We start from the raw sequence: 47,251 nt of genomic DNA, 5'->3' as shown, positions 1-47,251 counted from the left end.
GCACCCGAACCACCTCTACCTGGACCGCGCCGAACTCCGCGCGCTCGCCGAGCTGCTACGCGAAATCCCCGATCTCGCAGCCGATCTGATCATCTCCACCACCCGTCAGTCCCGGCTCAGCACTCGCGGCGACTACCGGATGAACCGCAGGCCGAGCGAGCAGCCGCTGCCCTACAACCCCGCCGCCTCCCGCGCCGCCGACGAGTTGCACGCGGTGCTCGTGTCGTGGGTGCGGCTGGTCTGCGAGCAGCGCGGGCTCGACTACACGGGCGCCACGTCCACCCCCGACCTGGCCCGCTGGCTCGACCGAAACCTCATCGCGCTGGCCATGACCGAGGGCGCGCAGGGCGCACCCGAGGACATTCGCACGGTGGTCCAGGCCGCGTTGTGGATAGTCTGCCCGCCGGCGGCGCCGGTCGTGCTCGACGACGAGATGGTGCGGCGGGCTCGGCGGCATCGACTCAACGCGTCCGGGATCGCCGCGCTCGCAAAGGAACTCGGCCCCGAGTATCACGGACTCACCGTCCGGCGGATCCAAACACTCAGGAACGCGCGGAAAATCGCGCCGCTGCCCGGGCCGTGGGCTCCGGGATGGCCCGAGTTGTACGTGGTCGGTCCGGTTTTGGACGAGCATCTCGCGTATCCGACGCGGCGGCGTTCGCGGGCCGACGCGAATTGATTTGGCACGGGGAACGTCTCGCGGGCGATCGGCGTGCGCGGCCGAAAGTTACAGTGCTGTCGTATGAAATGAATCACAGCATAACTCTCGAATTACTGGGTGTCCGAAGCATTTCGGACCCATGCTCCCTCGTTGCCGGATACGCAACGCCGACACTGGCCCGCCCTGTTCCTCGACAGTACTGGCGGCGCGTCAACATGCCGATATGTGACTTCGATGCCGCGCGCCACGTCAGACCGTAGAAGTCACCGCGACAAGCCTGATTCGCGGGCATTGTTCCGAATCTTCGATGTGCATGCTTCGTTAACAGTGGGCAATTACACCGAATTCGTGGATGTGGCTGAAAGGTCGCTGGGTCAGAAAACCCCGTGATACAACAAAGCTCGCTCGGCAACCAGCAGGTCGCCGATGGAGGACCTAATTCTTCAAGGGGAAGATTCCTATATGAGCAAGATTCGCGTGTTCGGCGTCGTGTTCGCGGCCACCGCAGGCATCGCCCTGGCCGGCTCCGGCCTGGCCTCGGCCGACACCGGCACCGGCTCGGGTACCGGCTCCGCCAAGACCGGCGCGGCCGACACCGACACCGGCTCGGCCACCCTGATCATCGACCTCCTGAAGCTGATCACCACGGGCTCGGCCGAGACGACGTAGCGGAAAGCGCCGATATGTCCTGACCCTCATCAGGGGACGTATCAGCCGGACGGACAGACATGATTGCCCCGCCTCACCAGAGGCGGGGCAATCGTCGTTTCCGAGTCCGTCACCCGTCATGTTCCGACTGCTCGAAAGTAGCCATCTACCTGCATTTTCGAACGAATTCCGTATGCAGGGGTTGACATCCGCCACGCTTTAGGTGAAACTTTGTGCAGCGCCAGAGCTGCGCCCTCATCCCGAACTTCACCGGGAAAACCCCGCACTACCAATCACTTTCACACCCCCCATTCGTCGTGGCCCCGCCGAGTCTCCGGCCGGGCCACGAACAATGCGGCAGCAGAGCACATTTCACTCTGCCCCCCACCGTGTGGCATGCCCCCGAAAATTCTTCGACATCGATGAACAGCGGGCAAGAGCCTGCCACATACCCGCCCCGGTTACCGCTCCCGTCTCCCGCCGACCTCTCGCTCGCGGTAGCAGACGGAAGAAGCGACCGGGGCGTTTCGCCCCACCCCCGATACACCTGATCGGGGGTGGGGCTTCGCTCTCTCGGCCGCTGAAAACGACCGGCGCCGTGAACCTTTCAACACATTGAGGTCCGACATGGACAAGACAGTCCTGGCGATGCTCGAGCTGGCCGACCATGCCACCCCCGCCGCCCCGCTCACCATCGACCACGCGCACGAGTCGATGCAAGTCCACCGTGCCTGCTCCACAGACCACTGTCGCCGAAAAGCGCTGGCTTTCAACACTTTGATCGCCGCGGGCCGCATCGTCCCCGATTCGTCGCGCGTCCGTGAGTGATCTGGTTCGCCGGTGCACCGAGTATGTAATGGATGGTGAATCATGATTCCCGGTTATCACCCGACCGCAGGCGGAGAACCGACGAGCGGTCAGGTCCGGTTCGGCGGTCCGCTCGCCGGACCGAACAGCAGGCCGTGGCTACGCCTTGCCGAGGGCGGCGAGGTAGAACAGGAACGCCGGGACTACGACGACGGGCCGCTCTCGGTACAGAAGCCCGGCATCATCGGCCGTTTCCTCAACTGGCCCACTATCGCTCGCGACCTGGGCGCCGGCGCGGGCAAAGCGCTCTTCGCGGCCGCCACCGGTGGCATGGGCGAGGCGGCAACCGCGTTCACCGCACTGACCAGCATGGCCGGTGAGGCCGCGAGCGTGGTGCAGGCCTTCGGCGGTCAAGCCACCGCCGCGCTCGGTGGCGCGCAGCGCGATCTGGTGCAGAGCATGCTGAAGAACGCGCCGCTGCCGGTTCTACCTACACCTCAGATTCGCACGCTCGCCGAACAATTCCCCGGCGGGGTGCAAGTCGACCGGACCATATCGGTCAACGTGATCAAGCCGGAAGGCAACTTTTCCGCGCACGCACGCACCCCGCGGCTGAGCAACGCGGCCGCCACTTACATGGCTCACCTGCCATGATCAACCCCTGACTGCGGCGGCCTCCGAAAACCTTTGTGGTTGACCATCGGGCCGAGCCTGCCGCGAATCCGTCCTCGCTTCATATGTCTCCCGCCTAGCCAGCGCGGTTGTAGACGCGACGAGGGCGCTGGAACCCCGCCCGCGAGACCCTCCGGACTCGCGGGCGGGGGCATTCCCATCACCCGTTTCGCGACGTTGTTGCGCCGTTGGCGAGAGGAGGTGATGGCGATGCTCGCTGTGATCCAAGACATCGTGAAGCTGATCGGCGATCTGCTTCCGCTGGTACTGCCGCTGTTCGGCTTCTGACGCTGAGGCGCAGTGCGCCAACACTATTCGTTCCGCCGAGACCATCGAAAATCCGACCCTGGAGAAGATCGTGACCGCTTCCGACGATTCCACCGCCCTCGCGGCGTCCATCGCCACCGACACCCAGGCCATCGTCGCCCGCATCGCGACGCTCAGGGCCGACATCGACGTGTTGTACAACCTCGCTCAGGGCGTTGCCATGGCCGTCTTGGCCGCACAGCCGGTTCCCGCCCCGTCGCCACTGCCGTCGGGAACACTCGGCGCCAGCGTCGCGGTCGGTCCCGCCCCGGAAGCTGTGTGATGCCGACCTATCCCGCCGCAGGGGAGTTCCCCGACTTCGAACAGTTCATGGTCGATCTGTTCAGCCCGATCGCCGGCACCGTAACCGCCTTGCCCGCAACGGCTTCGGCGTTGCAATCGGCACTGCCATTGATCTGGGTGCGCCAAACCGGTGGCTCGGTGGACATCAACGCGATCACCTACAAGGCGAAGGTGAGCGTCGCCGCGTTCGGGACCACCCGTGGGCAAGCACAGCAACTCGCCGTGCAGATTCGGGATGCGATGTTGGCGGCGCCCGCTACCAGAGTGAACGGCGTGCTCATCGACTACACCGAGGAAGCAGCCGGGGAGGAGCTCAAATTCCACCCGCCGATCCTGCGGCGTAGCCGAGGTCTGACCGAGGTCCCCGACCTGGATCCGCTCAACCAGATGGTCGAGATCGCCTTCTCGATCGAAGCCCGCCGCCAGTAGGCGGGTCGAACCCCGCCGGAGACGGGGCCCCTCGGCACCACCGGGTGCCGCTTCCGTAATCATGCCCGCCCGTGCGGGCGCCCGAATGGAGACTCATGCCTGCCACCAATTTGACGGCACTGAAGGCCGCGCAGCGGTCGCTGCTGCTCAAGCCGCTCGACGCCGCTGTGTTCATCGCCCCGTGGTACACCCCGGCGCCCGCGCAGTTGACCGACAACGGCGCGTCCCTGCAGCCGCTGCCCGCCGCGTACCAGTCCGTCGGCCTGATCGACAAGAAGACCGGCGTCGCCTTCGCTCGCGGTATCACCGCCGCGCCGATCGAGTCCTACGGTGAGCTTCAGCCGGTCCGTAACGACGTCACCAGCGACATCACCACCATCGAGTTTCAGCCGCAGCAGACCAACGCGGTCACGCTGAACCTGGCCACCGGCGCGAACATGCAGCAGGTGATCGCCAACAGCAGCTCGGGCGAGGTCTTCTTCCCGCAGCCGGCCAGCGAACAGATCACCTACTACTCGGCGATCATCATCGGCAAGGACGGCAACGACGCCGCCCCGATCTACGTCTACAAGGTGCTGCCCAAGGTCGCCGTGAGCAAGTACGGCGGCGAGCAGTGGAACCCGACCGAGGTGCTCGCGCAGAAGCTGACGCTCGTCGCGTTCAAGGACGACACCGCCGGTTACGCCGTCGCGCACGGCTTCGGTGGCCTCGGCTGGAAGCAGCTCGTGGCCAAGTCCGGCATCAACTACTCCGCGACCGGCATCGTCGTCGCGCCGAACACCCTCGCGGTGCCGCGGACCACCGCGTCCGCCCCGCTCGTGGTCACCGATCAGCTCGGTGGCCTGATCGCCAACTCCTCGGTGGTCTTCAGCTCCTCGGCCAACTCGATCGCGACCGTCGCCGCGAGCGGTGTCGTCACCGGTGTCGCCGTCGGCACCGCGACCATCACCGCGTCCTACACCCCGGCCGGCGGCGGCGCGGCCATGACCGCCACCTGCGCGGTCACCGTCAGCTGACCACTGCCCTGAAACGTGGTGGCGTGGCGCGTATCTCCGGTTGCGGCACGCCACCACTTCCTTGTTCATTCCCGGAGAGAAAGCGGGTCATGGTGTCTGCCATCCCCACTCAATACCCCGTCACCCTCACCGACGGCGAGCACGAGTACCCGGTGTCCAACGCCTCCGAGTACGTCAACGCCGTCTACTCCCTCGGCCACAGCCTCAAGGTCGAAGCCGAAGACGCGGCCGAGTCCGAGCCGGCCCGCCGCCGCTCGGCGTCGAAGTCCAAGTAACACAACAAATCCGGAGACCCCCCATGGCAACCCCGCACAATGAAACAGGCGGCCGCTTCTTCGAGCTCCGGCAGGAGCTGGCCCCGCGCCGCCGAGCTCCCTACCGGCTGACCGAGGACATCACCATCGCCCCAGTCACCCGCGGTCAGGTTCTGGCGCTGCGCCAGGTGCGCGACGACGATCAGCAGATGGCCATCGTGCTCGGCGACCAGCACGAGGCCGTCGAGGAGTTGTTCGCCGAACGCCCACTCGACGAGTGGTACGCCTTCCAGCGAGACCTGTACGCGCACATGTTCGGCCAGGGCGCCACGGAGCTGCCGGGGGGATCCGAGGGCTCGTAGAGTTCTGGGACCGCTTCGGTGCCGCGCTCGACTACGACTTACTCGAGCGCGGCATCGATGTCCGAGACTGCTTCGGGCCCAACGGACTACGCACCCGCGACTGGCGCACCATTTGGGCGTTCAAAGACCGGCTGCCGCACGGCTCGCACTACAAGTCGGCGCTCGCGATGGATCGCGAACTCGCCGAACAGATTCTCGCCGTCGAGGAAGCAACACCGCTGGACGTCGATTCCTACGAAGTTCCGACCGAGCCGTCCGGCCCCACCCCCGAGGGCTACACCATCGACTCCTACCTGCTGCTGTCCATCATCGACGCGCTCCAGGGAGTCCAAGCGGCGGTCATCGCCGCAGCGGGGGCCGATCCACCGCAGATCAGGCCGATGCCGCGCCCGACGTCGGCACTGGAAATCGTTCGCGACGAACGTCGCGATCGGTCGATGCAGAGCCTCATCGACCAATTCAGCTCGACCGAGCACTGAGCACTGAGCTGAACCGCTGGCCCTCCTGCGGCTGCCCACAACCCATCGCCCGCGCCGGGCACACCCCCAATTCCGCTGTGCGGAGCCGACATCCCGAATGGAGGCGATGAGCCGTGGGCAACAACGACCTCGGCGGTATGCCGGATACCACCGGACGTAAAGAAGGCGATACCTGGACCGGGAAGAACGACCAGGGCCAGACGGTCATCTACACGATCCCGAAGGGCAACGGAAACCAAACCGTCGACCAAACCGTCACCACTCCGGATGGCACCGTCCTCGCGCAGTCGCGGGTGGTGTCCAACGGCGCCGGCGGTTGGCAGCGGTGGACCGACGTCACCGGTGGCACCGCCGTGTACACGGGCCAGGACACCGGCCAATCCAACGCTTATGCACAGCTTTACAACCCTGGGACGTCGACCAAGGGCGCTCCGGACAGCGTCTACGGCCTGAGTCCTGACCTGAAGCAGAACTTTCCGCTCGTCGAGAACGGCCAGGTCGTCGGGCAGCTCCAGACCAAGGATCACGGCGGTGGCCTGGTCGACAACTATTACATCAATAAGGACGGAGTTCTCACTCAGTGGCGATCCAACCCGACCGAGAACGGCGGGATGGTCACCAATCAGAAGAGTGAGGTCGACAGCACGGGCCATGGCTGGTACGCCGCCGGGGGAATGCCCGGCGGTGGCGGTCTGCTCTGGGATGTCTCGCCGTCGCTCGACGGCGGGCAATTCTGGACGAACACCGAAAAGACCAACAGCGGAACGCATTTCAGAACTTACAACCCGCAAACCAACGCATCGACCGACAAATACATCGGTGATAAGCCGAACACCGGCTACTACCTGGAGCACAGGGAAGACGGAACGACGGTTCGCAGAGGCGACGACGGTTCCTACATCCTGCTGGACAAGTCCGGAAAGGTGCTCGAGCAGCGGGGCCCACGGCCCGAGGAAGAAAAGCCGGATACGCGCAGCAAGTGGCAGAAGTTCCTGGATGGTGCCGACAATTTCGGCGATGGCATCGGGGAGAGCGCCGCAGGCCTGTACCACGGCATAAAAGCCCTGGCCGGCCAGGAAGGCAGTGCCAAAGAGGCGTGGCTCGGTCTCGGTCTCGGGTTCGCGACGGTCGGCACCGGTGTCACCATGCTCGGGATCGACGCGGTCGAATACGCCCGCGGTGCTCCCGGCGTCGACGCGAATACCTTCAAAGACGATGCCTTGGGGACGCTCAACGCCACCTCGGAACTCCTCATCGGAACCGACTGGACCGGCTTCTCCGAACACCCCGCGGAGACTCTCGGCAACGCCACCTTCGGCGGACTGACGTTGCTCGGCCCCAAGGGGCTCGGCAAACTCGGCGGGAAACTGCCGCCGGGCTTGCCGGAGACGGCGGTGAACGGCGTCAGCTCGCTCGCTGACTGGGCGCAACAGTACGTTCCCGCGCCAGGGAAATACGCATTCCCCGGCGGACTCGGTGACGGGCTTGCCATAAAACCCGACATATTCGGGATAGACAACGGCAGGGGCTCGCCCCGGCCGGGCGGCGATGGCCTCGCCGACGCTCCAGGTAGAGATCGCGGCGGCAGCGGTCCCGACGGCTCCAGCCCCGACGGTGCGCCCATTCGACCCGGAGGGCCGAACCTCCCGCTCGTGCCGGAGGGCATGCTCGATCCCAAGGATCCCTCCACCGATGTTCTACCCAGCGAAATGCCCGACAATCATGCTCGAGCAGGAGATCCGTCGGGCGAACACGGTTCTCCGGCCGTTCCTGAGCCGTATACCGGTCCTTCTTGGCTGGCACCGGAAGGTGTCATACCCGAGGGCATCAGAGTAGGCGAGAATGGAGGTTGGTACCAATCGGGCCCTAATGGCGGACAGGTCAGAAAGCCTGAATGGGCGAAAAAGAATCCGTCGGGCGAAAAGCCACTTCCTCCTGGACCCGAGCAGCGGGCTCTGGAGAAAGCCACCGAACCCAGTCGGGACGGTATGGTTCCGATGGACCCCAAGGACTCCTGGGATGTGTCACCACCCGGGTTCACCAACACCGCGGGCGTTCGAGGGTTTGTCGGTGATGCGCTCACCCGTGCGAAATATCTCGCCCAGGGCTACCGGTTGGTCGCAGCCGGTGAAAAGGCGAAGATACCCATCCCCGGAAAACCCGGTGAGTTCTTCAAACCGGACTTTATCTTCGTCCATCCGAAGACCGGCGAAATACTTCTCGTCGAATCGAAATTCAACTCGTCCCCGTATCGGCCGGACCAATTCGAGGGGTACCGGTACTACAAAGACGGTGGCAAGTATCTCGAGATAGACTCCGCCAAGAATCCTGACCTCGCTCAGGCTCTTCGAGACCTCGAAATCAACCCGGCCGAGGCAACCGTATCGGGCGTCGAGACGGTGCGATGGAACGAAGGCTGGGGTCCGACGGATGATATCTTGCAGCGTGCAGCCGATGACACCGGTTTCGGAAATCTCGTCGACGGTACGGCCACGGATCCCAAGTGGCGCGACTCGGCGCTCGGCGCCACTGCGGCACTGAATGCTGAAGCCGCTCGTCGCGCTTTCGAGTCGGGCCGGTACGTGGACGCTGCGTACTATGAGGCTAGAAGCCTCGCGCTCGAGGGGCTCAGGCTCGTAGAGCCAAGTCAACAGGCCCTCCAGCAGGCACTGTTCGGTAATGGCGGACGGCCACAGGCGGAAAATATTGCTGGGGCTCTTGCTCTGCCCGTCGACAACTTGACCGGCGTGGTCGAAGCCGGCGCGAACGCACTGTCGTCGCTGGCAGCTGCCCTGCCCATGCTTCCCACCGCAGCCGTTCATCCGGTCTTCCGTCGTGGTGGACAGCAGGTGGATCAATCCATGACGGTCACCATCGCCACCCGAATCGGCGACGGCAATCGGCTCTCTCGCGCTGAGGAATCGCAGCTCATGACACACGGAGCCCACTTGTGCTGAGCCGCGGGACACTCTGCTCGGCGCGATTTCTTGGTTTAAGGTGTGATGATTGCTCGGAGAGGGGACTGTTGTGGCTGTCAGTACGGCGCGGTTGACGAAGTTGGTTGCTGCTGCTGTGACCGAGGCATCACTCGCGGCGGGCTATGTAGCCAGTGAACCGCTCGACGGGATGGATGTCGCCGAGCCGGGTTCGCGTAAGCCTTCCTGGGGCAGGGTGTGGTGTGCCAAGGCTGATAGCGGGTGTCCGCATATGACAGCCGCCGTCATGGCGACCGTTCAAAAGGATGGCTTTGGCGGGGTCGGTATCAACGCGCGGGCTTGGATCGTGTCGGCGGCCGTCGCGGATGTCTTGCGGGACATGCCCGGTGCGGCGTTGGCCGGCGGCGGTGCCGAACCCAATTTTCTGGAGTCGGTGTTGTTCGGGTTCTTCGAACATCCGCAGGATCCGCGCGAGATCTCGGTGGCCGGTGAGGCGGCGATCGCTGACGGGGTAGGCGAGTTCACCCGGTTGCTCGCCGGTCCGGTCGAGGACTGGTTCGCGGCGCGCGGCAGTGTGAGCGCTTTACTCGAACTCGCGCTACTGCCGAACTTGACCGGTCTGGATCGGGCGAATCCCGATCCGGTGCGATTACGGGGAATCGTCATCCTGTGTGCGTTGAACGGCCGATCACGCGATGCGGCGGCCTTGATCGATGAGTACTTACGCCGAGACGGCTTTCATAAATGGGACTCGATCGAGCAGGCGTCGGCTTTCGATGCCGCCATGCGCGAGCGGTTTCCAGAATACCGACAAGCACGCGGAGATTGAGCTCTAGGCTCCGCGGAGTCATGCCTCCGTTGCCGATCGGCAGGGTGGCGGGCAGCTCCAGGATCCGGAAAGAGGTTCGATGGCGATCATCGAATACGGGTCGATCGATCAGCTCGCGCTGAGCGCCGACGGCCGACTGTCCTTGGCGATGATCGAGGACCGGCCTTATAAAGACGAGGACACAGCGGTTCTCATCGAAGACTTCATCCGGAAGTTCAATTTCTATCTCCATGCTATTCGCTCTGGTTACGTACAGCGGCTGGCAGACGCGGATGGGCTCGAGACCGGCGGCATCGAGATCGTATTGTTCAGTGAAACCCGACCACCCGAGGCGATCACGGACTTTCTCTCCTCGGTCAGTCGCAACATGGCCGACCAGGGCATCGGTGCCCACTGGGAGTCGCTGGCATCCGACGAGATCGGGCTAGCGATGATCGAACGCGCCATTGCCGACGAGATCCTTGCCGCCCTTCCGGCGGGCTGGCGCTCGGCAGCTTGGGAAGTGGTGCTGGTCGGCGGGCGGGGTGTCGGAAGTATCCGCGTCGATAGCGCAGACGGCTCCATACTGAATATACGGCCGTCGCGAACTCTGCAATTGTTACTGTTAAAGCACAAGAAGGCTTCCTACGACACATTGGCTGGAGCATGGTTGAGTGGGCAGATCTGTCTCACTGCTCCGGACCGCCATCGGGCACAATTCTCGAAATCGGTGATTCCGGATTGGGCAATGCCGATAGATGCGCAAAAACTAGAAGACGAGTTGGCGGCCTATCCGCGCGTTGACAGCAATATTCCGGTATGGATTCGCAACTGCTCCAATGAGCTGGATCCGTGACGGTCGATATCGCTGCCAGGACCGTCGAGGTCCACAATATGTGGGAACTTGCGTCGGTACTGACCAGCGGTACGCACATCAAGCATTGCAATTCCTGCGCAAAAGGTGCCTAGGAGACTTGTAGGGCAGTCGTTTCCGACAAGACGGCCACGGCCGGGTCAGGCCAGTATGGAGAGAGGTGGAGCCGTATGGCCGGTAAGATCGAAACTCTGAAAGAAATGATGACCGTCGCCGCGGCCGAGGCGATGGAGCCGCTCGGCTATGTGCGATACGACTATCCCGATCCGGCAGGCGGTGTCTATTTCGCTGCTCGAGACCGTGGTATGCCCGACGTTGTCCCGATCGTGCGCATGGGTCTGGACCGGCATAGTAGAGGCGGTCTCGAAGTCTTCGGTTCGACGGATCTTCTCGCACCGCGCGTAGGTGAGGTATTCAGAACCATGCCGTCCGACGCGCTTCTTGAACGCGATGTTCGCGATGGCCAATTTCTCGACGTCATCGAGTCCAAAGGCTTCGACACGTTGGTTGGCAGCACTGACTCGTCAGTCGGTCGTCCCATGCTCGACGCGGCGGGCGTAGGGGCCAAGGTGGAGTGGTTCACCAGGGTCGTTGCCCACCAGGCCGCCGATTGGTTCGGAAAGCGCGACAGCATGGCCAAGCTGATCGACTTGGCGCAATACTCACCGCCCGGCGTCACACCGAAGCGCGTCGGCCCGCGTCGGCTCCGCGCGATGGTGGTGTTGTGCTTGCTCAATGAGGCGAGCGATACTGCGGTCGCGCTGATGGAGTGGTACCTGGGACTGGACAGCTACATGGCGGATACGGCCGAACGGGTCGCGGCGTTCGATGTCGCCTTGCGCGAACGGTTCCCTGAATACGCACAGCGGCGGACACGCTGACCGGGCGGGCTCGTGTGGGGCACGGGGCAGCGACCCGTGCGACGAGCCCCGGTCAGAGACGCACCGCCGCGTTGTATCGAATGCTGTAATCCGCTATGGCACTGAACAGCCCGACGTAAAAAGCGGCCTCGGGCTCACGCTGCGCGATGGGCGCGGACGGGTCTTCCGAATACTCCAACGTGTCGTACCAGTCGTCGAACCGATACCCTTCGGGCTGAAGTTCCGGAATGGTGGACATGTCGAGTCCGATTACCGTCGCAAGAGCCTGGCATTGGGCGCGCAGCTCGTTCGCCGACGCGATGGTGAGCAAGCCGTTGTCATAGACCTCCGGCACCGGCAGCAATCCGGTGAACGCCACGGGGAGCAGGATGTCGGCGTAGTCGCAGGCGAACGTGCTGTCTATTCCTCCGGTCGGACGCGGCATCGGCGTAACCGGTAGGGACGGTAGCGTTTCCGCGCACAGGTCCTCGAAGGCCGCCGAATCTATGCTCATGCTCTCTTCGAATCCGCCGCCGCCGGTAATCGTGTCGAGACCAGGTAAGCCCGCGGCGACCAGCGCCGCGTCGACCTTCGCGAACCCCGCACCGTTGGCATGGCTGTGCAGGTCGGACAGATCGTACGGCGAGAAATAGCGGCCCACGATGCCGGACGCTACCACCGCGCCCCGCCTCGGAGCATCCACGCTGAGCGCTACCCGAAATCCGGAGGGAACCGATCTCCGATGACAGGACGAGATCATGATCCGATCGACCAGGTCGCGATCCGAGCTGGCCTAACTCATCGCCTTCCGGTGTTCAGCCATGACCGACGATAAAACTACGGTGTCGTTATGATTGGCCTGTGAACGCTGATATAGCCGACGTAGTTCAGATCGCTCGAACTGCGGCAGATTTCGAATGGACATGGACGGTTGACGACGTTGACCGTTTCACATCGTCCGCAGGTTGGAACGTTAAGAACAGGCGCGAGTTGGGTGCCACGTTGGTGACGAATCTTCGGATCGAGGAGCCGCTGGCGCAGGCATTCTTCGGAAATGATCTGAAATATATCTTGGTTTTCCTCGCCGACTACGTCGAGGATGCCGACCCTGCGCGTACCGCCGAACTCGTCGATCACTTCGCGGACCTGAGCCAGGAGATGATTGCCGTGCTCGGTTCGCCGACCGCGCAACGTCCGGGGCGAGAGCCGAACATGAAGTGGGCTCGGCCCGACGTGGTCGTCGAACTCCTGGGATATGAATTCGGTTTTCAACTCAAGCTCGAGAATCCGAAATACCGCGAATGGCAGGATCGGTTTTGATCATTATCGCGGGCGGGGTGAGTCGATGGCTGCTTGGACACGCTTTGCCGCAGCGTTGACAGTACTGCGTGACTTCTTCAGCGTCGACGTACCCGCCGGACCGCGGATCGATGCGTGGGTGGACGGGTCGGACGAGCCGCCCGACCTCAGCGACATGTCGGACTACATAGCCGGTTCCGCATAGCGGTTACCGCGCTGAGGGCCGGTCGAACTGACAGCGAGATAGCCGCGTCGAAAGTATGTCGTCGACGCTCCATAACCTTCCGCGACCGCCGCGACGACCGAACGGTTATCGCGGCGGCCGCCGTCGACCCCACCCGTCGACCAATTCCATTGATAGCCCGATGAATACCTGGCAGTGAGGTTCCCATGATCTACTCGACCACCCTGCCCGCGCAGGCCGCGGGCGGCGCCGATCTGATTGCGGTCGCGGGTGTCTACTCGCAGGAGTTCTACAGCGGCGACACCGTGACCGATGTCGAGATCGTCGCTCCCGCAGGGTATTCGACGGTTGTCGGCGCGGCGACGAACAATGTGACGATCTCGGTCCGCCAGTTCCGAGCCGGTGCTGTCGTATCGACTTTCGCGAGTCTGACGACCACGACCGGCGTTTCGTTGTCCGCGGAGGGGCCGGTGTCGGTTCCCATCACCGCGCAACCGATCCTGTTACCCGGCGACGTCATCGACGTGCGGTTGCATCAGAACGGCAACGGCCAGGCGCTCGGCGCCGGACTCTTCGTCGCGGTGTACGTCAGCTGAGTTCGTCAAGGATGCGGAATCGCCGGCGGTAACGGATCGGCACCCCCGCGACCGGTGTTCGGGAAACACGGGCTAGCGACATCGACCCCGAGGTCGCCGGTCGAAGCCGCCGAGACGGTGAGCGTGTAGTGATCCGGGGTCGTCGCCTTCACCACATTCGGCGTCACGTTGGGCGCGTATTCGACCGGCCAACCGAGATACTGCCAGGCGGAACGGAATTCGGGTAGGTAGTCCCGAGCCGGTCGCGTACCGCCGACGACCAGATAGCCCAGCCAGAGTCCCAGCGGCGCGTCGGGCACTCGGTCGTCGAGCGTGCAGGTATCGACGAAACTGGTGCCGACGGCGCGGCCGTCCCACCGGTCCCGTGTCACCAGCGACAGTTCGGCGGGGAGCAGTCGCACGGTCTGCCGTAGATGCTCGATCGTGGCGGCTTGAGCCAGCCTTTCGGTGAGATCGGTGGCCACTGGGAAGTCGCTCACATACGTGAGTTCAGGTTTGGGTGTCCACTCCACCGCGGTCGAACCGGCGGAAGTCGGTTGCCGATCCCGACCACATCCGCCAGCGATCAGCAGCGCCGCCGACAACAGCAAGGCGGCCGCCGACCGAGCGCGACGCGACCTACCTCGCACGCTGCTACCCCCTCGACATCGGTTGTGCCACAGCCGCGAACCGCGAGCCAGGCACATCGCAGCCTACTGACCGTAACCGGACCGCGTGCGCCACCAGCGCCGCACAATCGAATGAAGGTGACAGCAATGGCCGACCCTGTGGATAACCGGTCGACTGCCAAGTTCCTTGCCGCACCCGGCCGCCTGCAACTGCCCGCGCCCGTCTTCGTGCCGCCGGTACTGCCGCGGGTCGACTTCCGTGAGCAACTGGACGCAATGCGCGCGTCGTTCGAACAGCGGCGGCCGATGTCCGTCGAGAGCGTGCCGACTCCGATCGATCGGCTGGTCAGCGGGATTATCGGCATGTTCGGAACGGGCAAGGCCGGGCCGCGATTCATTCAGGACGGTGACGAACGGACCCGGGCATCGGCCGAAGCCTTTACCCGCGTGACCGGGCACGCACCGAACGATGACGTCGATTGGGCAACCGCCGCCGCGCTCAATCCGAACAGCTACGACCCCAAGTACAAAGGTGCGCGACCTGAAATCCGCGTCGTCCGCATCGACAAGGTCGCCGATCAAGGAGTCGTGCGCGCCGACGCGTTCATCCGCGAAGACCGCGTGTTCAATTCCTCGACGTTGAAGTACAACCTCGGCGACGACCGCGGTCCGAACGCGAATTTCGATCCCGAAAATGCACGGATGGCGATGTACGTCGACTACCAGAACGGGCTCGTCGTCCTTCGGCAGAACCCGTCGGTGCAGGTAAACGGGGACGGCAGTACAGAAGCGAAGGCTGCGATACCGAAAGCTCAAGTCTGGCAGGGTAAGGACGGGTCGGTCCGGATCAAGTACACCGGCCACGACTCGTTCGCGCCCGATGTCGGTGACACTCTCGGCACGGTGAACGGGGACCTCGTCTTCACACCTGGCCACGGTGTGGCGGGGACTCCCGGTTCTACCGGCGTGACCGTCAACGGCAGGACGACCGAGTACCCCTGGCTGGAAATCTATCAGGACGCGCCGAACGGGAACCGGCACACAATCGATATTCAACGCCCCCCGGCCAAGATAGATAACGAGAAGCTCGGCCCGAACGTCGGACTGTTCATCGATCACGACATCGGGTCCGGCGTGCAGGCGATCGCACCGTTCCAGGAGCGGACGATCGTGCAGCGCGGACCGGACAACTTCAGCTACGCCCAGGTCGACAGACCGTCCGCCAACGCGGCCCCGGTCGGCAGCGCGCCCAAGGCACCCGTGTACGCGGACGGCGGCGCGGTCAAAGGCCCCGGCTCCTCGTTCGGCGACAAGGTTCCGGCGTGGCTCTCCGACGGCGAGTTCGTCATGAACGCCAAGTCGACCGAGGTGAACCGCCCCTTCCTGCAGGCGCTCAACGCGGATCCGTTCTACCTGCACAAGATGCTGGCCCAACGTTCCGAGCGTACGCAGCAGCAGGGCGGCACCCCCGCCATGTCCGGCGCGTCGGTGAATCAGCCCGCCACAGTGAATATTTCAGCCTCGAACACCGACGACATCGTCGGTCGACTGAAAGTGCTTGCCATGCAATGGGAACTGACCCATTCGTCGCGGTAAGGTCGAAGGCCTGTGCGGGCGTTCGATGCGCACTGCGGGTCGGCCATGAATCACGCCCGACGGTGGCGCCGATGGTTTCGGAAGGGATCGGTGTGGTCGTCAGTACGGCGCGGTTGACGAAGTTGGTTGCTGCTGCTGTGACCGAGGCATCACTCGCGGCGGGCTATGTAGCCAGTGAACCGCTCGACGGGATGGATGTCGCCGAGCCGGGTTCGCGTAAGCCTTCCTGGGTCAGGGTGTGGTGTGCCAAGGCTGATAGCGGGTGTCCGCATATGACAGCCGCCGTCATGGCGACCGTTCAAAAGGATGGCTATGGCGGGGTCGGTATCAACGCGCGGGCTTGGATCGTGTCGGCGGCCGTCGCGGATGTCTTGCGGGACATGCCCGGAGCGGCGTTGGCCGGCGGCGGTGCCGAACCCAATTTTCTGGAGTCGGTGTTGTTCGGGTTCTTCGAACATCCGCAGGATCCGCGCGAGATCTCGGTGGCCGGTGAGGCGGCGATCGCTGACGGGGTAGGCGAGTTCACCCGGTTGCTCGCCGGTCCGGTCGAGGACTGGTTTGCGGCTCGCGGCAGTGTGAGCGCTTTACTCGAACTCGCGCTACTGCCGAACTTGACCGGTCTGGATCGGGTGAATCCCGATCCGGTGCGGTTACGGGGAATCGTCATCCTGTGTGCGTTGAACGGCCGATCACGCGATGCGGCGGCCTTGGTCGATGAGTACTTACGCCGAGACGGCTTTCATAAATGGGACTCGATCGAGCAGGCGTCGGCTTTCGATGCCGCCATGCGCGAGCGGTTTCCAAAATACCGGCAAGTGCGCACACGCTGAACTCAGCCTAGGAGCTGTCACCGTGGTTGTCGCGGTGCACATCAGCCGTCGCTCAACCGCAGCGCCGATGACCGGCCACGTGTCGGCTGCGTCATGCGTAGCCGCGTCACGCCCGAGATGCGGGTATAGGTCCGCGTCACAACACCATTGACTTCAACACCGACGACATCGTCGGTCGACTGAAAGTGCTTGCCATGCAATGGGAACTGTCCCATTCGTCGCGGTAGCAGGCCGCCGCCGGCGGTCGTTCGACAGCCGAATTCGGTTCGGCCATGCGCTATTTGAAATCCACAGAAGAGAGGTGAACTTGTGGCGTCGAATGCCGCGATGATCACGATTACCGGGGTCGACGGGTCACGATGGACGGTGGCCGGCCAGGGCCGCGGCCAAGAAGGGGTGGAACTGGCCACGTCGCCGAGCGGGTTGTACGACGCGCCGGTGTCGACGATCTGGAACCAGACCGCGTTCCAGATCGGCTCCTCCTTCGGCGGATACCGCATCAACAAGCGTGATGTTGTCTTCGCCGTCAACATCTTTCAGACTCCGGGCCTTGCCTGGGAGTCGGTCGACTCGGCCTGGCGCAAAGCCTGGGCTTACGACCGTGACTCGACGATGACCATCACCACCGACTACGGCACCCGAGCCCTGGCGCTGCGGCTGTCCGAGCAACCGGACTTCAAGCCGGAGAAGGATCCGCACCTCAAGCGGTGGGGCAAGGTCGTCATGACCTGCATCGCGGGCAACCCGTGGTGGGTGGAGTCCGATGTGACGAGCTCGTGGACCTCGACGATCGACACCATCGGTGGGGCGATTCAGTCCGGAAGCTTGACCGTCGCGAACCCCACCGACCAGCCGATGTGGCTGAAGTGGGTGTGCTCCGCGCCGGGCAAGTGGACGCTGCCCGACTTTTCGTGGATCGCGGGTGACCGCGACGCGGCCCGGATGGTCACCCTGCCGCTCGCCGCGCGCGGCCAGGATCTGACGGTCGACACCGACCCGATGGAGGAGATGATCGTCGCCGCCGACAAGTCGCAGTTCTGGGCGCTGATGAACGGCGTGAGCTTCCTCTATCCGGTGCCGCCGTACACGCCGTCGACGTCGATGCCGGTCAAGGTGACCGGCGCACCGACCGGCGCGTCGATCATGGCTGTGCAGCAACGCAACTGGTCGCGGCCGTGGGGGCTGCAGTGACGACCGTGCTGGATCTGCCGGCCATCTATTCGAGTGCGCAGGCGGACAAAAGAATTCGTAAGGACCGTCGATTCGCGCGGCCGCTGGTGCGGCTCTGGGACGGCGACTGGAATCTGCGGGGCATCTGCGGCGCGGAGATCAGTGCCGACTTCCGCTGGGTGCTCAACCAAGCGGGTACCGGCACACTGGTTTTGCCCTACGACTACTACCTTGCCAAGTGGGCCGTCGACATCAACGGCCGCCAGAAGCAGAACGTGCACATCACCGTCGACAAGGACGGTGCGCGCTGGGACGGCCGGCTGGAGAAGGCGGTCATCAAGACCGACGATCACGGCGTCACCACCGTCGAGCTGCTGTTCATGCATTCCTACCAGGAACTCAAGCACATCTACTGCTGGTCGAACCCGTTTCTGCCCGCGGCAGTGCAGTTTCCGCGTGAGTTCATGCTCGCCGGACCAAGCGTCTGGACTTTGAAGACCGCGCTGTTTCTGAACCTGCTGCGTTTGCAGGCGTCGTTCTGGGCTTTGCCCGACGATCCCATGGACGTCAACCAGTGGTTCAATCTGGACCAGTCGACGTGGTCGATGGTGGTCGCGCCGTCCGACTTCGCCACGGACACGTCGATGTGGTCGATCTTCGGGTCACGATTCCAGTCGTTCCACGAGGCTGCCTCCAGCTCACTGGAGTCCGCGCAGCTCGCGGTGGTCACGCGGCGGTGGCTGCGCGGCGATCCCGCGCCGTGGCCCGGTGCGGAACTGCGGCACGGCTGCCTCGTGGTGGACATCGTCGACAAGTCGGGATTCCTGACCGGCACGAGTACCGGCGGCAATATCTGGGACGGCCTGCAGCACACCATTCAGGTCATTCAGAAGGACAACCTCAGTTTCATCCCGAACGTGCTGCCGGACCCGGACGCGCCCGACCTGTACAAGAATCCGGGTTGGCTCGGCACGCTGCCGTCGAGTCCGTGGGTGGTGTATCGGGAGAACGAACACACCGGCATCCAGACCTCGCACTTCGTGGTCTCGCCGTCGTCGTCGGTGCAGATCCTGACCGGCGGCCACTCGATGCCCGGCGTGAACGAGGCGATCTCCTCGGCGATCCAGTTCGTCGGCATGCTGCTCGGTGGTCTGTTGGGGCAGACACCCTTCGTCGGTCCGACGCTGCAGGGCATCGCCAACGGCGCCACCGAGGTCGTGAATACCATTGCGATGGCACTGCTGTCGGACACGTTGCTGGCGTGGGTGTCCTACAAATCGCCGCAGCGCGCGTTGAACTCCGGTTGGTCACACTACTTCGAGCACTTCGAGACAAGCGCGGATCGGGCGTACACGCTCGGCTCGCTGCTGACCCTGGGTGAGGGGCTGTGGAAGACACGGCGGTATTTCACCCACAAGTTCACCGTCGCCAATGGTCAGCCGTACCTGATCGGCGATCAGGGCTACGGGCACTTCTTTCTCGGTGACCGCGTGGGCTCCACCGTCAAGGGCATGCCCGAGGGCTCCATCTACGTCGATCAGGTCACCGAACTGGAGCTCGCCTGGTCGCGAACGGCGAGTCCCGCATGGCAGGTCACGGTCGGTTCGGACAAGGACCACGACATGCCGTTCGCGAAGTCGATGCGAGTCATCGCCGACGTCGTCGACGAGATCCAGGCCCTCGCCGTCCAGATGTAGGCCCTCGGTCCGCATCCACTGTCCCGGCGCGTTCCGGGACGTACCCGCACACTTCTATCGCCGGAGCGTTCTATGTCTATCCCCTTGCACGAGGACTGCGACCCCAACGACCCGCACGAGGCCTTCACCTGGGCGTTGGTCGGCCTACCCGGGCCGAGCAACTCACCGTTGCTCGTGCACCCCGCCGTCTTGCGTCAGTGGTCGAAACATCTGTGGGACCTAGGTTTTCGTCACTACCCCGAAGAGCAGACCAAGGAATTCCATCCGCCGGCGCGCGGCGTGACCCACTGGCTCAACGGATCGGGGCAGTGGGCCGAGAAAGGCACTCCCGCGCCACCGCAGGTGTCGGCTCCGGACATGTCCGAACTCACCGACGAGGAGCGCCAGCACGTGGTGCAGCAGCTGCGCGAATCAGGCGACCTGGCGCATCTGGTGGACCGGCGTGACCTGGTGGCGAACCATGCCGTCATCGGCACCGCCGACGAGATCACGGCCGGGGACGCGCAGTGACCTCACCGGATAAAAGCATTCCGCCCGGCGCGTATGTCGGTAGCAAGGGCGCCTCGAACGGCCTGTCCAGATTGCAGAAGGTGACCTGGCAGTCCGCTCAGCAGTCGATCATCTCCAACGTCACGCAGTCGTTCCAGAACGTCGGCAACGCCAGTACCGACATCAACAGCACCACCTCGCGCGCGCTCGACGCGGCGAATTCGGCACAGAACGGCGCCAATACCGCGCAAAGTGCCGCGACCGCCGCGCAGAACACCTCGACCGCTAATGCCTCGATCATCGCGGTGATACAGAATCAGCAGACCCAGACGCAGGTCGGCGGCGCGTCTTTCGCGGATGGCTTCCAGACGTGGGACACCACGAAATGGAACACCATCAAGTGGGGCAGCTCGCCGGACATCGTGGCGATCGACAATCAGGCCGGACTCGCCAAGAGCGCGAGTACCGGTGACGGCGCCGTGTTCGCGTTGTGGAAGACCCCGCTGATGACGGATTCGCAGTCGGTGTCGATCGTGCTCGGCCGTCCCAACCAGTCCGGCCAGTACTCGGGTAGCGGCATCCTCATCCGCGCGGCCGCCGATTTTTCGTCGTTCGTGATCGTGCAGGTCGGCAGGACCTCCATTTATCTGCAGCGCGGTTCGTACGTGGGGGGCACGCTGAGCATCACCAGCTGGGTGGTGGCGGACAATCTCAGTGCCATCAACACCGGCGATACAGTAACGGTGAACGCCAACGGTCCCGCCTACGAGGTCCTCGTCAACGGCATCGGTCGCGTCAGCTATCGGGATACGGTGGTGTCGTCACCGGTAGGCGCCAATAATCGCCTGGTCGGCCTTTTCTGTGGCTACCACGTGAGTACCGGCTGGGGTGGCGGTGTCTACTACGGCTACGACCTGGATTCGATCGCCGCGGCCGACACCGCGGCACCCGCGGTGGTGGGCACGGGATGGGCGCTCTACCGTCAGAATCCGGCAGCCGTCGCACAGGTCGCCGGAAGCCAACGTTACGGCAGCGTCTTCGACACGATCCGGGTGGCCAACAACGCCAACGTGCTCGATCTCGGACGCGGGCAAATTCAGATCACCAAGTCCGGCTGGTACGTCATGAGTGTCGGCGTCAACTGGTCCGCGGCCTGCGGCACCGGATACAACTACAACGTCGCGCTGTGGACGGCGCCGAGCCCCACCGGCCAATGGTCGGAGTTTCGCATCGGCGGCGAGACCGAGGGCAGCACCGTGCATCGGGTCGCCGGAACCTACGTCGTCTTCGCGGGCGCCGGAAGTGTATGGGCGCCAGGCTATTACATCGCGGGGCCGAACGACATGCTCGGTGACTCCTCGGGTAGGGCGACCTATTTCGAGGGCACGCTCTGCTCATTCTCCTGAACCGGGTCCGGTCCGACCGACCGTGTCGATTCCATCCCGAAATCGCTGGGGCACAGGCGCTTCGGTGGACCGGTCCGCAAACGATAGAGGAATTCTATGACTACTCCGATCGATCCCGGTTTTCTGGGATATCAGCCAACGATCGAACCATTGAAACTGACCACCGGTGCGAGTTTCGTCCAGACCATTCAGCCGTCCGGCGGGGCTGTGTTTCCCGCGGGCACGACGATCGCCATCGTGCTGACCGCCCCGGGTGGTACCGCGCTCGGATCATGGAGTGCCACAGTCACACCCACGGCCGCGACCTGGAACGTGCCCAGTGTCACCTGCGATGCGATTCCGGCGAACTCGCGGTACACGATGCTCGTCACTTACCAGACGGCACCGCCGACGGTCTATGCGTGGTATGCGGGCTCGGTCGTCCGGACCTAGTTCCACTGCCTTCCCTTCTCGCCGCCCGACCTCGTCATTCCGGCGCATGCCGGAATCCAGGAAAGCCGTCGGTGCGGTGGCGGCTTCGGCCGCCGATTCGGTTGTGCCCGAAATCCAGCACTCCGATTGATTCCTGGGTTCCCGCTCGCGGGGATGACGGAGCAGAAGTTCACCATCAATCACCAAAGGAGAGAGCCATCATGGCTATCGCAGTCACCACGACCAAGAACGCTCTGTGCAGTGCCTACGCCAACATCGCGGCGACCACCTACGTGTCGATCCACACCGCGGACCCGGGCACCACCGGTACCAACGAAGCCACCGGCGGCTCGCCCGCCTACGCTCGGGTCGCCACCACCTGGGGCACCCCCGCCAACGGCCAGGTCACCGGCAGTCAGGCGACCATCAACCTGCCCGCCGGCACCTACACCTACGCCGGCCTGTGGAGCGCGGCGACCGGTGGCACCTTCATCGACAAGGTCCTGATCTCCAGCACCACCCTCGGCGCACAGGGCACCCTGCTGGTCACCCCGACCTTCACCATGACGTAGTCCGCCGCCGCGGATATTCGAAAACTCCCCAACCACAACTGAATCGGAGGCGCTGTGACCGCACAAGAAGAGCTGATCGCGGCGAGATTGCCCGCGCCACCCACCGTGCTTCCTGCGGTCCCGGCGCCCCCGGCCAGCACTATCACGTTGCCCGCAACTCCGCTGATCGTGATCAACGGGAAACGAGTACCGGTCATCCCGCAGTTCGCCCCGGCGGCGTTGACCGGGCTCGGCTCGCTCACCGCGAAATTCGTTCCCAAGGTGACCGCGGCCGGTGGAAATTCCGGGCTCGGCTTGTTGACGGCGGCTATGTCGTCCTTCCAGCCCAGTACCGGGGGCTTCGACGCTGTCGGTACCACGACGGCCTCGGCCAAAGCCGGTGTCGGCGCGAAGGTGGTCGTCGCGGCGGTATTCGGCGCTACCGCCGAATTGGCGGTCACCGACGCCGCTTTCGGGAACGTGGGCATTTTGTCGGCCGATGTACAACCGAGGGCTGGTGCGCTGCCGGCCTTCTCCAGTGTCACGATCACGACTGCCACGGTTGCCTACGCGGCGTCCTTCGGCGGCGAAGGCGAGTCGAACGGCACCTATAACCAGAGCGTACGGCTGGTCGAGGCCGGCGCGGCCGCGGGTACCGCGACCGCGACCACGGTGGTCAAGGGCAGCGTCAAGATCGCGGCGGGTTTCGGCGGCGCGGGGTCGATCGCCGCGTCGTCGGTGCCGAACTCCACCGCGGCCCCCGTCACTGGTGGAACCGGCACACTTCGTGCCCTCACCGGTGTCCCCGTGCTGCCCGTCGGACTCGGCGGCTTGTCGGCGGATGTCGGCATATTCGCCCGATTCGGCAGTGCCGCAACTGTATCCGCACCGGTCAGCTTTCCGGCGGAGGTCAATGGTGAGGGCGCTCTCGCCGTCGCCGCGGTGCCTGTCTGCGCCGCCGCGTTCAGTGGCAGCGGCGGATTGGTCGGCTTGCGGGCCGCGATGGACGTCCTCGGCACCGGAAGCCTGTCGGCGACGATCGCCGGCGCCGGGCAGTTCGCGGCCACGGGTACGGCCTCGGCCGTGACCGGTGGCCCCGCGCCCTTCCAGAGCACCGGGACGTTGTCGATGGTCGCCGTCTCGCCCTTCGTCCCCTCCGGGATGATCAAGAACGGGACACAACTCGGCCCGAACTCCACGAACACCTGGCGCCAACTCGTCGGTTGGACGGCCAACACCACGACGTATCCCGGCTCCGTCGTGACCACCGACGCGCTGATCTGCCGAGGGAGTAAAGCCAACGCGACAATCAGCGCGAGCATTCAGTGGTCGGGCTACTTCCACAACAGCATCAGCGTTCGTATCAAGAAGAACGACGTGGTCATCGCCACCGGCAGCGAAGCGACTCCCGCGGTGGCGGGCGCCACGGTGAGCGTGGCCGACGGTGACCGCATCACCGTCGAGATATCCGACAGCAGCAATCTGAACAGTAGTCAGGTCGCCACCGTCGCCGCGGGCGCCAATACCTACGTACGGATCACCTGACGGCCCAGCGCCCCGGTCTTGGTTCCGCGAGACCGGGGCGTTGTGCGCGTTGTCGGCCGATCTCGAACCTCGAATTCGGCGATATCCCGAAGTCCTTGACCGCCACCGAATCGGAGTAGCTGTGCAACCTCATACGCAGCTGATCGAAGTGAAACCGCCCGGACAACCCATCAGGGTCTCGGCTATGCCGACGTCACCGGTCAGCGCGGTGTCTGCGCCCACGGCAACGCGAATCGTCCGGGATGGCAGCAAAATACCTATTATTCCGGCGTTCTCGCGCGTGGACAGCAACGGCACCGGGGCACTCTTCGCGCGGGTCGCTCCGTCGGCCCAAGCGCCCGGTGCCGGAGGCGGTCTCGGACTACTCACCGCCGCAACGGCCTCATCGCAGCCGAGTAGGCCGGGCTTGGGGGCCGATGGGCGACCGACTGTGCGGGTCGCCGTCAAGAAGGGACCCGTGCTGGTCAGCGCTTCATTCGCCGGCGTCGCCGAGTTGGGGGTGTCCGACGCCGCGTTCGGCGTCATCGGCACGCTGTCGGTGTCGCTGGTACCGAACTCCGGCGTGCTGCCAACGTTCGACGGGACCGGACTCACCACTGCCACACTCGCGTTTCCCGCGTACTTCTCCGCCGGTGGCCTGGCCAACGGCAGCTACAACCAGCGCGTACTCGTCCAAGAGGCCAGTGCCGCAACGGGATCGGCGGCGGCGACCGTCGCGGTCAAAGGCAGCGTCAAAGTTGTCACTGGATTCGCCGGCGCCGGCACGATTTCGGCGACCACGGTACCGAAGCCAACCGCGGCGCCGGTCGGCAATGGCGTAGGTGCCCTGTCCGCGGTAACCGGTGTACCTGCCTTACCGAAGGGGTCGGGTGCCCTGTCCGCGGCCGTGGTTATTCCCGTCCTGTATGGGAGTTCTGGAACCACGTCCGCCGAAATCAGCTTCCCGGCAGCGTTCGGCTGCGAAGGAACGCTTTCGGCGGAGGCATTGCTGACCACGGTCGTGGTCAGCGCGGCGTTCAATGGTGCGGGCGCATTGAACGCGACACGAGCCGGCATGGCCGCCACGGGTGTGGGCACGCTGGCTGCCTCGATCCTCGACGGCGCTCGGGTGCGAACTGTCACCTTCGGCGCCACAGCCGATTTGGCCGCCGAGGCGCTGACACCCGCGGTCTTCACCGACGACTTCAACCGCGCCAACGGCGCGCTCGGCGCCAACTGGGTCACTATCGATTACGCGCCGCTGATCGCCGGAAACCGAGTACAGGACAATGGCGCCTTCGTGAACGCGGCGCGGTGGACGGCGCCGCTGCACACTGATTCGCACGAAGTGTCCTGCGCGATCGTCAGCCGAGGCATCGGATACGGCGGCGCGTATACCGGTGTATTCCTCCGCGGCGCCGCAAACAAGAACCGGGTGGAAGCGGTTGTCACCAGCAATACCGTCGCGATCCGCACCTGGATCGGCGGCGTCCCCAAGGTTCGGTCGAACAAATTCGGAGTGAGCCTCATGGGTGGGGTCGCGCTGCGCTGCACAGCTGTCGGCAACGTATACAACGTCTACCTGGCGGGCGCTCCCACCCCGATCATCACGTGGACCGACACCGACGCCATGATCCCCGTCGCCGCCACGAATCGCTTCGCAGGGCTGATCTGCGAAATCGCCGATGACGGCACCGGCACCGGCAATCAGGTGTACGGATTCGCCATCGACGACTGGCAGGCGCGCGACATCTAGTCTCAGAGAAAGCGGACGAACTATGTCTTGGACCGGTGATCCGGTATGGCTCGCGGACGTGCTCCGCGACGAAGGTCTGCGGGTTGTGGAGTTTCCCGACTGGCGCGAGCGCGGGCACGGTGACTTCGGTGAGATCTGGGGGATCGTCGCTCACCACACCGGTGGATCGACGACTCCGCCGTCTGAAATCGCCTACGGCCTACCAACTTTGGCGGGGCCGCTCTCGCAGCTGCACCTGGCTCAGGACGGGACCGTGACGGTGGTCGCGGCGGGTGTGGCCTGGCACGCGGGCGCGGGGAGCTGGCCGGGCCTGCCGGAGGACAACGCGAACTTTCACACCATCGGCATCGAGGCCGCCAACAACGGCACCGAGGGTTGGCCGGATGCGCAATACGACGCCTACGTCGGCATCTGCGCGGCGGTTTTGCGCAAGCTCGGCCACGGCGCCGATCGAGTGATCGGGCACAAGGAATGGGCCGGGCCCAAGCAAGGCAAGTGGGATCCCGGCGCGATGGATATGGACAGCTTCCGCGCCGACGTCGCGGAACGAATGAAAGGCAGTGTGCTGATGGCACTTTCCGACAACGAGCAGCGTGAGCTGCTGGACAAGCTGCGCAGGGTGCACTTCGAGTTGACCTACGGCTTCCAATCGCGTGTCGCCGATTCGGAGTACCGGGACACGGTCGCGGGCTACGTGCTCAACTCCGACGCCGCCGACTTCCGCAACGAGCAACGCCTCAAGGCCTTGGAACTCAAACTGGACCGGCTGCTGAACGCGGCGGAGGGGAAGCTCTGATGTCGATCCACCGGATTCCCGAACCCGCGCTGATTCGGTCGGTGCTCGTCGCGATCACCGGCGTTGTCGCGTATGTCCTCGGTCGCCAGGTCGATACCTCGTGGATCGAGTCGGTGCTGTCGATCTACGGCCTGCTCACTCCCGTGATCGCCGGCGCGATCATCCGACCGGTGGTGACCCCAGTCGACCGGCAGGCAGCGGGCATTGAATGACACAGTCCTTATTGAGCCCGGAGCTGGTTCAAGCCTTCGGCATGGCCGTCGCCACCATGATCGGCGCCGTCACCGCATGGCAGGCGCGTGAGGTCAGCAAGCTCCGGGCCCGCGTCGACATTCTCGAGTCGCAAGCGGTAGACGACAAGAAGCGGTTCCGTGACGCGATCCGCCTCATCCGCGCCCTCCAGCAGCACATAGACGAACTGCGCGGTTTTCTCCGCACACACCTGCCAGGTCAAGAGCCTCCGTCGGCTCGATACCGGATCCCGCCTTCCCTAGAGGAGGAGATCTAACTCTCGCGGCATGTTCGACGACTATGGCCTCGAGATTCCGGCGCTCTGATCGTTCATTCCTTTCGGCGAACGGTCCGGCACGGTGCCGGCTACGCGAGGTAGTCGGCGCATAGAGAAGGAGATATTGTAATGACGAGAATAACCACCAATGTTGTTCTGCCGAAGGAAGAATGGACGACCATTCAAGTTCCGTACGGCAGCAAGTTGGTTTGGGCGAAGCGTTGGGGTGGCGTCGGCATGCCCGGGCCGGCGCCACAAGATCACATCAAGTTGTTCTGGAGCGGGGCTGACCAGCCGATCGGCATGCAGACCTGCCTCATCCGGGTCGGAACGGAGCAGGCGACACCGTCGCCGGGCAATCCGAACCCAGACCCGGCGAGCGGAACCTCGGGAATTTCCGACGCTATCGCGTTCATCAACAACGAACTCTTTCTGTGGTGGAAGATCGACATGTTCGGCAACGGCGGCGGCTACCCTCCGAACGAAGGCTAGCGACCCGCATCCCGTCATTCGATGACCGGGCGATATTCGATCTACACGAACATGACGTTACATTGATTCTGTATGAAATGAATCACAATGTAGCCGTTGAGTTGCTGAGGATGTCCAGTTTCGCCGCTCGATCGAGTTCTGGACATTGGATATTGTGCTGATTGTTTGCCAAGGTGCCTGCGTCGGTAACGTGAAGCGCAATGTCTTCCATCTATTACTCCGGTTTGCCAGCGCGGATGTGCCATGCCCACAGGCTTTTTGCCGATATAAATCGGGGCCTGACCTGTCAATATCCAGCTTACAACTTGAAAGTTGCACCTCGCTGTGTATGCAATCAAGTGGCAATCCACGGCGAATACCTACGATGGCTGACCGATCGCTGGATACGAAATACACGTGGTAGAACTGGCTGCGGTCGACCAACTCGTATTCGCCTGAGAAAAAGGAAGCAGCTGAATGAGCAAGACGCGAGTGTTCGGAATCGTGCTGGCCGCGGCGGCCGGCGTCATGATCGCCGGGTCGAGTATGGCGGCCGCCGGTGCGGCGCCGGGGCTCCCCCTGGAGCCGGGCACCTCTGTGCAGCCTGTCGTCGCCCCCGGTGAGCCGGATCCGACGGGTACGGGCTCGAGCAAGGCCATCACCGACATCGTCAAGGCGTTGTCGACCGGCTCGGGTAAGGGCGGCACGACGACCCCGTAATTCGCGGAGCGTACTGCCCCGCGTACGTGTGGGGATGGACGGCGGGGCGTCCTGAACTTCACCGAGGCGGTCCGGAGAAATTCGGGCCGCCTTTCGGCGTGCGAGCCGCGAGAACACCTGCAACACAACGAAAAACGGCCCGGAGAGATCCGGGCCGTTTTTCGTCGTTCAGGAAGGAATCAGAACGCCGCTTCGTCCAGCTCCATGATGTCGTTGTCCAGGTTCGACAGGATGGTGCGGACCGCGGTCAGCTCCGGCAGCATGTTGCGCGCGAAGAACTGCGCGACGGCGACCTTGCCCTGGTAGAACGACTCGTCGGCGCCGGTGGCGCCGTTGTCGAGCGCCTTGATGGCGACCTCGGCCTGGCGCAGCAGCTGCCAGCCGATGAGCAGGTCGCCGACGGCGAGCAGGAAGCGCACGGAGCCGAGGCCGACCTTGTAGAGCTCGGTCGGGTTCTCCTGGGCGCCCATGAGGTGCCCGGTGAGGGTGGCGGCCATGGCCTGGACATCCTCGAGGGCGGTGGCGAGCAGCTTGCGCTCGGCCTTGAGGCGGCCGTTGCCCGCCTCGGACTCGATGAACTTCTGTACCTGGCCGGCCACGTGGGCCAGCGCGACGCCGCGGTCGCGGGCGATCTTGCGGAAGAAGAAGTCCTGCGCCTGGATGGCGGTGGTGCCCTCGTACAGCGAGTCGATCTTCGCGTCGCGGATGTACTGCTCGATCGGGTAGTCCTGCAGGAAGCCGGACCCGCCGAGGGTCTGCAGCGACTCGGTCAGGTACTGGTAGGCCCGCTCGGAGCCGACGCCCTTGACGATCGGCAGGAGCAGGTCGTTGACCCGGTCGGCGAGGTCGGCGTCGGCGCCCGAAACCTGCTGGGCGATATCGGGATCCTGGTGCGCGGCGGTGTAGAGGTAGATGGCGCGCAGGCCCTCGGCGTAGGCCTTCTGGCTGGCCAGCGAGCGACGGACGTCGGGGTGATGGGTGATGGTGACGCGCGGCGCGGCCTTGTCGGTCATCTTGGTGAGGTCGGCGCCCTGGACGCGCTGCTTGGCGTAGTCGAGCGCGTTGAGGTAACCGGTCGACAGGGTGGCGATGGCCTTGGTGCCCACCATCATTCGCGCGTTCTCGATGACGTCGAACATCTGCGCGATGCCGTTGTGCACCTCGCCGACGAGCCAGCCCTTGGCCGGGATGCCGTTGCCGCCGAAGGTGACCTCACAGGTGGCCGATACCTTCAGGCCCATCTTGTGCTCGACGCCGGTGACGAAGACGCCGTTGCGGTCGCCGAGTTCGCCGGTCTCGTGGTCGAAGTGGAACTTGGGCACGAAGAACAGCGAGAGACCCTTGGTGCCGGGGCCCGCGCCCTCGGGGCGGGCGAGCACCAGGTGGATGGTGTTCTCGAACAGGTCATCGGCGTCGGCGGAGGTGATGAAGCGCTTCACGCCCTCGATGTGCCAGGTGCCGTCTTCCTGCTTGACGGCCTTGGTGCGGCCGGCGCCGACGTCGGAGCCCGCGTCGGGCTCGGTGAGCACCATGGTGGCGCCCCAGTCGCGATCGATCGCGATCTTGGCCCACTTCTTCTGCTCGTCGGTGCCGTTGTTGTGGAAGATGGTGTTGAAGCCGGGGCCTGCGGCGTACATGTACGCGGCGGGCTGCGCGCCGAGGATCAGCTCGCTGATGGCCCAGTGCACGGTGCGCGGGACGCCGAGTCCGCCGAGCTCCTCGGGGATGCCCAGCTTCTCCCAGCCGCCCTCCTGCAGGGCACGGAAGGACTTCTTGAACGACTCGGGGATCGCGACGGTGTGCGTCTGCGGATCGAAGACCGGCGGGTTGCGGTCGGCGTCGGCGAAGGACTCCGCGAGCGGGCCCTCGGCCAGGCGACGCACCTCGTTGAGCATCTCCTTGACGGTGTCGGCGTCCAGGTCACCGTACGCGCCGGTGTCGAGGATGGAACCCAGGCCCAGGACCTCGAAGAGGTTGAACTCCAGGTCGCGGACGTTGCTCTTGTAGTGACCCATTGTCAGTACTCACTCTCCGTTGAGTTGGTGCGGTCGGTTGGTTGCCGTTCCCGCCCGTTTGTCGCTCCACCGGTAGCCGGTCTTCGTAGCGACTGCCGACAGGTCGCTCGAGGCGATCAGCCGCACGCTACTCGCGGGTAACTTACGTTCTATATTACCGACCGGTAATGGGCTGGCAAAGGCTCGAGCGGGAATGTGACGCGAAAAACAGCGACGCGCGCGCTGCGCCGGATGGACACGCCGACGCGGGGTTACGGTGATGCGTGCGAATCGAGACGAGTGCCGGACCGGCGGAGATCGAGCTCGACCGGCCGCGCACGCCGACGTTTTTGCTGGTCATCACGCATGGCTCGGGCGGCGGGGTCGAGGCGAAGGACATCTTGACCGTCCGCGATGTCGCCGTGGAACTCGGCGGCGCGGTGGCCCGGGTGGTGCAGCCGTACCGGGTGGCCGGACGGCGGGCGCCGGGGTCGGCGGTGAAGCAGGATGAGGCCTGGCTCGAGATCGTGGCGGCTCTGCGCAGACGGGTCAAGAAGGTTCCGCTGATTCAGGGCGGGCGCAGCAACGGGGCTCGGGTGGCCTGCCGTACGGCGATCGCGGCGGGGGCGCGCGGGGTGATCGCGCTGTCGTTTCCACTGCATCCGCCGGGGAAGCCGGAGAAGTCCCGGCGTGCGGAGCTGCTGGAACCGGGCGATATCGAGGTGGTCGTCATCAATGGCGGGAGCGATCCGTTCGGCGTCCCGGACGCCGCCGACGCCGCGGAGGTGCGGGTGATTCCCGGTCAGCCGCACTCGTTCCGGACGGGATTCGACGTGATCGCCGAGACGGTCACGCCCTGGCTGGCGCGGTGGAGTGAGTAGCGCGAACGACTAGAGGCAGTACTTGGCGCCGTAGGAGATCGACTGCACGAGGCAGGCCAGCGACGCGGCGTCGCTCGATCCCGGCGAGACGCCGATCGGATCCGCCGTGGCCGGCTCCAGCGGAATTCCGCCCGGATTGGTGGCCGCGTTCGCCGCTCCCGCGCCAGCCGTCAAAGAGATGGCAACGGCGACAAGGACTTTCAGCATGGTACGGCTCATCGGGTAACTCCTCCGCAGTGGATCGGGTTACCGAGCACGCTAACCAGGAGACCGCCGACAGGCACGCCCCGAATGTCGGTGGCCACAGCATCGGCGGCGAGAACCCGCTGCGCTACGACGCCGATGCGGTCTCGCTCGATTCCGGCTCCGGGCGCGTGGCGATGACCAGTGCGTCGATGGCGTCGCGTCCCTCGGTGGGCCGGTGGACGCGTTCGGCCAGCCGGATCCGGACGCGCTTGCCTGCGATGGCCTCGCCGAGATCGGCGACGACGTCGTCGGGGGTGAAGAGCACGGAGGGGTCCTGCGGGCCGCCGTAGCCGTCGGCGATATTGGTGCTGTCGTGGCCGAGAACAAGCAAGGTGCCCTCGGGTACCAGCAGGTCGGCGGCGCGCCGGACCACGGTGCGGCGCTGCTCGGCGGGCAGATGCAGGAAGACCATCAGCACGAGTTCGAACGGGCCGCTGATGCCGGCGGCGTCGAGATCGGTGACGTCGGCGCATTGCCAGGTGATCCGGCTGCGCACCGACCGGGACAGGCGGGTGGCGATGGTGCGGCCCTTGTCCACGCCGACCTGCGAGTAGTCGACGGCGTGCACCTGCCAGCCGTGGGTGGCCAGCCACAGCGCGTTGCGGCCCTCGCCGCAGGCCAGGTCGAGGGCGCGCGGCAGTTCGGGCGCCTCGCCGTCGGGAGAGTCGGGGCGCAGCGGCGTCCGTCGCTCCAACCCGAAGACGTGCTCCACCACGGTGCTGTTCGGCGGTGCGCCCCAGACCAATTCAGTGTGCGCGTAGCGCTCGTCCCAATCGGTCGCGTCCATGCCGGTGAGTCTATTGATCCGCCAGCCAGTGCACCGGCGAGGTTTCCCGGATATGCACGAGGACGTCGAACGCGCCCGCCAACGAGGCAACGGTGATATTGGCCTCGGCGTCCTTCGCGGGGTCGTAGACGCCGCTGATGACGCGCGCCTTGGCGGGGCCGGCCAGCCACTCGCGCACCGCGTCCGGCGCGGGCTCGCTCAGGTCTAGGTAATAGGCGGGCAGGTCGACCGAGCCGAGAATCGCGTCCACGAGGTCGGGCAGTGGCGCGGGCGCCTTGGCGACGCCGAGGTCGCCGTGGTGGAAGCCGAGCGCGACCGAGACGTAGCCGGGGCCGAACTCGTCGTGCAGATAGGCGCCGACGCCGCGGAACTCCGCCGTCCCCATCCCCAAGCGCAGGTTCGTGGTGTGTGCGATGCCGTCCCAGTAGACGATCTTGCTTCCGGTCGCGCGCTGCCGATCGATGACGCGCTGTGCGGCGGGCCGCTCGTCGCGGGCGAAGCCGCCCTGCCCGGCGACGCTGTTCTTGTGGAAGTCGAGAATCAGCCGCATGTGGCGCTCGACGTCTTCTGTTGTCCCCGGCAAGGTTTCGAGCAAGGCCGAGGCGTCTCGGGCATGCTCCGCGAACGGGCGTCCCGGATGGATTCCCTGGTGCCGCTGGACATGTTCGTCCACCTGGTGCGCGGTGCGGATCGGCGCGAGGTGAGCGTCCATGGCGGCCAGCCGATCCGGCGCGACCCGGCGCACGTGATCGAGCACGATGTCGTAGTCCGCGGGCTCCGCGCTGGGCGGCTGAACGCCGAACACGCCGACCTGATCGTCGGGGTGCGCCTCGTTGAACGCGCGGATCCACTCCAGCGCCGCAACGGTTTCCGCCGTCCGCCACGGTCGCCACGAACCGGCCAGCACCGACGCGGGGTCTCCCTCGCCGGCGCGCACGTATCGATCCCAGCGTTCGCCGGAGCGGGCGCTGTCCTGAATCGCCAACTCGCGGAAGCCATGTCGCTCGACCAGCGCCCGGAAGACGCGCTCCTGCACGCCGTAGATCTGCCGGGAGAACCGCGTCGACTCGCCGAGTCCGACGACCGTCGCGGAGCCGAGCCGATCGATCAGCGCGTCGAGGTCGGGTCCGGTGTAACCGGGATCGGTATCGATGACCGGACGTGCGTTGGCGCTGAGCCATTGGCGCACGGTGGCGGTCTCGGGTGCGGCGGTGGCCATGGTTCCTCCTGAAGACGACGTTCCGACGCGGCCAAGCCTCATACATGAAGTATTGTTGAGGTCAAGGCCGTGCCGGATCGTCGGTGGAACCAGGTTCCTAGAGCGGTGTCCGCATGAGCACCACGTTGTACTGGCTGTGCACGGTCGTCAGGTAGTACAGATCACTGCCGGTCTGGTACGGGAAGATCGACGGAGCGTACGCACTCGGCAGTTCCCTGGTGTCGATCAGCACCTCGGGATCGCTCCACGGACCGGTCGGCGCGGACGCGCGCCGCATCACCACCGAGTTGAACGGGTCCGTGGTGAGCGAGATGTATTGCCCGAGATACGAGTTGTACATCACCGAGAGTTCGCCGACGCCCCACATGATCGGCGCTGCGGCGTCGACGTCATCGCGCCGCCACGCCCCGCCGTCCCAGTACTCGTACGCGCCGAGGTCGGCGATCTGCTCCTCGCGCACCCGCGCGACGTACGCGGAGTGGTTGCGTCCGGACGGCGTGCCGTACTCGTAGACGAACCCGCCGTCCTTGAGAAACGCGTTCATCTGAAAATTGCTGTCCCCGCCCTCGTTCGGGCGCCGGGTCGCGGGCAGTTCACCCCAGGTCTCGCCGTTGTCGCCGGAGGCGGCGAGGCCGGAGTAGTTGGTGCTCCACTGCCCGACCTCGTCCCAGCTGCGCACCGACATGAGGCTCATGAATTGGACGCCGCCGACCGAGATGCCCGCGGTGGGAATTCGGCTGATCTCCAGAAACGGGATCTTCGGGCTCGGCACCAGATCGCGAGCCTGGCCGAAGACGTCGCGGACGACGCTGTCGAAGTAGATGCCGCCCGCCGGATTCTGGGTGTGGCTGCGCATCAGAATATTGGACCGCCACGACCACATGCTGCCCGCCAAAAGATTCGGAAAGCCGATGCCCGCGGTGTCGCCGAACGCGGTCAGCAACTCGCCATTTCCGTTGTCCCACATGATGCCGAGATCGGTGCCGAGCACGTTGTAGGTCTGGGTGTTGTTGGGGCTGGCCATGCCGGTCAGCTGGAATACGGCTTGGGAGCGTCCCGAAAGGTTGGGCAGTCCGGTGCTCCCGTTGAGCACCGGAATCGGGTTGATGGTGTTGGGGTCCGCGCTGGCAGGGGTGGCCGCACTGATGAACAAGGCCGAGGCGCCCGTCAACGCCGAAAGCAAGATGGTTGCCGTCTTGGTCAAAATCCGTGAGCCCTCCGTGTACTCGCCGAGAGCAGTGCGAAACACAACTTCCCGCGATTACACAGACCACTCGCGGTGTTCGACGCACCACAATTCGACTGGCTGGCAAATCCTCAGGAAATGCTAGCAGTGAGGTCGTGGAAAAATGTGACGCGCGTCTCGAAGCGGTCGCTGTGTGTCAGCTTTTGCGCGGCTTACCTCGCGAGGTCGCCAGCCGAATGATCAGCGGCAACTGCGTGGCGCGTTCCAATCCGAAGGTGCGGCGTGTCGATGCCTCCCATGCCCTGTCGAACAGCCGCTTGGCGCCGGCGACGGCGTGCGGCGGACGCGCCGCGATGCGGTCGGCGAGTTTCTCCGCGGCGGCGACCGGGTCCGCGCTCACCTCGGTGACCAGGCCGATGCGCTCGGCGTAGGCGGCGTCGACGGTGTCCGCGGTCATCGCGAGCAGCAGCGCCTTGTCCACGCCGATCAGCCGGGACAGGGTGGCCGCGCCGGTCATGTCGGGCACGAGGCCGTGCTTGACCTCCATCACCGAGAACTCCGCGTCCGGGGTGACGAAGCGGAAGTCGGCGGCCAGCGCGAGTTGCAGTCCGCCGCCGTAGCAGCGGCCGTGCACCGCCGCGATCACCGGAACCCGCAGCCTGCGCCACGCCCAGCAGGCCTCCTGAAAGGTGTTGGTGCCGCGCCACGGTAGCGGAAGGAAACCACGCACGATCCCCAGCGGGTCGCCGGTCGCCTTGGCGATGTCGAGTCCGCTGCTGAAGCTCGGGCCGTTGCCGGACAGGATGACCGCGCGCACGTCGTCGCGGCCGGCGATGGTGCGCGCGGCGTCGATCAGATCGCCGAGCATCTCGAGGGTGAGGCCGTTGTGCTTGTCCGGTCGATCGAGGGTGACGTAGGCGCGGTCGCCGTCGAACCGCAGCGCGATATTGGTGCCCATTCCCGGATCTTACCCGTGAGTCAGTTCAGCGGCCGTGGGCCATTGCCCGAGCGTGCGGTCTCTGTTCTAATCGAACCCGAGTTACCGTCAATGCTGACGGTATCCGCGTCGACCCGGTGCGAGTTCGCAGGTCGACGCCCCGCGAGAGTCATCGGAGGAACAATGCTGCCAGCGGGAATGGACCCCCGAACCCCCGTGCTGGTCGGTGCCGGGCAGGTCGTGCATCGCGGCGACGAACCGGGACTGCCGGGCCCGGTCGAACTCGCCGCCGAAGCCCTGCGCCGCGCGGGCGCCGACAGCGGCGCCGGCGATCGGCTGCTGCGCTCCGCCGATCTGATCGCGGCCGCGGCCCCGGTCAGCAGGCCGTATCCGGACCTCGGCGCGCTGGTCGCCGCCGAGCTGGGCGCGACCCCGAAGCGCACGATGCAGTCCGTCCGTTTCGGCGGCGACGCGCCGCAGCGGCTGCTCAACACGGTCGCCCAGGCGATCGCCGACGGGCAGTCCGACGTCGCGCTGCTCACCGGCGCCGAGGCGGTGGCCGCGTGGAACGTCGCCACCCGCACCGGCGCGCCGCTGGATTGGCCGGAGCAGCCCGACGAGGTGCGCCCGACCGAAGTCATCGGCTCGGATCGCGCGCCGAACTCCGATATGGAGACCGCGGCCGGCCTGTGGGGCCCGGTGTACTTCTACGCCCTGATGGAGACCGCGCTGCGCGGTCGGCTCGGGTTGAGCGAGGAGCGGCATCGGGCCCGCATCGGCGGTCTGTGGTCGCGGCTGTCCGCCGTGGCGGCGGCCAATCCCTATGCGTGGCAACCTTTCTCGCAGTCGGTCGCCGACCTGGTGACCCCGACGCCCGCGAATCGGATGGTGTCCACGCCGTATCCGAAGCTGCTTGTCGCGAATCTTTCGGTGAATCAAGGCGCGGGCCTGATCATCTGCAGCGCGGCCGCCGCGGCCGCGGCCGGGGTGCCGCGGGATCGGTGGGTGTTCCCGCACGGCGGGGCCACCGCGACCGACGAATGGTTCGTCTCCGAACGCGCGGATATGGCCGCCTCGCCCGCCATCGCGGCGGCGGGGCGGGCCGCGCTGGGTGCGGCCGGTATCGGCATCGACGAGGTGCAGCACATCGACCTGTACTCCTGCTTCCCCGTCGCGGTGCAGGTCGCGGCCGAGGCGCTCGGCCTGCCGATCGACGATCCGGCCCGGCCGCTCTCGGTCACCGGCGGACTGACGTTCGGCGGCGGGCCCGGCAACAACTACAGCACGCATTCGATCGCGACCCTGGTCGGGCTGTTGCGCGAGGATCCGGGCGCCTACGGTCTGGCCACCGCGCTCGGCTGGTACATCACCAAGCACGGCGTCGGGGTGTACTCGGCCGAGCCGCCCGCGCGACTGTTCCGCGCGATCGAGGCGGACGTTCCGGTCGCCCGGCGCGACGCCGCGCCCGGCTACACCGGGCCCGCCACCGTCGAGTCGTACACCGTCGCCTACCGCAAGGGGCCCGCGCCCGAGCACGCCGACGAGCCGGAGGCGGTCGTGGTCAGCGCCCTCACCCCGGCCGGTGCCCGCATACTGATCCGTGCGTCCGACGCCGAGACCGTCGCGGCGTTCGACCAGGGCGACCCGCTCGGCGCCGCCGCCGACATCATCGCCCCCGACAAGCTCACCGTGCTCACCGAGAGGACCGTCCAGTGACCGAACCGATCTTGGTCGACCGACGCGACGCCGTCACCGTCCTGACCGTCAACCGCCCCGAGGCCCGCAACGCCATCAACCTCGCGACCGCGCAGGCCATCGAGAACGCGATCGACGAGTTCGAGGCCGACGACGCCGCCAGGGTGCTGGTGCTCACCGGCGCGGGCGGAACCTTCAGCGCGGGAATGGATCTCGTCGCCGCGTCCAAGGGCGAGATGCCGATGACGCAGCGGCGCGGGCCGCTCGGCATCGCCGCGAAGCCGCCGGTGAAGCCGATGATCTCGGCGGTCGAGGGCTTCGCGCTGGCGGGCGGGTTCGAGCTGGCGCTCTCCGGGGACCTCATCGTCGCGGCGAACAATGTCCAGTTCGGCATTCCCGAGGTGACGCGCGGCCTGGTCGCCGCGGGCGGCGGTGTGCTGCGCCTGACCCAGCGCCTGCCGCGCAGCATCGCCGCCGAGCTCGCGCTCACCGGCGGGCGGATCGGCGCGGAGCGGCTCTACCAGCTCGGCCTGGTCAATCGCGTCACCGAACCGGGAGGCGCGTTGGACGTGGCACTCGAGCTCGCCGCCCAGATCGCCGCCGCCGCACCGCTCGCGGTCGCCGCCAGTAAGCGGATCATCGACGAGTCGCCGGACTGGACGGTGGCCGAGGCGTTCGCCAAGCAGGGCGAGATCGCCTTGCCCGCACTGTTTTCCAAGGACGCGGCCGAGGGCGCGCTCGCCTTCGCGCAGAAGCGCGAACCCCGGTGGCAGGGACGCTGACCGCCGCGGGCGAACGCGCCAGGGAGACGCAGGCGCAGCGCAGGGCGCGCATGCGCACGCGTCTGCTGGACGCGGCGGTGGAGAGCCTGGTCGAGGTCGGCTACGCGGGCACGACCACCCTGGAGGTGCAGAAGCGGGCGGGTGTGCCGCGCGGCACGCTGCAGCATCACTTCCCGACCAAGGCCGACCTGCTCGCCGGCGCGGTCGAGCACCTCGCCGACCGCCGATTCGACCAGCTGACAAGGGAATTCGCGGAGCTGCCCGACTCTGCGGACCGGCTGGCGGCCGCGGTCGAGCTGACCATGCGGATGCTCAGCGGGCCGTCGTTCTGGGCCGCGCTGGAGATGTGGGTGGGCGCGCGCACCGACCCCGAGCTGCTCGCCGCGTTCCTGCCGCTGGAGCATCGGCTGTTCGAGTTGATGCACACCAGCATTCGCGACATCTTCCGCGCGGAGTTCCCCGATGACCCACGGGTGCCGACGATCACCGAGTTCACCATCGAGATCATGACGGGGCTGGCCATGCGGGTGCTGTTGACCGGCGAGCTGGATCGGAACCGGATCATCCAGCAACGCTGGCGAAACGCGGTCCGCATCCTGCTCGGCACGGCGCATCCGGACACGTTGACCGAGCCGCGCGGGCAGCGGTGATCGAGCGTGCCCTACCTCCCGCTGCGTCCGATGGTGTCCAGTACCGTCCGCGCGCATGCGGCGGGATCGTCGTAGAACGGCGTGTGCCCGCTGCCGTGCAGGGTGACGTGCTCGGCGGCGGGCAGCAGCGTCCGGGCACGGCGGCTTTGGGTGCGATGGGTCAGCAGGATGTCGCGATTGCCCCAGGCGATCGTGACGGGAATCTTTGCCAGCGCGCCGATTTCGGGCAACCGCACGTCGGCGAACGAGGCGAGGGCCGGCTCGAAACCGGGCGCATCGGCCGCGCCCACCGCCGTATCCACCGCGACCCGCGCATCGACGGCCCACGGTTTGCCGAAAACCAAGCCCAGGAACGCGGTTCGGCCGGCGGCGGAGTCGAGGATGGACGGCAGCGCCGGCCGCAGCTTGCGCGCGAGCAGCCGAGCCTTGCCGAGCGACTGCTGGCACCAGACGCGACCCGCCTTGTCCCAGAACCCGATCGGTGAGAAGGCGGTGACGGATTCGGCGAGCCCGCGGGCGCCGAGGGCCAGGGTGATGAGCCCGCCCATCGAGTTACCCGCCAGGTGCGGACGCTGGAGGCCTTGCGCCGCGAGGAATTCGGCGAGGGCGTCGGTGAGCGTGTCGACGGTCGTCGTGGACAGCGGGGCGGAACCGGCGAAGCCGGGCAGGTCGACGGCGATCACGTCGTAGGACGCCGCGAGGGTGGCGATGATCGGTTCCCACACCTGCCACCGGCTGCCGATGCCGTGCACCAGCACCAGCGGTTCGCCCGCGCCGACCCGATGATGGTTCAACGTCGTCATCGTCCTACCGCCTGATCGCTCGCCCCGGTCCGACTACCCTAACAGCAGTCGACCGCCTTCAGTTGGGTGGACACCGCCGTCCGTCGCTGTTTACGACTGCTGAGCTGGTCGAATAGCAGGACTAGGCGGTACGATAAATGGTATGGCAACGCGTAAGGTCACCCTTTCGCTGGACGAGGCCGCCTGGTCCTTCGCCGAGCAGGCCGCGGCCCGCGCGGGCATGTCGCCCTCGGCATGGATATCGAAGGCCGCCCGGCGCGAGGCCGTGCGCACCGGGTGTAGCCCCGTTCCGGATGTGACGGCCCAGGCCGCCGCCGACGCGGCCGAGCTGGCCGCCGCCGAGGAGGCGATGCGTGCGGCGGGGTGAACTGTGGATCTACAACCCGCATGGTTCGCCGCGACGCCGCACAGTCGTGCTCATCAGCAGTGACGGCATCAACGAGTCGCCGAGACCGTGGCTGATCGCCGCCGAGGTGGTCGAGGACGATCCCCAGGACATCCTCGCGGTGCCGGTGGAGCGGTACGGCTGGGTGCACGCGGGAAATATCGGCCGCATCTTCCGCGGGTGGCTCGCCGAACGCGTCGACGACATGGAGACCGAGGCGCTCGAACGCCTGGACACCGCCTTGCGCGCCGCGATGGATCTGTGAGAATGCGTTCCGCGCGAAGCCTTTCGGCCCGCTCGGTACCATCGTGGCCGACGTCCCACGGCGTCCGTTCGGCGGACGCGGTGGCCATTCTCGACAGATAGGGATTCAGGTGCGGATCTCCCTGATCGCCGCCGCGCTCATCGCGCTGCCGGTGCTCGCCGCGTGCGGCGACGATAAGGCGGCGGCGCCGACGGTGACCCAGGCCGACCTCGCCAAGTCGCTGCGGGACAAGGGGCTCAAGAGTCAGCAGCTCGCCGATTGCGCCGCGAAACTCTTTGTCGAGCAGGGCATCTCGCAGGAGGGCCTGCGGGTGATGGTCAGCGACGAGTACGACACCAAGGCCGCCGATCAGGAGACCCTCGGCATGAGCAAGGCGGACGCGGAGAAGGCGCGCACCGCAGGCGCCCGCGTCGCCACCGAATGCATGACCGCCCCGCGCTGACGCACCCGCGACCGCCGCGGACCCATTTCGATCGCGGTGCGCGCAACCCGTGAGCCGGGCAGCGCGCTGGTTCATCGTGGGGTGATGACATCCATCGAGGCCGAATCCGCCACGGACACCGAACTGGACGCGGTCTTCGGACCGATCTTCGAGCGCATCGCGCAGGGCGCGGTGGCGCGGGAGGTCGACCGACGCCTGCCGTTCGAGGAGGTGGGCTGGCTGCGCGAGGCGAAATTCGGCGCGCTGCGGGTGCCGGTCGAGTTCGGCGGTTACGGCGTCACCGTGCGGCAGCTGTTCCGGCTGCTGATCGAGTTGGCCGCCGCCGAGTCGAACCTGCCGCAGGCGCTGCGCGTGCACTTCTCGTTCGTCGAGGATCAGTTGCTGGCCGAGCCTGGCCCGAGCCGCGAGCAGTGGCTGCGGACCGCGACGAGCGTGTTGGTCGGCAATGCGATCACCGAGCCGGGCGTCGGCGCGGTCGACCGCTACCGCACCCGGCTGACCAGGGACGGCGACCGGTGGCTGCTCAACGGCGTGAAGTACTACAGCACCGGCTCCCTCTACGCCGATTACATCCTGGCCGCGGCGGACCGCGACGGTGAGCGGGTGGGGGTGCTCGTCGACGCGAACGCCGACGGCGTGCGTCAGCACGACGACTGGGACGGCTTCGGGCAGCGGCTGACCGCCAGCGGCACAACGGAATTCATCGACGTGGAAGTGTCCGACGAGCGCATCCTCGGCCCGGGCTACGGCGCGCCGGGACCGACCTACGCGACCTCGTATCTCCAGCTGGTCCAGCTCGCGGTGCTCGCGGGCATAGCGCAGCGCGCCGAACAGGACGCCCGCGAATGGGTGGCGGGCCGCACCCGCAGCTACTCGCACTCCGCCGCGGACTTCCCGCGTCAGGATCCCTTGGTACAGCAGGTGATAGGGCGGCTCTCGGCGGCGGCCTTCGCCGCCAAGTCCAGCGTGCTCGCGGTCGCCGACGTCCTGGACGAGGTCTTGGCCGCGGGCGCGAAAGACGAAAAGTCCTTGGTCGCCGCGGAACTCGCCGCCGCCCAGGCACAGCTCGCCGTGATCGATCTCGTGCTGCCCGCCACCACGCTGCTCTTCGAGGTCGGCGGCGCCTCGGTCGTCTCGGAGCGTCAGCGCCTCGACCGGCACTGGCGCAACGCCCGCACCATCTCCGTGCACAACCCGGCCATCCAAAAGGCGAGGGCCATCGGCGATCACCTGCTCAACGGCGCGGATTTGCCCTTCGCCTGGAGCGCGGGCGAACGCAAGCCCGCGACGGAGGCGGCACGGTGACGCGCCGAATCCGCTTCAACGCCTTCGACATGAACTGCGTCGCCCACCAATCACCTGGACTGTGGCGGCATCCGGACGATCAGTCGCACCGGTACAAGGAGCTGAGCTACTGGACCGACCTGGCGAAGCTGCTGGAGCGCGGGCGTTTCGACGGCATCTTCATCGCCGACGTCCTGGGCACCTACGACGTGTACGGCGGCAACGACATCGCCGCGCTGCGGCAGGGCGCGCAGATCCCGGTGGCCGACCCGCTGCTGCTCGTCTCGGCCATGGCCGCGGTCACCGAGCACCTCGGCTTCGGCATCACCACCGGCACCGGCTTCGAGCATCCGTTTCCGTTCGCGCGCAGGTTGTCCACCCTCGACCATTTGACCAACGGGCGTATCGGCTGGAACGTGGTCACCGGCTATCTGCCCTCGGCGGCAAGGAACTTCGGCGCGGACGATCAGCTCGACCACGACGAGCGCTACAACCAGGCGGACGAGTATCTCGAGGTCCTGTACAAGCTGTGGGAAGGCTCGTGGGAGGACGACGCGGTGGTCCGCGACGCCGCCAGGGGCGTCTACGTCGACCCGGCGAAGGTGCACCATATCGGCCATCGAGGCAAGCACTTCACGGTGCCGGGCATCCACCTCTCCGAGCCGTCGCCGCAGCGCACGCCGGTGATCTATCAGGCGGGCGCCTCGCCGCGCGGCGTGCGCTTCGCCGCGGAGAACGCCGAGGCCATCTTCATCGCCGCGCCGTCGAAAAGGCTGCTCGCCCAGACGGTTTCCCGCATTCGCGAGGCGCTGCGGGACGCGGGCCGCGATCCGTACTCCGCCAGGATCTACGCGCTGGCGACCATCATCACCGACGCCACCGACGAGGCGGCGCGGCGCAAACACGAGGAGTACCTGTCCTACGCCAGCATCGAGGGCGGCCTCGTCTTCATGTCCGGCTGGATGGGCATCGACCTGTCCGGTTACGACCTCGACGATCCGATCGGTCAGGTACAGAGCAACGCCATCCAGTCCGCCGTCGCCGCCTTCCAGGAGTTCGACGACGACGGCAGGGAGTGGACCGTGCGCGATATCGGCCGGTGGGCGGGCATCGGCGGCATGGGCCCGGTGTTCGTCGGCTCGGGTGCCACCGTCGCGGATCGGCTGCAGGAGTGGGTCGACGAGACCGACCTCGACGGCTTCAACCTCGCCTACGCGATTACTCCCGGCTCCTTCGAAGACGTTGTGCGGCACGTCGTTCCGGTGCTGACCGAACGCGGCGCCTACGCCACCGACTACGTCCCCGGCACCCTGCGCAACGCCCTGTTCGGCGCGGGCGATCGGCTACCGGACGAGCACCGCGGCGCGCGCTACCGGGCGGGTGCGCCGGGCTCCACCGCGCTGTCGGATGAGGTCTCGCGTCCGGGAGCGGCGGTAGGTTCTTAAGCGCCGGTCCGGCGGGCACTCCGGTGCTCGCCGGACTAAGCCGGCAGGCTATCCAGGAAAGCCTGTGCGACGGCTTCGAGCCCGTCCCTATCGATGTCGTCGAATCGCCTTGGTTTCGGGCTGTCGAGATCGAATACGCCGATGAGCGCGTCATCGTGCACCAGCGGAACGACGATTTCCGAGCGCGTATCGGCGTCGCAGGCGATATGCCCGGGGAACGCGTGCACGTCGGGCACCAATTGGGTCTGCCTGGTCTCTGCCGCCGTGCCGCATACGCCTTTTCCGATGGCGATGCGCACGCACGCGGGTTTGCCCTGGAATGGCCCGACGACGAGCTCGTCTCCGTCGTAGAAATAGAACCCGACCCAATTGACGTCCGGCAGCGCGTGGAATACCAGCGACGCGAGGTTGGCGGCATTGGCGATTCGGTCGTGCTCGCCCGCCACCAGCGCCTGCGCCTGCGCGGCGAGCTGTCGGTACTGCTCGGTGCGGTCTCCGGTCAGGTCGGCAACGGTGAACGACATGGCCCGAATGGTACGCCAGGCGAAACTCCCCGCCGCTCATTCATTCTCGCTGATCGCAACACTGACGAGGGCCGCGTCACAACGCGGATGATCCGAGCATGACAACGCAGAATTCCGTTCCCCGTTCCATCCGTTCGGCCGCGGTGATCGGCGCCGGGCAAACCGGCGTCACTGCGGCACTGGGCCTGCTCGACGCCGGATTCGACGTCACCCTCTACAGCAACCGCGACCAGCGCGCGCTGCGCGACGACGTTCCTGCCACCGGCACGGCCCTCGAATTCGGTATCGCCCAGCAGGCCGAGTCCGCGCTCGGCCTGGACAATTACACCGCGCGGGCCCCGCGGCACACCGGACTGAGCGTCCGCATCGCCGGACCGGACCGCGCCGAATTGATCCAATTCGACGGCAATTTCGACGGCTATGTCGGTGTAGCCGTCGACACCCGCCTCAAAGCGGACGAACGACTGACCGCGTTCCAGGAGCGCGGCGGTCGTTTCGTCGTCGAGCAGGTGACTCCGGACAGCCTCGACGCCATCGCCGCGGACAACGCCCTCACCCTGGTCGCCACCGGCCGCGGCGGGCTGTCCGACTTGTTCCCGATCGACGCGTCGCGCACCCCCTACGACGCGCCGCAGCGTTCGCTGCTCACCGTCACGGTCACCGGAATCGGCTACGGCAGAGACGTTTTCGCACACCGCAGTCCGGCGGGCGGCGCGCACAGCGGCTTCTCCATCCTGGCCGAGCAGGGCGAGGCCTGGTGGGGCCCGTACCTGCACAAGGACGCGGGCCCGAGCTGGGCGTTCCTCGGCTGGGCCCGCCCGGGCAGCGAATGGGAAACCCGTTTCGCCGCAGCGGATTCCGCCGAGTCCGCGCACCGCATCGTGCAGGACCTGTACCGGGACTTCATCGATTGGGATCTGCCGGAGGTGCTGGCCACCGAGGTGATCACCGACGACCCGCACTCCTGGCTGAAAGGCGCTGTGCGACCGGTGGTCCGGGCCGGGGTCGGGCGCACCGCGGGCGGCCACGTGGTGGCCTCGCTCGGCGACACCTCCGCCGCCTACGACCCCATCGCGGGTCAGGGCGCGCAAAGCGGGCTGATCCAGGCACAGCGGCTCGTCGCGGCCGCCGCGGTGCACGACGGCCCGTTCGACGAGGCATGGCTCGCCGAGCAGTACGCGGGCTTCCTCGCCGTGCGCGGCGACGCCGCCAACAAGGTCACCCGCCTGTTCCTCGGCGATCCCGAACTGGCCGAGATCGGCAATACGCTCTTCGCCGCCGCGAGCGTCGACCCGAAGTTCGCCGCCGCCCTCGTCGGCCTGCTGCACCACCCGCAGCCGCTCCTCGCGATCGACTCGGTCGCGGCGGCCGGCGAGTTCATCGCCCGCGTCACCGGCGAGGACGCGACGGCCCTGCTCGGCCGCTTCGTCCCGGCCGGAACGTTCGCCCGATCCACCTTCACCAACGCCCTCGCCAACGCCTGAACACTCCACCGCGATCCGATCGCACAGATTCAAACCCTCGTGCCGCTCGGATCGCGGTGCTGGAGTGGGAGCAGATCGACGGCTACCCCCGACCCCCTGGAGCAAGCAATGACCACGGAGCAGATCGCCGATGAGATCAAGTTCGCCTACTGGGTGCCCAATGTCAGCGGGGGACTGGTCACCAGCGAGATCGAACAGCGCACCGGCTGGGACTTCGAGTACAACAAGAAACTGGCGCGGACCGCGGAGAACAACGGCTTCGACTACGCGCTGTCCCAGGTGCGCTACACCGCGTCCTACGGCGCCGAGTTCCAGCACGAGTCGACCTCGTTCAGCCTCGCGCTGCTCGGCGCGACCGAGCGGCTGAAGGTGATCGCGGCCGTGCACCCCGGCCTCTGGCATCCGGCGGTGCTGGCCAAGTTCGGCGCGACCGCCGACCACCTGTCCAACGGTCGCTTCGCCATCAACGTCGTCTCCGGCTGGTTCGCGGGCGAATTCACCGCGCTCGGCGAGCCGTGGCTCGAGCACGACGAAAGATACCGGCGCAGCGCCGAATTCCTCGAGGTGATCCGCAAGATCTGGACCGAGGACGCGGTGAACTACGGCGGCGACTTCTACCGCATCCGCGACTTCACGCTGAAGCCGAAACCGCTCAACACCCCCGAGCGCCCGAATCCCGAACTGTTCCAAGGCGGTAACTCGACGGCGGCGCGCCGCAACGGCGGCCGCTACGCCGACTGGTACTTCTCCAACGGCAAGGACTTCGACGGCGTCACCGAGCAACTCGACGACCTGCGCGAGATCGCCAGGGCCAACAGTCGCGAGGTGAAGTTCGGGCTGAACGGCTTCATCATCGCCCGCGACACCGAGAAGGAGGCGCGCGACACCCTGCGCGAGATCGTCGAGAAGGCGAACAAGCCTGCCGTGGAAGGGTTTCGGGACGCGGTGCAGCAGGCGGGCGCGTCGACCAAGGACCGCAAGGGCATGTGGGCCGACTCCTCGTTCGAGGATCTCGTGCAGTACAACGACGGTTTCCGCACCCAGCTCATCGGCACACCCGAGCAGGTGGCCGAGCGCATCGTGGCCTATCGCGAGCTCGGCGTCGACCTGATCCTCGGCGGCTTCCTGCACTTCCAGGAGGAGATCGAGTACTTCGGCGCGAAAGTGCTCCCGCTTGTTCGGGAGCTGGAGGCCGCGCGGCGGCCGGTCGCGGCGGTCGGCTGATGACTGTGACCGCGGAGGTCGCGGCCGACCGGATAACGTCGGCCGCGCAAGCCTTTTCGGTCGCCGAGCGTCTCGCGGGGGAGTTCGCGACGGGGGCCGCCGCGCGCGACCGCGGCCGGATACTGCCGCATCAGGAGGTGGATCGGCTCGCGGCCAGCGGGCTGCTCGCCGTCACCGTGCCCGCCGAGTACGGCGGCGCGGACCTGCCGCCCAGCGCGGTGGCCGAGGTGGTGCGGATCCTCGCCGTCGCCGACCCGAATATCGCGCAGATTCCGCACAGCCACTTCGTGTACGTGAATCTGGTGCGGCTGGCCGGCGTCGAACAGCAGCGGCGGCGCTACTTCGCGCAGGTGCTCGCCGGTGGCCGGATCGCCAACGCCCAATCCGAGCGCGGCGGCGCCACCATCGCCGACATCGCGACCACCGTGCGGCCCGCCGGTCCGCGCTTCCGCGTCGACGGTCGCAAGTTCTACTGCACCGGTTCGCTTTTCGCGAATCTGCTCGCCGTGCTGACCAAACTCGAGGACTCCGAGGGGAGCAGCGGCCTGGAGCCGGGGGAGTACATCGCCTACCTGCCCGCGGACTCGCCCGGCGTGCGGATCGTCGACGACTGGAACGGCGTCGGGCAGCGCACCACCGGCAGCGGCACGGTCACGTTCGACAATGTGCTCGTCGACCGGGACCAGCTGATTCCCCGCTCGGCCGCCGTCCGCGCACCCACCGGCTACGGCGCGTTCGCGCAGCTGCTGCACGCGGCCATCGACACCGGCATCGCCCGCGGCGCGCTCGCCGCCGCCACGGAGTTCGTGCGCACCACCAGCCGGCCCTGGTTCGAGGCCGGTGTCGCGCGCGCCGTCGACGACCCGCTGCTCATCCAGCGCTTCGGCGAGCTGTCGGTGACGGTGACCGCGGCCGAGGCGACCCTCGTCGCGGCGGGCGCGGCCGTCGACGCGGCCACCCATACCGCGCGTCAGGGCAGTTCGGCACCCCC

Annotated in this window: 55 protein-coding genes; 43 read left to right on the top strand and 12 right to left on the bottom strand. The window is 66.3% G+C overall.

Going from position 1 to position 47,251, the window contains the following annotated elements:
* The 14 genes from ON39_RS32170 to ON39_RS32105 all read left to right on the top strand — a co-directional run.
* Window positions 1–679, top strand: a 679-nt coding sequence (locus tag ON39_RS32170; RefSeq protein WP_051187399.1) for a hypothetical protein, incomplete at its 5' end; no start/stop codon positions are given.
* Window positions 680–1,123: 444 nt separating this feature from the next.
* Complete coding sequence (locus ON39_RS32165) at window positions 1,124–1,330, top strand: hypothetical protein (protein WP_040739834.1); 207 nt, start codon at window positions 1,124–1,126, stop codon at window positions 1,328–1,330.
* Window positions 1,331–1,936: 606 nt separating this feature from the next.
* The gene (locus ON39_RS32160) at window positions 1,937–2,137 is read left to right on the top strand and encodes a hypothetical protein (RefSeq protein WP_040739832.1); all 201 of its coding nucleotides are present in this window, start codon (window positions 1,937–1,939) and stop codon (window positions 2,135–2,137) included.
* Between the two features lie 42 nt (window positions 2,138–2,179).
* Window positions 2,180–2,770: a hypothetical protein gene (locus ON39_RS32155; RefSeq protein ID WP_040739830.1), complete on the top strand. Its 591-nt coding sequence runs from the start codon at window positions 2,180–2,182 to the stop codon at window positions 2,768–2,770.
* 376 nt (window positions 2,771–3,146) lie between these two features.
* The gene (locus ON39_RS32150) at window positions 3,147–3,377 is read left to right on the top strand and encodes a hypothetical protein (protein ID WP_040739829.1); all 231 of its coding nucleotides are present in this window, start codon (window positions 3,147–3,149) and stop codon (window positions 3,375–3,377) included.
* Window positions 3,377–3,826, top strand: coding sequence for a phage tail termination protein (locus ON39_RS32145; RefSeq protein ID WP_040739827.1), 450 nt, complete (start codon window positions 3,377–3,379; stop codon window positions 3,824–3,826). Before ON39_RS32150 ends, ON39_RS32145 begins: the two co-directional genes overlap by 1 nt.
* A gap of 95 nt (window positions 3,827–3,921) precedes the next feature.
* Window positions 3,922–4,842, top strand: a complete 921-nt coding sequence (locus ON39_RS49865; RefSeq protein WP_040739826.1) for a phage tail tube protein — start codon at window positions 3,922–3,924, stop codon at window positions 4,840–4,842.
* 89 nt (window positions 4,843–4,931) lie between these two features.
* Window positions 4,932–5,117, top strand: a complete 186-nt coding sequence (locus ON39_RS32135) for a hypothetical protein (protein ID WP_040739824.1) — start codon at window positions 4,932–4,934, stop codon at window positions 5,115–5,117.
* 23 nt (window positions 5,118–5,140) lie between these two features.
* Window positions 5,141–5,458 (top strand): hypothetical protein, encoded by a 318-nt coding sequence (locus tag ON39_RS32130; RefSeq protein WP_040739823.1) that lies wholly within the window; start codon window positions 5,141–5,143, stop codon window positions 5,456–5,458.
* A gap of 167 nt (window positions 5,459–5,625) precedes the next feature.
* Complete coding sequence (locus ON39_RS32125; RefSeq protein ID WP_040739821.1) at window positions 5,626–5,937, top strand: hypothetical protein; 312 nt, start codon at window positions 5,626–5,628, stop codon at window positions 5,935–5,937.
* Between the two features lie 113 nt (window positions 5,938–6,050).
* On the top strand, window positions 6,051–8,894 hold the full coding sequence (locus ON39_RS32120) for a hypothetical protein (protein WP_040739820.1): 2,844 nt from the start codon (window positions 6,051–6,053) through the stop codon (window positions 8,892–8,894).
* 70 nt (window positions 8,895–8,964) lie between these two features.
* Window positions 8,965–9,702 carry a hypothetical protein gene (locus ON39_RS32115; RefSeq protein WP_146251122.1) on the top strand — a complete coding sequence of 246 codons (738 nt, stop codon included), beginning with the start codon at window positions 8,965–8,967 and terminating at the stop codon, window positions 9,700–9,702.
* Between the two features lie 79 nt (window positions 9,703–9,781).
* Window positions 9,782–10,537 carry a DUF6572 domain-containing protein gene (locus ON39_RS32110; protein WP_040739816.1) on the top strand — a complete coding sequence of 252 codons (756 nt, stop codon included), beginning with the start codon at window positions 9,782–9,784 and terminating at the stop codon, window positions 10,535–10,537.
* A gap of 188 nt (window positions 10,538–10,725) precedes the next feature.
* Window positions 10,726–11,436 carry a hypothetical protein gene (locus ON39_RS32105; RefSeq protein ID WP_146251121.1) on the top strand — a complete coding sequence of 237 codons (711 nt, stop codon included), beginning with the start codon at window positions 10,726–10,728 and terminating at the stop codon, window positions 11,434–11,436.
* Between the two features lie 52 nt (window positions 11,437–11,488).
* Here ON39_RS32105 and ON39_RS32100 read toward each other — a convergent pair whose 3' ends face one another.
* Window positions 11,489–12,076, bottom strand: coding sequence for a hypothetical protein (locus tag ON39_RS32100; protein ID WP_146251120.1), 588 nt, complete (start codon window positions 12,074–12,076; stop codon window positions 11,489–11,491).
* Window positions 12,077–12,276: 200 nt separating this feature from the next.
* Here ON39_RS32100 and ON39_RS32095 point away from each other — a divergent pair, with 200 nt between their 5' ends.
* The 3 genes from ON39_RS32095 (at window position 12,277) to ON39_RS32090 (ending at window position 13,494) form a co-directional block, all read left to right on the top strand.
* The gene (locus tag ON39_RS32095; protein WP_146251119.1) at window positions 12,277–12,735 is read left to right on the top strand and encodes a DUF6301 family protein; all 459 of its coding nucleotides are present in this window, start codon (window positions 12,277–12,279) and stop codon (window positions 12,733–12,735) included.
* 25 nt (window positions 12,736–12,760) lie between these two features.
* Window positions 12,761–12,919 carry a hypothetical protein gene (locus ON39_RS49150; protein WP_157195542.1) on the top strand — a complete coding sequence of 53 codons (159 nt, stop codon included), beginning with the start codon at window positions 12,761–12,763 and terminating at the stop codon, window positions 12,917–12,919.
* Window positions 12,920–13,104: 185 nt separating this feature from the next.
* Complete coding sequence (locus ON39_RS32090; protein WP_040739811.1) at window positions 13,105–13,494, top strand: hypothetical protein; 390 nt, start codon at window positions 13,105–13,107, stop codon at window positions 13,492–13,494.
* A gap of 5 nt (window positions 13,495–13,499) precedes the next feature.
* Here ON39_RS32090 and ON39_RS32085 read toward each other — a convergent pair whose 3' ends face one another.
* Entirely contained in the window at window positions 13,500–13,973 is a 474-nt protein-coding gene (locus tag ON39_RS32085; RefSeq protein WP_146251118.1) for a hypothetical protein, read from the bottom strand.
* A 276-nt stretch (window positions 13,974–14,249) separates the two neighbouring features.
* On the opposite strand from ON39_RS32085, the gene ON39_RS46265 reads away from it, so the two are divergent.
* Window positions 14,250–15,698 carry a hypothetical protein gene (locus tag ON39_RS46265; RefSeq protein ID WP_051187398.1) on the top strand — a complete coding sequence of 483 codons (1,449 nt, stop codon included), beginning with the start codon at window positions 14,250–14,252 and terminating at the stop codon, window positions 15,696–15,698.
* A gap of 71 nt (window positions 15,699–15,769) precedes the next feature.
* Complete coding sequence (locus ON39_RS32075; protein WP_157195541.1) at window positions 15,770–16,528, top strand: hypothetical protein; 759 nt, start codon at window positions 15,770–15,772, stop codon at window positions 16,526–16,528.
* Window positions 16,529–16,569: 41 nt separating this feature from the next.
* Here ON39_RS32075 and ON39_RS49145 read toward each other — a convergent pair whose 3' ends face one another.
* Complete coding sequence (locus tag ON39_RS49145; protein ID WP_146251117.1) at window positions 16,570–16,863, bottom strand: hypothetical protein; 294 nt, start codon at window positions 16,861–16,863, stop codon at window positions 16,570–16,572.
* On the opposite strand from ON39_RS49145, the gene ON39_RS32070 reads away from it, so the two are divergent.
* From ON39_RS32070 to ON39_RS32025, 10 genes are all read left to right on the top strand, one after another.
* On the top strand, window positions 16,856–17,719 hold the full coding sequence (locus ON39_RS32070) for a phage tail protein (RefSeq protein WP_146251116.1): 864 nt from the start codon (window positions 16,856–16,858) through the stop codon (window positions 17,717–17,719). The two genes, ON39_RS49145 and ON39_RS32070, sit on opposite strands and share 8 nt — an antisense overlap.
* On the top strand, window positions 17,716–19,395 hold the full coding sequence (locus tag ON39_RS32065; protein WP_051187396.1) for a Gp37-like protein: 1,680 nt from the start codon (window positions 17,716–17,718) through the stop codon (window positions 19,393–19,395). Before ON39_RS32070 ends, ON39_RS32065 begins: the two co-directional genes overlap by 4 nt.
* A 72-nt stretch (window positions 19,396–19,467) precedes the next feature.
* Entirely contained in the window at window positions 19,468–19,905 is a 438-nt protein-coding gene (locus tag ON39_RS32060; RefSeq protein ID WP_063713412.1) for a phage gene 29 protein family protein, read from the top strand.
* Complete coding sequence (locus ON39_RS32055) at window positions 19,902–21,290, top strand: hypothetical protein (protein ID WP_040739808.1); 1,389 nt, start codon at window positions 19,902–19,904, stop codon at window positions 21,288–21,290. The genes ON39_RS32060 and ON39_RS32055 overlap by 4 nt, the downstream gene beginning before the upstream one ends.
* Before the next feature lie 96 nt (window positions 21,291–21,386).
* Complete coding sequence (locus tag ON39_RS32050) at window positions 21,387–21,722, top strand: LtfC-like domain-containing protein (RefSeq protein ID WP_146251115.1); 336 nt, start codon at window positions 21,387–21,389, stop codon at window positions 21,720–21,722.
* A 200-nt stretch (window positions 21,723–21,922) separates the two neighbouring features.
* Entirely contained in the window at window positions 21,923–22,273 is a 351-nt protein-coding gene (locus tag ON39_RS32045) for a phage tail fiber protein (RefSeq protein ID WP_040739806.1), read from the top strand.
* 54 nt (window positions 22,274–22,327) lie between these two features.
* On the top strand, window positions 22,328–23,797 hold the full coding sequence (locus tag ON39_RS32040; RefSeq protein ID WP_040739805.1) for a hypothetical protein: 1,470 nt from the start codon (window positions 22,328–22,330) through the stop codon (window positions 23,795–23,797).
* Between the two features lie 430 nt (window positions 23,798–24,227).
* A complete protein-coding gene (locus tag ON39_RS32035; protein WP_040739804.1) occupies window positions 24,228–25,532 on the top strand; it encodes a hypothetical protein in 1,305 nt (434 codons plus the stop codon).
* Between the two features lie 22 nt (window positions 25,533–25,554).
* Window positions 25,555–26,328 carry an N-acetylmuramoyl-L-alanine amidase gene (locus ON39_RS32030; RefSeq protein ID WP_051187394.1) on the top strand — a complete coding sequence of 258 codons (774 nt, stop codon included), beginning with the start codon at window positions 25,555–25,557 and terminating at the stop codon, window positions 26,326–26,328.
* Window positions 26,328–26,540 (top strand): hypothetical protein, encoded by a 213-nt coding sequence (locus ON39_RS32025; protein WP_051187393.1) that lies wholly within the window; start codon window positions 26,328–26,330, stop codon window positions 26,538–26,540. Before ON39_RS32030 ends, ON39_RS32025 begins: the two co-directional genes overlap by 1 nt.
* A gap of 8 nt (window positions 26,541–26,548) precedes the next feature.
* On the opposite strand, the gene ON39_RS49140 is transcribed toward ON39_RS32025, so the two are convergent.
* Window positions 26,549–26,782 carry a hypothetical protein gene (locus ON39_RS49140; protein ID WP_146251114.1) on the bottom strand — a complete coding sequence of 78 codons (234 nt, stop codon included), beginning with the start codon at window positions 26,780–26,782 and terminating at the stop codon, window positions 26,549–26,551.
* Between the two features lie 183 nt (window positions 26,783–26,965).
* Here ON39_RS49140 and ON39_RS32015 point away from each other — a divergent pair, with 183 nt between their 5' ends.
* Both ON39_RS32015 and ON39_RS32010 read left to right on the top strand, forming a co-directional pair.
* Complete coding sequence (locus tag ON39_RS32015) at window positions 26,966–27,328, top strand: hypothetical protein (RefSeq protein WP_146251113.1); 363 nt, start codon at window positions 26,966–26,968, stop codon at window positions 27,326–27,328.
* 456 nt (window positions 27,329–27,784) lie between these two features.
* Window positions 27,785–28,027, top strand: coding sequence for a hypothetical protein (locus ON39_RS32010; RefSeq protein WP_040739801.1), 243 nt, complete (start codon window positions 27,785–27,787; stop codon window positions 28,025–28,027).
* Between the two features lie 179 nt (window positions 28,028–28,206).
* Here the strand turns inward: ON39_RS32010 and ON39_RS32005 are convergent, their stop codons facing one another.
* Window positions 28,207–30,042, bottom strand: coding sequence for an acyl-CoA dehydrogenase (locus ON39_RS32005; RefSeq protein ID WP_040739800.1), 1,836 nt, complete (start codon window positions 30,040–30,042; stop codon window positions 28,207–28,209).
* A gap of 263 nt (window positions 30,043–30,305) precedes the next feature.
* Between ON39_RS32005 and ON39_RS32000 the strand changes: the two genes are divergently transcribed.
* Window positions 30,306–30,902, top strand: coding sequence for an alpha/beta hydrolase family protein (locus ON39_RS32000; RefSeq protein ID WP_040739799.1), 597 nt, complete (start codon window positions 30,306–30,308; stop codon window positions 30,900–30,902).
* Between the two features lie 9 nt (window positions 30,903–30,911).
* Here the strand turns inward: ON39_RS32000 and ON39_RS31995 are convergent, their stop codons facing one another.
* From ON39_RS31995 to ON39_RS31975, 5 genes are all read right to left on the bottom strand, one after another.
* Entirely contained in the window at window positions 30,912–31,121 is a 210-nt protein-coding gene (locus ON39_RS31995; protein ID WP_040739797.1) for a hypothetical protein, read from the bottom strand.
* A 112-nt stretch (window positions 31,122–31,233) separates the two neighbouring features.
* Complete coding sequence (locus ON39_RS31990; RefSeq protein ID WP_040739796.1) at window positions 31,234–31,935, bottom strand: class I SAM-dependent methyltransferase; 702 nt, start codon at window positions 31,933–31,935, stop codon at window positions 31,234–31,236.
* A gap of 10 nt (window positions 31,936–31,945) precedes the next feature.
* Complete coding sequence (locus ON39_RS31985; protein ID WP_040739795.1) at window positions 31,946–33,154, bottom strand: erythromycin esterase family protein; 1,209 nt, start codon at window positions 33,152–33,154, stop codon at window positions 31,946–31,948.
* 97 nt (window positions 33,155–33,251) lie between these two features.
* Window positions 33,252–34,358: a glycoside hydrolase family 183 protein gene (locus ON39_RS31980; RefSeq protein ID WP_040739837.1), complete on the bottom strand. Its 1,107-nt coding sequence runs from the start codon at window positions 34,356–34,358 to the stop codon at window positions 33,252–33,254.
* 178 nt (window positions 34,359–34,536) lie between these two features.
* The gene (locus tag ON39_RS31975; RefSeq protein ID WP_040739794.1) at window positions 34,537–35,298 is read right to left on the bottom strand and encodes a crotonase/enoyl-CoA hydratase family protein; all 762 of its coding nucleotides are present in this window, start codon (window positions 35,296–35,298) and stop codon (window positions 34,537–34,539) included.
* 162 nt (window positions 35,299–35,460) lie between these two features.
* On the opposite strand from ON39_RS31975, the gene ON39_RS31970 reads away from it, so the two are divergent.
* The 3 genes from ON39_RS31970 to ON39_RS31960 are packed head-to-tail and all read left to right on the top strand — an operon-like array spanning window position 35,461 to window position 38,404.
* A complete protein-coding gene (locus tag ON39_RS31970; RefSeq protein ID WP_040739793.1) occupies window positions 35,461–36,993 on the top strand; it encodes a TLP1 C-terminal extension domain-containing protein in 1,533 nt (510 codons plus the stop codon).
* Complete coding sequence (locus tag ON39_RS31965) at window positions 36,990–37,754, top strand: crotonase/enoyl-CoA hydratase family protein (RefSeq protein WP_040739792.1); 765 nt, start codon at window positions 36,990–36,992, stop codon at window positions 37,752–37,754. The genes ON39_RS31970 and ON39_RS31965 overlap by 4 nt, the downstream gene beginning before the upstream one ends.
* Window positions 37,739–38,404, top strand: coding sequence for a TetR/AcrR family transcriptional regulator (locus tag ON39_RS31960; RefSeq protein WP_051187392.1), 666 nt, complete (start codon window positions 37,739–37,741; stop codon window positions 38,402–38,404). The genes ON39_RS31965 and ON39_RS31960 overlap by 16 nt, the downstream gene beginning before the upstream one ends.
* 11 nt (window positions 38,405–38,415) lie before the next feature.
* On the opposite strand, the gene ON39_RS31955 is transcribed toward ON39_RS31960, so the two are convergent.
* Window positions 38,416–39,207 carry an alpha/beta fold hydrolase gene (locus tag ON39_RS31955; RefSeq protein WP_040739791.1) on the bottom strand — a complete coding sequence of 264 codons (792 nt, stop codon included), beginning with the start codon at window positions 39,205–39,207 and terminating at the stop codon, window positions 38,416–38,418.
* A 142-nt stretch (window positions 39,208–39,349) separates the two neighbouring features.
* On the opposite strand from ON39_RS31955, the gene ON39_RS31950 reads away from it, so the two are divergent.
* The 5 genes from ON39_RS31950 to ON39_RS31930 all read left to right on the top strand — a co-directional run bounded on the left by ON39_RS31950 (window position 39,350) and on the right by ON39_RS31930 (window position 43,028).
* A complete protein-coding gene (locus ON39_RS31950) occupies window positions 39,350–39,574 on the top strand; it encodes a hypothetical protein (protein ID WP_040739790.1) in 225 nt (74 codons plus the stop codon).
* Window positions 39,561–39,857, top strand: a complete 297-nt coding sequence (locus tag ON39_RS31945; RefSeq protein ID WP_040739789.1) for a hypothetical protein — start codon at window positions 39,561–39,563, stop codon at window positions 39,855–39,857. The genes ON39_RS31950 and ON39_RS31945 overlap by 14 nt, the downstream gene beginning before the upstream one ends.
* Before the next feature lie 109 nt (window positions 39,858–39,966).
* Complete coding sequence (locus tag ON39_RS31940; RefSeq protein ID WP_040739788.1) at window positions 39,967–40,299, top strand: hypothetical protein; 333 nt, start codon at window positions 39,967–39,969, stop codon at window positions 40,297–40,299.
* Between the two features lie 84 nt (window positions 40,300–40,383).
* Window positions 40,384–41,604 carry an acyl-CoA dehydrogenase family protein gene (locus ON39_RS31935; protein ID WP_040739835.1) on the top strand — a complete coding sequence of 407 codons (1,221 nt, stop codon included), beginning with the start codon at window positions 40,384–40,386 and terminating at the stop codon, window positions 41,602–41,604.
* Window positions 41,601–43,028 carry an LLM class flavin-dependent oxidoreductase gene (locus tag ON39_RS31930; RefSeq protein ID WP_040739787.1) on the top strand — a complete coding sequence of 476 codons (1,428 nt, stop codon included), beginning with the start codon at window positions 41,601–41,603 and terminating at the stop codon, window positions 43,026–43,028. Before ON39_RS31935 ends, ON39_RS31930 begins: the two co-directional genes overlap by 4 nt.
* Window positions 43,029–43,063: 35 nt before the next feature.
* On the opposite strand, the gene msrC is transcribed toward ON39_RS31930, so the two are convergent.
* The gene (msrC, locus tag ON39_RS31925) at window positions 43,064–43,552 is read right to left on the bottom strand and encodes a free L-methionine (R)-S-oxide reductase MsrC (protein ID WP_040739786.1); all 489 of its coding nucleotides are present in this window, start codon (window positions 43,550–43,552) and stop codon (window positions 43,064–43,066) included.
* 98 nt (window positions 43,553–43,650) lie between these two features.
* Between msrC and ON39_RS31920 the strand changes: the two genes are divergently transcribed.
* The 3 genes from ON39_RS31920 to ON39_RS31910 all read left to right on the top strand — a co-directional run.
* Window positions 43,651–45,036, top strand: a complete 1,386-nt coding sequence (locus ON39_RS31920; RefSeq protein ID WP_040739785.1) for a styrene monooxygenase/indole monooxygenase family protein — start codon at window positions 43,651–43,653, stop codon at window positions 45,034–45,036.
* A 108-nt stretch (window positions 45,037–45,144) separates the two neighbouring features.
* Window positions 45,145–46,260, top strand: a complete 1,116-nt coding sequence (gene sfnG / locus ON39_RS31915; RefSeq protein WP_040739784.1) for a dimethylsulfone monooxygenase SfnG — start codon at window positions 45,145–45,147, stop codon at window positions 46,258–46,260.
* On the top strand, window positions 46,260–47,251 hold a 992-nt coding region (locus tag ON39_RS31910), incomplete at its 3' end, for an acyl-CoA dehydrogenase family protein (RefSeq protein WP_040739783.1). The genes sfnG and ON39_RS31910, both read left to right, overlap by 1 nt.

Source organism: Nocardia tenerifensis NBRC 101015, assembly GCF_000308715.1.
GTDB classification, from domain to species: Bacteria; Actinomycetota; Actinomycetes; order Mycobacteriales; family Mycobacteriaceae; genus Nocardia; species Nocardia tenerifensis.
This window is presented reverse-complemented; position numbering and strand designations above follow the sequence as displayed.

Bases quoted from the DNA above. Each gene is read 5' to 3' on its own strand.
- ON39_RS32165 (WP_040739834.1), top strand. From the start codon at position 1,124: ATGAGCAAGATTCGCGTGTTCGGCGTCGTGTTCGCGGCCACCGCAGGC.
- ON39_RS32160 (WP_040739832.1), top strand. From the start codon at position 1,937: ATGGACAAGACAGTCCTGGCGATGCTCGAGCTGGCCGACCATGCCACC.
- ON39_RS32155 (WP_040739830.1), top strand. From the start codon at position 2,180: ATGATTCCCGGTTATCACCCGACCGCAGGCGGAGAACCGACGAGCGGT.
- ON39_RS32145 (WP_040739827.1), top strand. From the start codon at position 3,377: ATGCCGACCTATCCCGCCGCAGGGGAGTTCCCCGACTTCGAACAGTTC.
- ON39_RS49865 (WP_040739826.1), top strand. From the start codon at position 3,922: ATGCCTGCCACCAATTTGACGGCACTGAAGGCCGCGCAGCGGTCGCTG.
- ON39_RS32135 (WP_040739824.1), top strand. From the start codon at position 4,932: ATGGTGTCTGCCATCCCCACTCAATACCCCGTCACCCTCACCGACGGC.
- ON39_RS32130 (WP_040739823.1), top strand. From the start codon at position 5,141: ATGGCAACCCCGCACAATGAAACAGGCGGCCGCTTCTTCGAGCTCCGG.
- ON39_RS32125 (WP_040739821.1), top strand. From the start codon at position 5,626: ATGGATCGCGAACTCGCCGAACAGATTCTCGCCGTCGAGGAAGCAACA.
- ON39_RS32110 (WP_040739816.1), top strand. From the start codon at position 9,782: ATGGCGATCATCGAATACGGGTCGATCGATCAGCTCGCGCTGAGCGCC.
- ON39_RS32105 (WP_146251121.1), top strand. From the start codon at position 10,726: ATGGCCGGTAAGATCGAAACTCTGAAAGAAATGATGACCGTCGCCGCG.
- ON39_RS49150 (WP_157195542.1), top strand. From the start codon at position 12,761: ATGGCTGCTTGGACACGCTTTGCCGCAGCGTTGACAGTACTGCGTGAC.
- ON39_RS32090 (WP_040739811.1), top strand. From the start codon at position 13,105: ATGATCTACTCGACCACCCTGCCCGCGCAGGCCGCGGGCGGCGCCGAT.
- ON39_RS46265 (WP_051187398.1), top strand. From the start codon at position 14,250: ATGGCCGACCCTGTGGATAACCGGTCGACTGCCAAGTTCCTTGCCGCA.
- ON39_RS32075 (WP_157195541.1), top strand. From the start codon at position 15,770: ATGGTTTCGGAAGGGATCGGTGTGGTCGTCAGTACGGCGCGGTTGACG.
- ON39_RS32070 (WP_146251116.1), top strand. From the start codon at position 16,856: ATGATCACGATTACCGGGGTCGACGGGTCACGATGGACGGTGGCCGGC.
- ON39_RS32060 (WP_063713412.1), top strand. From the start codon at position 19,468: ATGTCTATCCCCTTGCACGAGGACTGCGACCCCAACGACCCGCACGAG.
- ON39_RS32050 (WP_146251115.1), top strand. From the start codon at position 21,387: ATGACTACTCCGATCGATCCCGGTTTTCTGGGATATCAGCCAACGATC.
- ON39_RS32045 (WP_040739806.1), top strand. From the start codon at position 21,923: ATGGCTATCGCAGTCACCACGACCAAGAACGCTCTGTGCAGTGCCTAC.
- ON39_RS32030 (WP_051187394.1), top strand. From the start codon at position 25,555: ATGTCTTGGACCGGTGATCCGGTATGGCTCGCGGACGTGCTCCGCGAC.
- ON39_RS32025 (WP_051187393.1), top strand. From the start codon at position 26,328: ATGTCGATCCACCGGATTCCCGAACCCGCGCTGATTCGGTCGGTGCTC.
- ON39_RS32015 (WP_146251113.1), top strand. From the start codon at position 26,966: ATGACGAGAATAACCACCAATGTTGTTCTGCCGAAGGAAGAATGGACG.
- ON39_RS32010 (WP_040739801.1), top strand. From the start codon at position 27,785: ATGAGCAAGACGCGAGTGTTCGGAATCGTGCTGGCCGCGGCGGCCGGC.
- ON39_RS32005 (WP_040739800.1), bottom strand. From the start codon at position 30,042: ATGGGTCACTACAAGAGCAACGTCCGCGACCTGGAGTTCAACCTCTTC.
- ON39_RS31995 (WP_040739797.1), bottom strand. From the start codon at position 31,121: ATGAGCCGTACCATGCTGAAAGTCCTTGTCGCCGTTGCCATCTCTTTG.
- ON39_RS31990 (WP_040739796.1), bottom strand. From the start codon at position 31,935: ATGGACGCGACCGATTGGGACGAGCGCTACGCGCACACTGAATTGGTC.
- ON39_RS31985 (WP_040739795.1), bottom strand. From the start codon at position 33,154: ATGGCCACCGCCGCACCCGAGACCGCCACCGTGCGCCAATGGCTCAGC.
- ON39_RS31975 (WP_040739794.1), bottom strand. From the start codon at position 35,298: ATGGGCACCAATATCGCGCTGCGGTTCGACGGCGACCGCGCCTACGTC.
- ON39_RS31970 (WP_040739793.1), top strand. From the start codon at position 35,461: ATGCTGCCAGCGGGAATGGACCCCCGAACCCCCGTGCTGGTCGGTGCC.
- ON39_RS31955 (WP_040739791.1), bottom strand. From the start codon at position 39,207: ATGACGACGTTGAACCATCATCGGGTCGGCGCGGGCGAACCGCTGGTG.
- ON39_RS31950 (WP_040739790.1), top strand. From the start codon at position 39,350: ATGGCAACGCGTAAGGTCACCCTTTCGCTGGACGAGGCCGCCTGGTCC.
- ON39_RS31935 (WP_040739835.1), top strand. From the start codon at position 40,384: ATGACATCCATCGAGGCCGAATCCGCCACGGACACCGAACTGGACGCG.
- msrC (WP_040739786.1), bottom strand. From the start codon at position 43,552: ATGTCGTTCACCGTTGCCGACCTGACCGGAGACCGCACCGAGCAGTAC.
- ON39_RS31920 (WP_040739785.1), top strand. From the start codon at position 43,651: ATGACAACGCAGAATTCCGTTCCCCGTTCCATCCGTTCGGCCGCGGTG.
- sfnG (WP_040739784.1), top strand. From the start codon at position 45,145: ATGACCACGGAGCAGATCGCCGATGAGATCAAGTTCGCCTACTGGGTG.